The sequence below is a fragment of the Pseudomonas sp. efr-133-TYG-23 genome, from assembly GCF_030209215.1.
In the GTDB taxonomy this organism is placed as follows: domain Bacteria; phylum Pseudomonadota; class Gammaproteobacteria; order Pseudomonadales; family Pseudomonadaceae; genus Aquipseudomonas; species Aquipseudomonas rhodesiae.
The window spans coordinates 57,672-102,899 of record NZ_JARVSL010000021.1 but is presented as its reverse complement, the minus strand read 5'-3'; the positions used below and the strand labels follow the sequence as shown (position 1 = coordinate 102,899).

The following is a 45,228-nucleotide window of genomic DNA, read 5'->3' as shown; positions in this document are numbered from 1 at the left end:
GTGAGCGAGCTGGCCTAGCGCGGGGCAAGCCCGCTCACCACATGGGTTGGTGTGTTGCCACGGAACCTGAGTTGTCTGCCGCTTCTCGCAAACGAAATGGCGCTGGAAATCCAAGCCTCTGCCCCTATCCCTGTGGTGAGCGAGCTGGCCTCGCGCGGGGCAAGCCCGCTCACCACATGGGTTGGTGTGTTGCCACTAACCTGAGTTGTCTGCCGTTTCTCGCAAACGAAATGGCGCTGAAAACCCAAGCCTCTACCCCGATCCTTGTGGTGAGCGAGCTTGTCTCGCGCGGGGCAAGCCCGCTCACCACATGGGTTGGTGTGTTGCCACGGAACCTGAGTTGATTGCCGCTTCTCTCAAGCGAAATGGCGCTGGAAATCCAAGCCTCTGCCCTGATCCCTGTGGTGAGCGAGCTGGCCTCGCGCGGGGCAAGCCCGCTCACCACATGAGTTGGTGTGTTGCCACAGAACGTTGACTTCCGCTTCTCTCAAGCGAAATGGCGCTGGAAATCCAAGCCTCTACCCCGATCCTTGTGGTGAGCGAGCTTGTCTCGCGCGGCGCCAGTTCGCTCGCCGCAAGGTTGGCAGAAATGACAATAATTTGACTGGTGTCTACAGGGGCCTACACCGTTGGTCTCTACGGCCTTGGTTTGTCGTGTTTTTCTTCTATCCTGAGGATTAGGGATATCCACAGGAGTCGCTGGACAGCAACAGCCTCGCCCACGCGCAGGGGCTGAACACCGAACTACCGAGGGTCGCCGCCATGTCGCGCAACCTCTGTCTTACCCGCCAGTACTTCGGGCTGGCTACCCGTATCGAATGCGCCATTCGCCCTCTCGCTGGGGATAACGGGCTGTGGACGGTGCTGTTTGCCGCCGGGATGACCGGCGAGCAGCCGTCCGCGGTGAAGTCCCAGGGCCCGTTTCGCGGCCCCTTCGAGGCAGCCCATCTGCTGGAGTCGATCGTCGAAAACCTGACTCGACAGGGTTACGAAATGGCCGAGGACCCGCCGATCTGGTGCCTGCACTTGCAGGCCCATCTTCGACTGCTCAACCGCAGCCACGAGCAGCTCGCTCTGTAGTCCGCTTATTTGCCCTCGGGCTTGTCCAGTTTGACCTCAAAGCCGTATTGCACGGTATTCAGCTCAGTACGCTGGTAGCCTTCCAGCGCGCTCGGCTGGCCGTAGAAGTAATGCACGTCGAATAACGCCGTGCCGTATTCCGCGGCGCGATGGCTGACGGCGAGGATTTCCTTGAGGTAGTGGCCGCTGGCGTCCTTGGCATAGAAACGCCAGCTGTCGGAGGGGAAGGCTTTCTGGTCGACAACCAGCGCGTTGTCCTTGAGCGACAGGCCCTTGGGCAACGTGCCCACGTCGATCTGGTTTTTCTCGATGGTCGCCAGGAACAAAGGGATCGAGCCCACTACATAGGCCGGATTTTCCGGAAACAGCGTGAGGTCGTAGGTGAGAGTGCCGCGTGCCGGGTTCAGCTCAAAAGCCTCGGTGGGCAATTCAATCGGTTCGCCGCGCTCGCCTTTTTCATCGGCAGTAAAGAAGGTCACCGGCGACTCAGTGCTATTGCGCTCTGCGCCCACCAGATCGTCATTGAACGTGAAGGGGTGGTCGAACACGATAGTCGCGGCGCTGGCGTCTTCGACGGACTGGTTGATGGTGACGCTGTTTTTCAGCTGGTCTTCGGTCAGTGTGGCGTCCTTGAGCCAATCGGCGGCGCCGTCGTCATACACGGTGACCGGCATGGGCAAGGCTTGCACGGTTTTTTCCAGGCTGTTTTTGTCGAAGCGAAGCACCGGCAGGTCGAGGTCCTTGCGGGTCACCGTGGCCTTGGAAAAATCCAGCACGTTGACTTGCAGGGTGTCGATCAGCCCATTGAAGTACACCTTGGCGTAATGGGTGTTCTGCTGGTGTTCGAAGGCTTTTTGCTCATCGCTGAGCTGTTTTTCCAAGGCGTCGGACCAGACTTTCTGCTTCTGCATCTCGGCCAATTGTTTCTGGTAGAACGCCACCTGAGCCGCGCTTTCATTGATGGATCCCGAACGGGTGAGGAATTGCCCGGTGCTGCTGCGCGCCTGTACCAGCAGCGGGTTGGGGGACTCATCGCCGACTTGGGGCGCCAGGGGCTGACTGTTGGTCAGTTCGATTTCGGCGTAGTTCTTCTCCAGACGTAGCAGATTGACGCTGATCGCGCCTTCAGTGCGCGGGTGGCCTACATCCTTGGTCGACAAGTCAAACGTCAGCACATTGCCAGGCGCGATCACCTCCACCGTGCCCTTGAGGCTCACCGGTTGCGGCTGGCTTTTGTTTTCGGTCTCGATGCCGTCGATGAACGGGTAGGTCACCGTCAGATCATCGGGGTTGGTCAGGTTGGAGCTGCTGGGGCTCAGTTGGATGCCCGGATCGGTTTCCGACCATTCCGGCTGGAACGGAATGACTTTGTGGTTGCTCAGGGTGACCGACTGCCATTCCAGGCTGTGGGGAAACGGGAACTGGTCGGGCAGGTTGAAATTGAACGGGAAGACCGGCTGCAGATCGGTCAGGTAATCGGAGTGGGAGGTTTTGCGCAGCACGAACAGGCCATTGATGTAGGTGTCCACCAACGCCTGGGGCGTGGGGTAGTGCTTGAGCAGGGCCAGGGAGTCTTCACCGTACTCTGGCTCGATGGGCTTGTTGGCGAGCTTGAGTTGCGCCCGCTCCAGCAACAGCAGCGAGCCGCCGAGGTCGGCGATGGCGTCGCGCAGCTTGGGGTCTTGGATGCTGTCCAAGGATTGTTCGAATTGCGCGGTTTTCTCTTCGAGGGTGGCCTGTTTCTTTTCATCGCCAGGGGAGCAGCCGCCCGTCAGCAGCAATGCTGCGCACAGGCCGAAACCGGCCAAAGGGGATCGCACATCCATCATCTGATTTTCTTCCTGTCCGACATCTTCGAGCCGAGTTGATGGGCTCGACACTAGCAGAAAAATTCTCTTACAGAAGCCGCCCAGGTCAGTTTTCACGCGGTTACAGCGCGTTGATGGCGGCTGGTATACTCGCCGCCATTTCTAACCACGCTGTGTGAGATCCAATGGAACGCTTTATCGAAAATGCGATGTACGCCTCGCGCTGGTTGCTGGCGCCGATCTACCTGGGGCTGTCCCTGGGCTTGCTGATCCTGGCGTTGAAATTCTTCCAGGAAATCATTCACGTCATTCCCAACATCTTCACCATGTTGGAAGCCGAAGTAATCCTGCTGCTGTTGTCGTTGATCGACATGGCCCTGGTCGGCGGCCTGTTGGTGATGGTGATGATTTCTGGCTACGAGAACTTCGTCTCGCAGTTGGATATCGACGACAACAAGGAAAAGCTCAACTGGCTGGGCACCATGGACTCTTCGTCGCTGAAGATGAAAGTGGCCGCCTCCATCGTGGCGATTTCCTCCATCCACTTGCTGCGCATCTTTATGGACGCCAAGAACGTCGATCCTCAGCACCTGATGTGGTACGTGATCATCCACATGACCTTCGTGGTCTCGGCATTCGCCATGGGTTACCTGGACAAACTCACCAAACACTAACCTGCCGCGCCGGCCTTACTGCTCGACGAAGTAGTAGGGCTGGCGATTGATCGCCATTTCCTTGATCACCTTGACCTGCGTGCTCAGGCCGTCGGTACGGTCCAGCAACGCAACGTTGCCAGGCCTGGCGGCGAGGTAACTGTGCAATTGCGCGTCTGTCTGCAGGATCTTCAAGTAGCTCTGCAAATAAAACACGCTGGCCCCGGCGATACGTTCGTTGGGTTGAAACAACACCACTTCCTTGCCTTCGGCTTGCAATGCCTGAACCTGGCGGATCACCGGCACGAATGACTGACGTACATCGGCTTTGGGCGCAAACCAGAACGCGGCCGTCAGGTAACACGCCACCGCTAGCGTGAACACGCCGCCGACCAGATGTCTGTGGTACTTGTAGAGTGACGGCTTATGCGCCTTCAGCCACTCCAAGATGACCCGCCCATACTCGGCGGCCAGCACAGCGGCGGCGGGTGTCAGGGCCATCAGGTATACCGTGCGCTTGCTTGAGGCCAACGTCAGCAACGTGAACTGCGCCACCAGCCAAACGCTGAAAAATAACCGGTAACGATTACGTACCAGGCTTTTGCGGAAATGCCACAGCCCCAGGTACACGAGGATGTTCCACGGTAAGAACGCTTGCGGCAGTTTCAGCAGGTAGTAATAGAACGGTTCGTAATGCCCGGCCTCGACGAATTCGCCGCTGAAGCGTCCGACGCTATTGGTCCACAGCACTTCGCCCACGGCCTGCAGGCCGCCGCGCTGGAACAGGAACATCAGCCAGATCAGCAGAGGAATCAGGGCCAGCAGGGTAAACGCCGCCGGCTTGAGCCAGTCCCCGAGGCGCAGGCGTTTATCCATCAGGCTGGTGCTGACCAGATACACAAAGATCACCACGCCAGGCATCGCCAGGCCCAGCACGCCTTTGCTCAACGTGGCGATCACCATCCCGGCGGTAAACAACGCCCAGGCGCCGGTTGCCGAACCTTGACGATCCGGCCGCACCGCCTGGTAGAACGCCAGCAGGGCGGTGGTCACGCCCAGGCTGAGCAACGCATCCTCGCCGACACCCCGCACATTGCTCCAGTAACTGGCCATGGTCGCCAGGATCAACGCCGCGCTGAACGCCAGGGTTTGCGGACGTCCGAACTTGCGCAGCATCCCGTACAGCAGCATCACGCTGAACAACCCAGCAAAGGCCGACGCCAGGCGCACCGCCCAGGTGGTGCCGCCGAACACGCGAATCGCGCCGGCGTCCAGCCACAGGCTCAGGGGTGGTTTTTCCAGGAACGGCTCGCGAAACAACTGCGGCACCACCCAGTCGTTGTCCAGTTGCATCGCCATGGCGATCCCGGCGACGCGGGCTTCGGTGGAGCCTTGCAGTTCGTGGTTACCCAAAGCAAAGAAAAACAACAGGCCAGCAAGCAGGAGCAGCAGAGAGGCGGGGCGCGTCATGGGTTGTGGATACCGGGGCAGGGCGCCGCTCGGGGGAGCGGCTCGCAGTCGGTCAGTATAGGGAGGCGATTCTTAACATTTCGTGAATGAACCTGCGGTTGATGAAAGGGACCGAGGGCAGCGGTTGACCGCCCCCGGCCGGGCCGCCGCGCTAGCTGCTTTTGACCTTGAAACGGCTCAGCCCTTGCTGCATGGCGTTGGCCCGTTCCGACAAGTTCTTGGCCGCCACCGCGCATTGCTGGGAGTTGTGCTGATTTTGCTGAGTCACTTCATCGATCTGCTCCAGGCCGATACTGGCTTGCTGCAGCCCGGAGGCTTGTTCGCTCGACGCCTGATAGATCAAGGACACCAGGCTTGAGACCGCCGTAGTACCACTGACGATATTGCGCAGCGAATCAGCGGTGCGTCCGGCGATGACCATGCCGCGTTGGGTCTTGGTCGACGAGTCGGCGATCAGCGCCGCGGTTTGCTGGGCGGCTTCGGCACTGCGTGCGGCGAGGCTACGCACTTCGTCGGCCACCACGGCAAAACCACGGCCGAGTTCGCCGGCACGTGCCGCTTCAATGGCGGCGTTCAAGGCCAGCAAGTTGGTCTGGGCGGCAATATTGTCGATGGTGGTGATGATGGCCGTGATGTCTTTGCCCGAGTTGTCGATCTCGGCCATGGCGGCGATCAGCTCGCTCATCAGCTGGTCACTTTCCCCCGCGTCCGCGCGTGATGCCTGTGACTGCTCATCGGCCTTCTTAGCGTTGGCCGCGTTGTCGGTGGTTTGCGCGGCCATTTGCGTCATGACCGCACTGATCTCGGTGATGGACGACGCGGAGTTGGCCGCCCCCTCGGACAACGACTGACTCAACTCTGTGACCTGGCCCGAACTGCCGGTGATCTCGGTGGCGCTGACCTGAACCTGGGAGATCAGGTTGTTCAAGTTGCCGACCATTTTCTCCAACGCCTTGCCCAGGGTGTCGTTGGGGGACGACAGGCGAACCTCAAGGTCCAGGTCGCCTTCGGAGATGCGTTCGGCGACTTTGACCTGACGTTGCAGGCTGTCCGACATTTCGTTCAGGGCAAAAGACAACTGCCCGACTTCATCTTCGGATTTCTGAACCAGACGCTGGGAAAAATCCCCAAGACTGATGGTCGCGGCCAGGGTCGCGGCCTCACGGATCGGACCGACGATTTTCGCGGTGGCAAACCACAACACAATCAAGGCCAGCACAGAAATACTGAGCCCGACGCCCACCTGCCAGATGCTGCTGCTCAGCCCGCGGGACTTCAGCTCCTGCTCCAGCGCAATCGCCTGGCTCATCACCACGGCCTTGGGCAAATGGATCAAGATCGCCCAGGGTTTGCCGGTGCGGCCCAGGGTGATCGGCATTTGTACCTCGATCTCCTCGGCGTCCTGATTCATCCGACTGTCACCCTGGCCCTTCTGCACGTTGGCCAAGACCTTTTCCCAGGTGTTGGGTAGCAATGCCTTCAATGGCTGGCCGATCAGTTCGGGGCGTTTACTGTTGGCCACCACCAAGCCTTGATGGCTCAGGATCGTTACCGAACCTTTGCCGTCATACAGGTCGGCGGACATTTGCTCACTGAGTTTCTGGATAAACGAAATATCGAAGTCAGCACCGACCACCCCGTAGAACTTACCATTGGCGGTGATGGGTACCGAGAGCGTCGTCAGCCACACGTTTTTGCCTTGGACCACGTAGGGGATCGGGTCCAACACGCTCTCTTTCTGGGTATCGCGGGGGCCGGAGTACCAGCCGCCTTTAAGGACACCGTTGGGGTGACGCGCGTCGGAGTCGTATTCCACCAGCGGTTGCACAGCGATATGGCCGTCCGAGCTGCGGGTCCAATAGGGCGTAAAACGGCCCGTCAGCGGGTTGTTACCACCTTCATTGTTACGAGAGGCTTGATCCTGACCGTCCAGGGCATCCGGCTCCCAGCACGAGTAGGTGCCGTTGAAATCCGAGTTGTCCTTGAGCACGCTGAGCAACATTGTGTTGATTTGCTCCCGGCCCAGAGCGAGCGGGCTCTGCGCACTTTTACTGGCGCTCATGGTGTTGGCCATTGTGCGAGCTGAGTCCAGGGCGTTCTGCAATTTGGCTTGGATGGCATTTGCGCGCGATTCGGCAAGGTTCTGCACTTCGCGGATGGTCGCATTTTCAATCAGCGTTGAAACTTCACGGCCCACGTAAGTTTGATTCGCATTTGAAGAATACAGCCCATATAAAACCAGGCTGGCGCAAGAGATGAATAAGCAGAGTCCTGCGGTAAAGCAAATTCGAGTCTGCAATGAGTTGAATTTCATGATGTTTCCTGCCTGCGCTGATAGTTGCCAATATCACCGGATACTGGCATTCCAATGTCTTTGTGCACACAAGACTTAAGGCTTAACTATGGGCTGCTTAGGCAGTAGCGCCGATGCTTATCGTTTCATCGGTCAATACTGCATGACAGCAAGCGCTAATCAGTTGGGCTCGTTATCGTCGAGCCACAAGTGTTCGGTATTTTTAAAGCCATAACGTTGCGGCGGCACCCGCGCGATAATGCGATCGGTTTGAGCGGGGTCACTCAAATCGATAACTTTCGGGGTGATATAAATATTAAGTACCGGTAAAAAGAATAACTTGACCTTGGGCGTCAACAGCGAATCAGTATGTTGTTCAATGACCACGCCGATGGTGCCACTTTTCATTTGAACGATAGAGCCCACGGGGTAAATACCGACCGCTTTTAGGAAGGCCCGAAATACTTCATCGTCAAAATGCCCCTGCCACGTAGACATCTGCTGAATGGCCACGGCGGGGTCCCAGCCTTGGTTGTAGGAGCGGTCGGAAGTCACCGCGTCATAGACGTCGCACACTGCGGCCATGCGTGAAAAAACACTGATTTGCTCACCCGCCAGCCCGTGAGGGTAGCCAGTGCCGTCAACTCTTTCGTGGTGATGCAGGCATACGTCCACCACCATGTCGCACATCTGGGCGGTGCCCATCAGGGTTTTTTCGCCTTCCAGGGGATGGCGGCGGACCACTTGCAATTCATCGCTGCTCAAACGCCCGGGTTTATTAAGGATGGCGTTTGGAATAGCCATCTTGCCGATGTCGTGCAGCAGGCCGGCCAGCCCCGCGCGACGAATGAGCGCGGGCGGCAGCTTGAGTTGTACGCCCAGCGCGATCATCAGTGCACACACCGCCACCGAGTGCATATAGGTGTAATCGTCGATGCTTTTAAGGCGTGCCAGGCTGATAAAAGCGTCTGGGTGGCGGGCGATCGAGCTGGAAATGTCATCCACTAGCGAGCTGATGGGCTCAAGCTCCAGCGCACGGCCCATGCGCGCATGGCTGAACATTTCGACGACTGCGGCTTTGGCTCGGGTGCACACCGCCTGGGCGGCGATCAGCTCGTCTTTCATTGAGGTAGGGGAGATGGGCGTGGTTGTGGTGCCGGGTTCGCATGCGGAATTAGGCGACGTGGTTGCGCAGCCCGATGTGCAGGTATCCAGCGTACCCTTCCAGAAAGGCCTTGCTTCGCCGTCTGGAGCCTGATGATAGAGCTCATTACACTTGGTCATGATATGGCCTCTACTGTTTCTTCTTTTTATGTATTGCCGCTCAGCCTCCCTGGCGTGAATGGTGTGGTGGTTGAATGGATCAGTTGGCGTTGGCCGCCTTGATGCGAGTGACGACCCGACCGGCCAAGTCATCCGGGCGGAACTTCGCCAGGAAGTCATCGGCCCCGACTTTCTTGACCATGGCCTGGTTAAACCCGCCCGACAGCGAGGTGTGCAACACAATATGCAACTTCGCCAGGCGCGGATCGCTGCGTACTTCAGCGGTCAGGGTGTAGCCATCCATCTCGGGCATCTCTATGTCCGAGATCATCATCAAAAACTCTTCCTGCGGATCGCGCCCTTCATCGAGCATGGCGCGAAGATAATCCAGGGCCTGACGCCCATCGTTCAGCGCAACCACCTCCACCCCGATGGTTTCCAGGCAACGCGTGACCTGCTTGCGGGCGACCATTGAGTCATCGACCGTGAGCACACGCAGATCCCGTGCCCACTGAGTCACCTGGTGATCCACCACACCGTTGGAAATCTCCTCCGACGTAGGAGAAATTTCCGTCAGCACCTTTTCCACATCGATGATCTCCACCAACCGATCATCCGCGCGGGTCACAGCGGTCAGATAATTGTTATCACCACTGCCCTTGGGCGGAGGATGGATATCCTCCCAATTCAAATTAACAATGTGCTCAACCGCATAAACCAGAAAACCCTGAACGCGATTGTTGTACTCCGTAAGTATGATAAAAGCGCTCTCCTTATCGGTAATACCCGGCAGCCCAGTGGCCATCGCAAGGTCTAGAACGGGGATGGAAGAGCCTCTGATGTTCGCCACGCCACAAATGTTGTTATTAGACTTTGGTAGTACAGATAACTTAGGGCAGCGAATAACCTCGCGCACTTTGAACACATTGATGCCGTATAACTGATGGTCGTTGAACCGGAATAAAAGCAATTCCAGACGGTTTTGCCCGACCAGTTGCGTACGGCTGTTAACGGAAGCCAGAAGACCTGTCATACACACTCCCGATCCGGGTTTGATAGCGATGATGTCGTAATGACATTAGCATAAGTAAGGATATGTGAAATACCTGTGAAATAAAAAACACCTCGGTGTGTTTGGTTAAAGAGAGTTGTTGTCAGATGGGGTTGAGTTCAGACGATTGTTTTAAATTAGTTAGGTGGCTAGCTTATTAAGTGCGTGATGAGAATAAATGTGATTGGTAAGTTTGAGGGTGGAGACGGGGGAGCTTTTTAGAATGATGAAGTCGCGTTGAGTGCGGCTTTACGGGTATTGATCCTACGCCAAGGCTCGTCATCGTCAGTGAAGATGAAGTCGTTTTTTGCTGTCTTCGTTGCCTTGGTTTGGCAGAAGGGAGTGGTGGGGAGCATTGGTGGGTATGCGGGCCACCTCTGACATCGTTTTGGTATCCCCAAAGCTTGGGGATACCAAAACGCCTGGCGCTCAAAAGGCCTGTACGGAGGCCAATGGCCCTGAAACCCTTGATTTCACTGGATTTCAGGCACAAAAAAAGACGTCCGTGGACGTCTTTAGTTGATCAAATGGTGGGCCGGGGTAATTTGAACTCGAGCTGTAACGTATTGTCTTTCCGCAAAAAGCTAAGACTCAGTTTCTTTGTTGGAATACCTAATGGAATACTGTTTACTCCAGCCAATACATTAGTATGAAATACCTAGGCTTGAAGCAAACTGAAACCTGGTTTGCCGTGCAGCTTCGACCGGTAGCGGAGCGTTATTTAACGGCTGTCGGCCGATTGGCGGACAGCCGCTTGGAAACCTACTACCGCAAGCTTGCAAAAAACTATGTCGAGATGCTCACATTGGGCCCCTCATGGGGTTATCTACAACAATCATACATTGCCTAGAGCCCGTCTCGGAAGCCCCAGCAGCCCACTTCGCATGCGACCCGCTTGGACAAGAATGAGCTCTAGGGTGCTGAGGGAATCAATGTAAAACTAGCGGCTATTACAATAGTTACCGCCGTTTACGAAGTCAAAGAAGCCGATGATTACTTGATCCGCTCGACGCGGGGCGTTTATGCATTGGAGCATCTGTTGGGCTACTAGGGGAGGCAATAATCCCGCGGTGCGTAGAGTTTGCTCTTCAACGTAGCGAGGCCATACTGTGCCGTCGACAAGTTGGATCAAAAGTAGGAAGGTGCGATTTGTTGGAGTCGACGCGGGAATTAGATTAACCGCCAGGCATGGTTGCTCATGGACTCTAGTAATTCGTCCCTCTGACGGTCGGGCATCTGTAGGTGGTTCAAAGTAAGAGGTAGCGCTGAATGTCCTGCCAAGTTGGTCCACCCAGTGAAAAGTCCCTGAGTAGATCGTGGTGGGTACAACGACACTGTTTCGGCGCCTGTTCTCCTGGGTTTGGTTCGGAAACATCTGCTGTACGATGGCGGAAATGTTTGGATATGCGCCGAAGCGAAAATCGCGGGCCCCGCCTCCTGTATCCGCATCGTTGGATTCCGCGTTGATTTTGCGAAGATCGCCAGGAACTATCTCTTTGTATAGAATACGAGCAACCTGTCCTGCTGCATTAGCCATAAAACTGAACTCCTTTTTCGTCTTTTTCGACCGATCCGGTCCCTAACTTCAAAAAAAGTAGCGTTAGCTTCTAACGCGTGGGGGTATTTTTCTCGATCTGGCTACTCTATTTATATCCGTTTGTGGGGCGTTTTGCCATCACTGCGGGCACTGTTTCTTTCGTGATTTTTGATCTGCTATGGTCGAGTCGCGGGATTTAGAGCATCCCGTCATGGCTGTGCGCAGCGACAGCGATTCTTACGTCGGCGAGAAGATGCGCCAGGTTTACGTACTTTACGTTAATCAACGGCGGTAGGATCAATGCCCTCCGGCAGTCGATCAGGGAGGGTATTACCTTGGTCATTAATCTCATTGGCCGGTCCGCGACAACCGCACCATTTGATTGAAGAGATCAGATCCTCTCTCCTTTCTCAGTCACTTCGGTAAATATGAGAGTGAGCTTGGCCGAAATCTTCTTTCTGGTGAGTGTTAGATCTCCGCAAAGTACCACGATGGCCATCCTCCTTTCATCGTAGGACGCTTTCGGCTTGATCCGTTACGCCACTCCCCGGGACGCGATCCGGTATAACTATTTGATTTCTATCAGGGGGGTGACAGACTGCTGGATGTATGTACAATAACGCAATTGCACAGACAGTTGCGAGGCGGCCGTATGCGATTTACTGACACCAAAAGCGAGACCTTGAACCTTCGAGTTTCCCCGGCCTTCAAAAAAGCTTTAAAGGAGGCCGCAGCTCGCGAACAGCGCAGCATGGTTAACATGCTAGAAGTGCTACTTGGTGAATACTGCGGCCGCCAAGGCATCACCCTTACTGGCCATAAAGTTAATTCGCCAGTTCCAAAGCGTAGGCGTTCAGAAAGTAGAGCGCATGCGGGAGCCGGAGTATGACTTTCCGATACATCGGCTCCAAGTCCAGGCTCATCGGTCAGATCAAAGCACACATGGGTACCCCTAAACCTGGCGCATTCTTTGTGGACGGCTTCTGTGGCACTGGTGTGGTGGCTGAGGCTGCTGCTGGCTTAGGATGGAACGTGCGTATCAATGACAGTTTGCGTTCTGCGGTGATTTCCGCGGGAGCACGATTGATCAGTGGCGATCAAGCAACTTTTAAGAAGCTGGGTGGCTACACCAAGGCCATTGCCAAGCTCAATGCGACCAACGCTAAGCATGGTTTTATGTGGCGCGAGTACAGCCCTGCATCGGTCGAAACGTGCGGGCTTGAGCGGCGCTACTTTACCCAAGAAAACGCAGCACGTATCGACGCCATGCGCGCGCTGATCGCTGATTGGGTGGAGGCTGGGACCATCAATGAGGTAGAAGAGCGCCTGCTCATAGCAGATCTTTTTGGCGCATTAAATCGAGTGGCTAACATCGCTGGTACCTTTGGCTGCTTCCTCTCCAAGTGGACCAGCCAATCGCAAGACAAAATTGCTATGCGCTGCCGTGACCTTAAAGATAGTAGCGTGCTTGTTGAAGCTACGGTGGGCGATGTGTTCGACGTGCCGAATGCTGCGCATGACCTAGTATATTTAGACCCCCCTTACACAAAGCGTCAGTACGCGAGCTATTACCACATCCTTGAAACAGTGGCGCTGGGTGATGAGCCTGAGGTCGAGGGTGTTGCGGGGCTTCGACCTTGGAAGAGCCTAGCTTCGGATTTTTGCTATAAGACCCGTGCACTTCAAACGCTCTCGCGCCTCGTGCATGGCTTGCGCGCTCAAAAGGTGCTGCTCTCATACAGCAGTGAAGGTCACATTGGCATGCTTGACATTAAGGCTGAGCTTTCGAAGATCGGCGTGTTCACTATGCATCCTCTTGGTGCCATTGGTCGATACCGCCCTAATAAGGTGGCTAGCAGCACTGCGTCCGACGTGAACGAATTTTTGGTTGCCGTTGAACGTACTACGGCCAAGCTTTCCGAAGCTCAACCTAAGGTTGTTACGGTCACCAAACCCATACTCTTGGAGAGCTTTGCATGAGTGCACCTCGTCCCGTTGAAGCAGAGTATCTAGCCCCAGTAGAAGCAGCTCTCACAGCGACTGTTGGCAGAGGTTGTGGTCCTGACAGCTTTGAGCTTCGGCTGCAAATTTTGGAGGCTGCTTCAGCGCGTTTTGGGGGGTTTGACCTAGCGGAGTTTCACGAGGCTTTTGGGGTTAAAAGTAAGCACTCAGCAGCAGAGCTCTTAGATATTGCGGCACCTGTGGCAAATGCGATTGAGCGCTCGCCGATTCATCCTGCTATGGCACTGAGTGCCTTGGCACGTGAAGTCTTGCACGAACAAGATCGAAAGAACACGGGCGCATATCACACAGACTTTCGCCTGGCTACTCGCTTGGCTAAGCTTGCTGCTCCCAAGCTCACACACAAGAGCAAAGTGATTGACCCTGCGAGTGGTGCTGGAATTTTGCTGGCAGCACTGACCCATGCAGTGTGTGGGTTGGACCGAGCCAAGACGGCATATTGGCTGGCTCACGGTGTTTGTGCTGCGGATCTTTCGGAGAACTCTTTGCGTGCGGCATTGCTCGCGCTTGCCTCGTTCACTGATGACGTATCGGCTCTTAAAGCTATGCGTGCACGTTGGTTCTGCGGCGACAGCTTGATGGCTGAGCGCAAGGTCTGGACTGATATGGCTCGTGAGGGGTTTGATGCGGTGATTGGCAACCCACCTTGGGAAAAGGTCAAACTATCACGGCATGAGTTCTTGAAGTCCTCTGGCGCCAAGCGCCACTATGGGGCCCAAATTGATGGGTTCGATGAAAAGAGGTTTGCCCAGCAGCGTGATGAGATAGCGATCTACTCTAGACGCCTGTTGGTCCGCTACCCTAACTTAGGTAATGGGGAGCCCGATCTTTACATTGCTTTCACTGACCTCTTCTTTCAGCTCTGCAAAGGTCAGGGCGTGGTGGTTGCATTGATCCCTGGCGGGCTTATTCGCTCGCAAGGTACTCAAGCCATGCGCCAGAAGATTTTTGATGCGAGCCAAAGTGTGTCGTTGTCTATCATCGATAATCGTGCACGGTTCTTTGCCATCGATACGCGCTTTAAATTTTTGGCCATGGCTCTCACGAAGGCGGGCTCTGAAAAAAGTAAGCGTGAACCTATCACCCTCTTGCACGAACGAGGCACCCCTACGGGCTTGGAAATCACGGGAACCGCTGCCATTGGCCGAACAGCACTGGCGAGGGTTCGAGACGATTTGAGCCTGCCTGAGGTTCGTAGCGTGTCCGAATGGAGGCTCTTCTCGAAGATTGGAGAAGCAGGTATCTCGTGGGAGGAGCCTGGCTATGGCTGGACCCCAAAGTTTTGCCGTGAAGTTGATATGACCAAGGAACGCCAAAAGTTCCTGGCACGTCCAACAGTTGGTGCTCTTCCACTTGTGGAGGGCCGCATGGTGCAAGCGCATCGTTTTGGCGTTAAGGGGCACGTGTCTGGCAGCGGTCGCAGTGCGTTGTGGGAGGCCTATTCCATTGGAGGCTCAGTCCTCTCTCCCCAGTTTTGGATTCGCCCCTCCGATATGCCTCGTGCGAATCAGCACCGTGTGGACGTGGTGCGGGTTGGCTTTTGCGACATCGCGGGTCAGACCAATGAGCGCTCGCTAATGGCCTCATTAATTCCTGCCGGGGTGATCTGTGGCAACAAGGTGCCTACGATCCTGTTCCCTGAGGACCCTTCGGAAGAACGGTTGCTTGTATGGGTATCCATCGCCAACAGTTTTGCCTTTGATTGGATGCTTCGGCGCGTGCTTACTACTACCGTGAACTATTTTCTGCTGCAAAGCGTGCCCATGCCAAAACTTGCCAAAGACGGCTTGCCTTGGAAGAGGCTGGTGAGTGCTGCACGCGAACTACGTAAACTGGATACTGCCGGTGCTAGCCGTGAAACCTACGAGCGCATGGCGCATCTTCGTGGGGAGATTGATGCGGAGGTGGCTGTGGCATATGCGCTATGTCTAGAGGACATGGAACTAGTGCTCCAAGACTTCCCGCTTCTGGATCGTGGACAGGTAAGATTGCCTGGCGAGGCTAAGTCCACAATTACCGTCGATAGCGTTTTGGCTGCAATGGCAAAGCGCACAGGAAGCAAGTCTGCAGTTTGGTCGCAGCGCGTGATAGAGGCACGTGCATTGGGGGCTATGGCTTATGTGCCCTCAGAGCTCGCCCTAGGAGGCGAGGAAATCGAACAAGGAACGAAAAGTCATGGCTAGTGAGGCGGGGCACGTTGCCCGAATTCTTTACAAAGAGATTGTTGAGGGTGATCGAAGGAAAGCCGATGCAGAGTCGAATGACTCAGCTTCTGGCGGAGGAGCCCGAGATTTTCGGTTTCCCTATGAGTCGGTATTGCCAGCGGTAGAATTGATTTTTCCAGAGAAAATACTTCGGCGAGATAAAGTAGCGCATCAGGGGGCCTTCTTTTGGCGAGATCCAGGCTCAACAAAGGTTGTATCAAGAACAGCCGAATTTATGTCGCCTACGAGGTCTCGGCCGACAGAAGGCTGGATTTCTCAGGTGCCGAAATTCTCATGCTTTGATACAGATCGAATACCACGAGGTGGCGTGGGGAACCGCGTTTTGCTGCTCTTGATTCAGCTTCACGATCAATCTGTGTGGCCACACTTCGCAGAAGAATCGACTCTTCGAGTAAAGGGAGCTTGGGATCCTTCAGTGGCTCAAGAGCTACTGAGTTGTTTGGATGCACGGCGAGCTGCGAACCGGGCTGTGATTGGTTACATCGACTTCACAAGATCGCGTAGGTTTTGCAATGGCAAGTGAAGGCTGCAAGAAGGCATTAAAGCTACTGGCACGCTCGCGCAACGTACTGCTTTCGGGCGCTCCTGGCACAGGCAAATCGAAGCTTCTGGCAGAGGTCGCATTGGCCTTTGAAACGGCCTTCGGCCTTGCTCCCGCAGGTGGCGCTCCGAGGCTCAATCCTTTGGGTGGCATCCCAATCCCACCCGCTGCCGGAGCTGTTAAAGAGATCCCCGCACCCACTAAGATGGATCGTAAGGTTTTTCGAACGGTCTTTCATCAGAACTCCAAGTATCGCGATTTTTTATCGGGTATAACGCCAGCAGTTAACAAGGTGGCAGGTGCCCCTGATTTCACCATCGTAAAAGGCACTCTCTACCGTGCCAGTGAGCATGCGAAGGGCGCCGCCGGGGCCGCGCTCTTGATTATCGATGAGATTAACCGGGGCCCTGCTGTGCAGGTGTTTGGTGGTGCCATCGTGGCCATTGAGTCCGACAAACGTTTGGCCTCTGATGGCGCCAAACGTGCCGAAACGCAATTTTTTGAAATGCTCGATCCCGTCTCTGGGGATGTGATTGAGTATGCTTTGCCTCATGACCTCTACATTCTGGCAGCTATGAATCAGGCCGATGCGTCTGTAGAACCTTTGGATGTGGCGTTCTTGCGTCGTTGGGAGCCTTTGCGTCTGGAGCCCGATGAAGTGGTGTTACGGACATTTTATGGTCTAGGTGAAGAGGGGGCCGACGCATTGCCTGATGCGCCTACCAACGTGAGTGTTGCCTTGGAGTGCTCGGTTCGCGCCTGGGTTTCTGTCAACGCGCAGATTACCTTGGGACGTGGCCCTGAGTTTCAGATTGGACATGGCGTACTGATGTCGGATGTGAGCCCGCAAACACTGAGCCTAAGCGAAACTTTGAGCACGCTGTGTATAGGTTGGGCAAAGGTTCGTGCACACGTGGAAGAGGTGTTTTTCGGGGATATTCGAGGCATTGCCGCAGTTCTTAATGCGCTTGATGGACCCGTCTATAATCCATTCAAACTCATCGAGACTACCTTTGCGGATGACTTGCGCTTACGTCTTGAAGGGCCCACGAATTTTGCCGAAGACAATATCTACGCAACTCTCAGAGCATTTGCTCATCCCAGGGAGTAGCGCGTGGCTCTCATCCGAACAAGGCTGTCCCTCATTGAATACGGTACGCCGGTTGACCTGAGCCGTGCGATTGCTGATGCACTTGGACTAGATCGCGCAAAAGCCAACAGCCTTTTATTGGAGGCAGGGAATCGTGCTGCGTCAAGTCTGAGGCTGAACTATAACCCCATTATCGTAAGCACCAAGGGGACACGTGCAATAGATTTTGCAGGCCTCATCCGCTTGGCTCCTTCACTGGAGCTAGAGGTTGCGCCTAAGTTTTTGGGGCTCGATGACAGAGATGCTGCGTGGCGCGAGGATTTTTTTTTCCTCTCTACCCTTTCGCGACATGGGCGGCTCTTGGCTACCGAGCGATTATCAGCTTCCGGTGGTACTCCAAGGGATTTGTCAACTTTAGTCGCTCGCTCCATCACTAGCATGTACGAGGCCCATAAACGTCGGCCACTACGCAGCTATCGGAGAGTGCGTGAAGCAGACTTTTTCATCGATGGGGATCCTGATCCGGTAGAGCTTATCTTTCCTTCACCTGATGGCTTTGAACAAGAACTCATCCGGTTTGATCGTAAAAACTATTGGAACGGGGACATCGTCGCAGCAGCAAAGGTGTTACTTCCTGAAGTAAGTGATCCCGCGGTTGCAAGTTCTTTGGTACGTTTAATTGAGGACCTTTCGCCTCAGAACTTAGCTTCTAATCGTCGTAACCCTATTCCTGCTCGTCACCGAGTATGGAAGCCGCTGCATGAGCTGTCTGTAGATGTTCTTGGAGGCCTGGGGCTTAACTATAAGCAGGGACAGGCACATGCACCTGGTTATTTAGTGAAAACATGGCGCGTATGGGAGGACGTGTTAACGTTGGCCGCGCGATTGGGATTCGGTCGCAACGCTGTAGTTTCCCAACATGGTTATCCCTTGGGTTCCAAGACAAAGATGGATACTGGGGCAGTCAGCCAGCTTTCAGTTTATCCAGACTGCGTGATTGAGTCTCATGGAGCAAGGCCTAGGATCCTGCTGGATGCCAAGTACAAGGGGCATGTGGAGAAGGGACAGCTTCGGATCAGTGAGGCTGACATCTACGAAGCTCTAGCCTTTTCCACTGCAGCTAGATGCAACTTGGTGGCACTAGCCTATCCCGCACAGCCGGATAATGCCCCTCAGCCCGTAGGTACTTGCACAATCTTTGAAAGGGTTGTGGTGGGGGCGGTGCAAATTGTAGGTATTCAGATCGAAAGCCGTTTAATTTCTATGCCGGGAGCTCTCAAGATGTTTGCCGCAAACATGGCTTCTGGAGTGGCTACATCCTTTATTTGATTAGTTTGAAATAGCGGCTGGGCACTGTCAAGAAATTAAAAAAGCTCTTACTAAACCTAATAATAGCAATGCCCTCGTTCCTCGCGTTCTAAAACGTTTAGACGCTGCTCCATAGAACCTAATTCGAGTCAAGAACTTATGGCTACGGTGGTATTCACGACGCGCAGCTATACGATAACAACACTTCGTACTCTTCAACCTAAATTTCCTGGGGCAGTCACTCAAGGTTGCGGTACAACCACGAAAAGGGCTCTTGGCCTTTGAGCCTTCGGGCGTGTTGCTGAACAAGTTCTTGCGTCCAATAATAAAAAGTCTGAGCGCACGCTCGGCAATGCTTTTTCACATTGGCAAAACCGACTCCGGTGTAGCGCACCTACTTGTTCCAGTTGTTGACGCCGAAGAGAATCGAGAGCTCAGCATCTAGGGTCAGGTAGCCGGGTTGAATGTGGCGGTTGTGGGTCTTGTCCCACGCGTATGCCCGTTGATAGTCCGGGATGCTGAATACCTTTCTTCCATCGAAAAACTCCTTGAGTTTCTTTTTCCATTTTCCATTTTCCATTTTCCATTTTCCATTTTCCATTTTCCATTTTCCATTTGGGTATCTCGGCGGGGATTGAAGTAGCGTGGTGATATCAGAGTGCTTTTGTCTAAGCAGATGCCTCTACCTACTGTAAAGCAGGGCGGCAAAGGTAGGGTGGTACTCTGAGATCGTTCGATTCAAGGATGGCTACATAATCCACTTTCCGCCCCTGACAGGGATGGATAGTCTATCGACTCAAGCAAATCTTCAGCGTCTATCAGTCGACGCGTTACCGAACGTTTGGAAAAGATCGAGATGGCAGCAGACACCGTGAAGGGAGGACCAAGACAGCCACGAGGGGAAGGTATGAGCAACGTCCCCGTTAGCCTCACCCCGCCCCCAGAAGGCTATGGCGACTGGCTGACCGATCTCAAAAGTCGTATTCACGCTGCTCAGCAGCGATCAACGCTGGCCGTAAACCGTGAACTGGTGCTGCTCTACTGGCAGATTGGCCGTGACATCCTATCTCGGCAAGCTGAGCAAGGCTGGGGGGCCAAGGTGATCGAGCGGTTGGCGCATGATTTACGCGCCGCATTTCCGGACATGAAGGGCTTCTCACGCGCCAACCTCATGTATATGCGCGCCTTTGCCGAAGCGTGGCCGGATGCCGTAATTGTCCAACAGGCTGTTGGACAATTGCCGTGGGGGCATAATCTGGTACTGCTGACCCGGCTGAAAGACACGCAGCAACGCCTGGCCTATGCTCACGGTGCGATTGCGCACGGTTGGTCACGTAATGTATTGAATATCCACATCGAAACCCGGCTGTTGGAGCGCAGTGGCACGGCGGTAACGAATTTCGATGTGAGCTTGCCCAAACCGCAGTCCGATCTGGCTCGCGAGTCGCTGAAAGATCCGTATCGCTTTGACTTTCTTGGTCTGAGCAATGAAGCGCACGAGCGCGATATCGAACGCTCGCTGGTCAAACACGTTACAGAGTTTTTGTTGGAATTGGGCGCAGGCTTTGCGTTCGTTGGACGACAGGTACTGCTGGATGTGGGAGGCGACGAGTTCTTTATCGACTTGTTGTTCTATCACCTCAAGCTGCGTTGTTATGTGGTGATCGAGCTCAAGGCCGGCAAGTTCAAGCCCGAGCACTTGGGGCAGCTTGGATTTTATATGACCGCTGTGGATCGACAGGTCAAAAACGAACACGACAATCCCACCATTGGCCTGTTGTTGTGCAAAAGCAAAAACAAGGTAGTGGCTGAATATGCCCTAGGTGATAAGAGCCAGCCGATGGGCATTGCTGAGTTCAAACTGCTCGAATCCTTGCCGATTGATCTGCAGTCCAACCTACCGAGTATTGAACAGATTGAGCGTGAGTTGACCGATATTGATCCCGCTACGGAAGGCGAGTTTGGCTAATTGAAGTGGGCTTTCCGATTTGGAGCGCACCGCGTGCAGAATTCAGCTTGGTCCTTAGCACAGCGGCAGGGCCGGCGTTGTTTAGCAGAAAAAACAGGTGCGATTTCAAAACAAAACCCAGCTCCGGCCTAGTCTTTTCATAATTAGGTATGCGGTGAGTCGGTAGTAATAACAAGTGGTGCCAGAGCGATCTTTGAGGTGTTGAGCTAGAAACCAGCGCAGATGTTTCAACTGCCAGGTCCAGGGATTGTCTAGGTGCCACCGCTGTTGGATGGCCGCCTGCATGATTTGGGCTTGCCGTAGGTGGCGCAGCTGAGTGGTTTTCGAACCGGTCAGGGCTCCGCTCAAAAAAAGCGTCATATCGAAGGGCTTGGTCATCTCCGACCTCCTATATAAGCCGAAACAACATCGATCCGGTTATGCCCCAGCTCAACGCTGACCTGCTGCCGTGCCTGTTGATCAAGTCGGTAATCAACGCGAATGCAGCGACCTCCGTTGATCGGTGCGGCGTGCCCCGTGAGCTGCTGGTAACGCTCACAGGCGTAGGCCGCGCGTAACTCATGAAACCCCTTCAGCCCATGTTCCTGCAGTACTTCACGCGCAGGTCGCACGGTCTGTTGTAAGAACATTGCGTAGCTGTCGTCTCGCGAGAGCAAGTGACGACTGCCTTTCGGCGACGTCTCGCGCGCGAACTGCAGCGCCGCCTTCACCTCTTTATCCGCCATGATCCAGCGTGGCGCCGAAGCTCCCGCCCGGCCACCTTTGGTACCGTCTTGGATATTGATGCGACCCAAACGCTCAGCCTCACGCTGCAAGCGCGGCAGGTTCGCGAGGATCGCTTCGCGCAGACGCATGCCTGTCGCCCGTGCCAGATAGACAATCGCAGCAACCCGGTGATGTTGCTGCTCACAAAGGGCGTCAATCACCCGTCTGACCTGCTGGTGATCTTGGCCGTCCGGTGCTCGGGTGCGTACGTTTGATCGCTGCATACCCAGCGCTTTGCTCGGGCTGGCGATTTTCACGTACTGGTCGCCGCGTAGTGCCGCGAGGGTACGGTTTACGCTACTCAGGCGGTTCTGCGCGGTGGCGATGCAGATTTCACCTTGTCGGATTTGTTGACGCAGGTGTGTGGCGTAGCTGTGCAAGGTACTGCGATCTATCTGGCGGGCGTCGTTGTAACCGGGGCCGTCCGCTGACCGACACCACTTCACGAAAGCCTGCCAGCGATCACTGTGTGCTTTGACCGTGGCGAAGTGGCCGCCGGCAAACATATCTTTCAGCGCTTGTGGGCCGGCATAGCTGAGCTGACGGCCGTAGCCAAAGTTGCGTCCATCACGCCGGCCGACCAATGCCATTGGGGTCACCGTTTTCGTGGTCTTGCAGAAAGCGCAGGACGGCTTTCCAGTGGGGGCCGATCTTGTTCATCTGTTGCCAGTGTGAGGGACGGATCAGCAGGGCATTTTTCTTTTGCTGCAATTGGGCTCCGTCTTCGCGCAACTGCTGGATCAACAGGCTGACGACGTCGGGCTCCAGGTCAGGTGTGGCGACCACGGCGACAGCGGCGACAAGCTGAGGGGGACCGGCGGTTGAGGCTGGCGACATGGCGGCGACGGACGTGGCGACGCATCGCAGTGCGGGACGTGTTGGATGTTGCGCCTGGTACCGACGCACGGCGTCATTGAGGCGGAACATGGCGTACCTCGAAGGTCCTTGCATCACGGCAATCCAGCCAGTTATGCAGGATCAGTTCGGTCAGCAGCGTAGCGGTGTGATGGCTGCTTTTGCGGGCAAAGCGGGGGCCGTTGCGGTTCAGGTCGCGGATGGTGAAGCGGGTCCAGCCTTTTTGCGTCAGCCAACGCAACAGTCGATCCGCTTCCTCGCGTACCGTGTTGATGGGCTCTTGTTCGGTCAGTCGCTGGATCTCGGCCAGGTAGTAATCCATCAGGGTCGAGGCGCGCTGTATATGGGCTTCGTCGATCACGTTTGCGTCTTCGATCACGGCCAGCACGCCGGCGATACGCAGCACATTGGCCGCTGCTTTGCCGGCGACGGATTGAATACCGGCCAGCTCGCCGAACTCGCCTGACTGGCATTCGATAGTGTCGTGAATATCAATCCAGGCGGTACGAGCGTTGGGCGTCAATTCAAGCTGGGCCGGGTTGAGCGAACCGTCTTTATGCAGCGGCCACGGTTTTTCCAGCAGAGTGCTGATGCGTGTCTGATAGCGTTGAATCCTGGCATCTCGCGTGAGGTCGACGGCTTTGTACAGGCGTCGCCCCACCAGGCGTTCGGGCCAACTGATCAAGCAGCGACCGAGGATGCCTTGGCCATTGATCATTCGGTCGGTGAGTAGCTGATTGGCCAGATAAGGTTGCAGCATCAGGTGCAGGCTGAGGCGACGGTCATAGGCCCGCAGGCTTTCCCCGGGCATGGCGCGCGCTCGGTCGATGGGGCTGCCATCCCAAAGTGACGACAGGGTGGTAATGGCCTTGAGTTGGTTCTCTTTGCTCATGGTGCTACCGCCCAGGAACTGTCCACCTTCATCGTTGAACAGCCCCATGCTGGGCAGTCCAAGACACAGGTTTTTGATCAGCGCCTCGATGGTGGGCTCGGCTGATATCAGCCGGGGAGGCATGGGTTCAGGCAGCCCTTGGGTTTCGGCTTTTTTGTGCAGAGCGGCGCGATAGGCTTTCAGGCGCTGTGCGTACAGCGACCATTGCCGTCGCTCCCATTCACGTGCGGCTGTCAGCGCCAGTTGATCCACCGCGCTTTTGCGATCACCGGACAAGGCGACCGTCAGCAGGTACAGCGACAACGGATAGACGCGCCCATCCAGATGCACATTGGCATGGGTTTGGCTCACCAGCGCGGCGCTGGCCAACACCGATTGCGCGGCCATGGCGCAGGGCACGCCGATAACGTCGGACATGCGCTCCACGGCTGGACCCATTAGCTGTCCCAATGCGTCGACCGGATAGGTCAGCGGCGTCGGTCGGTATTCCAACAAAGGCCGAGGCAGGTCGAGCGTTTCGCACAATTGCATTGCCTTTCTCCCAGTGGCGTCGCAATTCCCTCACACTTCCCGCCACGGTGGTTGAGTGTTATCAGGGATCAAGGCCCCTGCAGCCTGTGAGGGTTGCCCTCTGACGCGGGACGGACGGCTCCTTACGGCCGGGAGCTTGGGCATCTCATGATCTGGCCTCCTGAGCACTTCGCTTGAAGTGGGCGGGTGGAGGCTGCGTTGGCTGACGAGACCAGCGCCGCGAGATCCAGAGTTATAGGCAGACAGCAATGTGATGACCGGGGCATGCCTGACTGTCAGTCGGGTGCAACCCTTTGCGTGAGCTGCGGCACCATCCTCTGCATTGCTGTAGCCAGTGACATCGAGGTTTGTCACGCCGATTGTCACTGGGACAAAAGCCGCAATGGGTTGTGCGGCAAGGGCTGCGGCAGCGGTATTGATGCCCGTCTCTTTCCAGAGAAAAGAGACGGGCATGGGTTGCCGCAATTGCACTGTGGATAAGTTGGCTTCGATCACGTTGGGCGTGACTGCGCGCCTGATTGGAAGCGAGCGCGCATGGGCTGGGACCACCACTGTAGGGCGTAGCCTTTAAGGTCCCTGGCTACCTGGGCAATGCTGTCGATGACAGCGCTGTAAGGCTCTGGTGTAACGCGTGCTCGGACGCTGGTCAACCCGGTGTGCGGTGGACTTTATAGGCGTTGGACGTGCCTGGAAGAAGGTGGCCTTGAATGGAGGATTGGCCGTTCGTCGGTTTTTAAAGTGAGCCCCTGAGGACGGGAAGGCGAAGCCTTCCTGCCCTCAGGGGCTGGGCCTTAAAAGCTTATGGGCGATGCCGATGGTGGCGACGGTCGCCAGGTTGTCGCCCTACGAAGGACCGCTAAATACGTGGGATGTCGCCAGTGTCGCCGCTGTCGCCAGCAGGAACTGATTAACGAAACGGGATGACGTTCCCGTTTGTGTTTTCCTGAATGGCCGTCACCGACAAATTGCCGGTGGCGGCTTTTTGAATGTACTCGCTCCACCAAACCATCATCGGGCGTCTGCGCTCGATGTAGTCCGCTCGGTTGTACGCGCTTCGGACTTCGTCTTTATCAACGTGGGCGAGGGCGACTTCGATCAATTCCGGGTCCCATCCATGTTCGTTGAGGATGGTACTGGCCATTGATCGCAGGCCGTGGCTGACCAATCGATCCTGAAAACCCATGCGTTTGAGCGCCATGTTCGCGGTCTGGCTGTTGGCGTGGGTGCGTGGATTTCTGTCGGCCGGAAACACGTGTTTACGGTGGCCGCTGTGGGGTTTGAGTGTCTCCAGCACGGCGAGCGCCTGGTCACTCAGCGGGACTAGATGTGCACGGCGTTTTTTCATGCGCTCCGGCGGAATCATCCAGATGCGTTTGTCGAAGTCGATCTCTGCCCAGGTCGTTCCGGCTGCCTCGGCTGGGCGGGTCATGGTGTGCAGTTGCCATTCGATGAGGCAGCGGGTGACGCGTTTGATGCTGGCATTGGCAATCGCCACCATGAGTTCGGGCAGCTCTTCGGGGGCAAGTGCCGCCATGTTTTGTTTAACCGGTTTCTTGAAAGCAGCCCGAATGCCGCTGAGTGGGTTGGCGAAGATCAGCCCACAATTGACGCCGTAGGCCATGATCTCGTTGAGGCGCTGGGAAAGTCGCTTCACCGTCTCCAGGCTGCCTTTGGCTTCGATCGGGCGTAGGAGCTTGATGATCATCGGTGCTGTGATGTCCGTGAGCGGCGTGGCTTTCAAACTGGGGAACACATGCAGGGTGAGTGAGCGCCATATGTCTTCGGCGTATGCCGGGGTCACAGAGTGTTTTTTCAACTCGAACCAGGCGCTGGCCACATTCTCTAGCGTGTGTTCCGTCTGCGCTCGCTTGGCTTCATTTTCAGCTTTGCGTTGCACCTTGGGATCAATGCCCTGTGCCAGCAGTTCGCGCGCTTCAATCACCTTTTTCCTGGCGTTCGCAAGTGAGAGCTCTGGGTACGTGCCCAGTCCCATATTGATGCGATTTTTGGTTATCGGATTCCGGTAGTTGAAGTTCCACAGCATCGAGCCATTGCTCCGGACGCGGAGCTGGAGGCCCTCACCATCACTGAGGACGTAATCTTTGTCTTTTGCCTTGACCGCCTTGAGTTGGCGGTCGGATAGGCGGTGGGCTTGAGCAGGCATGAGAGCTACCTCTAATACCGTTTTGGTATTCCAAAAATTAGCACCAGAGAGCTTGGAATACCATTTGGAATACCCAAACGAGTGGAATTCAGAATCTGCCTACGGAAGCCAATGGCCCTGAAACCCTTGATTTCACTGGATTTCAGGCACAAAAAAAGACGTCCGTGGACGTCTTTAGTTGATCAAATGGTGGAGCCGGGGGGATTTGAACCCCCGTCCGCCAGTACTCCGCTGTCGGTACTACATGCGTAGCCGTGTCTATTAAGTTAACCCTTGGCGACCCGACGGGCAGGGTGCTTTGGGCGAGTTGTGTAAGTTTTAGCCGCTTCGTCCACAACGTACTGCACGGCGATTCTGTTCTATATGACAATCATTTTGGGTTTACAGACATCCCCTGATGATTGCTGGGCCCGAAGGCACCAGGAGTGCATGTCAGCTGCAATTAAGCAGCGAGAGCAGCACCGTGTTGGTCGTCATTGGCAACTATAAGAAGTTGCAACAGTGGATTTACGAGTTCTGTTACCAACTCGGCATGCACCTAAAGTTTCGCAACCGGCGTCGAATCCTAAACGGCCCCGAGCTTGTAACTCTTTGTTTCTTAGTGAGTGACAAGCCTGTGCAGTGTACGCCAAACCGTCACGGAAGGCCAACCCGAAGGTTGGCCTTAACGCTTACTCGCCACCTTTCTCGCTGTTTTGCAGGTCTTGCAGCGTCTTGGAGGTGATCTCGATGCACTTCTTGTCATCACCTGCAGCGTGTGCTGCTTTGGCTTGAGCCACGGCCGTGTCGACTTCGCCACTTTTGCCACTGGTATCGGTGGCGAGCAGCGCTTTCCCGTTATTGATTTTGTCCAGGTTGATCTGGCACAGGTCTTTGTCACCGGCGGCGAAGGCGGGAGAGGCCAGCATCGCAGCAGTCATGAACAAGCCAGCTAGAGCGGAACGCTTCATCGGGTATCTCCTTGCGCAAAAGGGCTCGACGCTGCTGGCGTTCGACGGCTGCCAGCGACATCAGTGAGGGCCTCGATTGTCGAGGCCTATTCAGCTGACTACGCCGACGCGCAGGGGTTCTGTTTTTTTGCGGCGTTAATGGGCGCGGGCCTGGGTGACCCGGTCCACCAGGTAGACCAGCCCGTGATAATCGATGCCGCCATGTTGGCTCAGGCCGATCTCGCAGGTGCGGCTGGTGGAAATACCTTCGCTGCAAAATTGCACCGCGTCCTTGAGTGAGCGCAGTGAATGGGCATTGAGTTCAGGCGTGGTAAAGCCTTTGTCACCGGCAAAACCACAGCAATGAATGCCTTCCGGGATGATCACGGTGTTGGCGCAACGTCGGGCCAGTTCAATCAGCGCCTGGCTTTCGCCCAGGTGTTGGGTGCTGCAGGTGACGTGCACCGCGATCGGTGCTTCCTGCGGTGTGAAGTCCAGTCGATCCATGAGATGGGTGCGGATAAACCGCACCGGGTCATAGAGGTCCAAGCGGGTTTCGCCAAGGTCTTGCACCAGGCGCAGGGTGCAGGGGCTGGTGTCGCAGTAGATGGGGTCCAGGCCGCCGCGACTGGCGTGGAGCAGGGCGCCGATCAGTTCCTGACGCTTGTGTTCGGCCTGTTCGGCGTAGCCTTTTGAAGCGAATGGCTGACCGCAGCACAGGTTGTCTTGATTCTCTGGGATAACCACTTGGTACCCGGCTTTTTCCAGTAGGCCACGGGTTTTGTCGTACAGCGACATCTGTTCTTTATCGCCGGCAGCCGGGCCCATTGCCCGCGACACGCAGGCCGCCAGGTAGACCACGCGGGGCCGCTCGTCAGTTACAGGAGGGCTGAAGCGAATGGCTTTTTCCGGCTGGGGCATGGCGTTGGTCCACTGAGGGATTTGCCCTTTCGACAAACGGGTTGCTGTGGCAGACAGCTTGGCCAGGCGCGGCGCGCCCAGTAGCATGCGGGCGCCATTCGCCACATGCAGGGTAAAGCGCGCACCTTGCAACGCAGTGGAGAAATGGGTGGCCAGCCATTCGGCCGTTTTCGTACGGTCGGCGTTCCTGGCGCGCAGTTTTTTCACCAAGTCGCCGGTATTGATTCCCACAGGGCAGCGCTGGGCGCAGAGACCGGTAGCGGCGCAGGTGTCGATGCCTTGGTAGTGGTAAGCCGCTTCCAGTTCGGTGGTATCAACCCCGGCGCGTTTTTTGGCTTGGATATCGCGCCAGATCACAATGCGTTGGCGCGGGCTCAGTGTCAGCCCTTTGGATGGGCAGACCGGCTCGCAGAATCCGCACTCGATGCATTTATCCACCAACTCATCGGCGGCGGGCAGCGGCTTGAGGTGCTTTAGGTGGATCTGCGGGTCTTCGCTGAGCACCACGTCCGGGTTGAGAATGCCGTTGGGATCGAGCAGGCGCTTGAGTTGCCACATCAACTGATAGGCATCGCTGCCCCATTCCAGCTCGACGAATGGGGCCATATTACGCCCGGTGCCGTGTTCGGCCTTGAGCGAACCGCCGAACTCCACTGCAACCAGCTGCGCGACGTCATCCATGAACGCTTGATAGCGTGTGACTTCCTCACTGCTGTTGAAGCCTTGAGTGAACACGAAGTGCAGATTGCCTTCCAGCGCGTGTCCGAAAAGGATCGCTTCGTCGTAGTGATGTTTGTCGAACAGTTCGATCAGGCGGTTTACGCCGATAGCCAATTGCTCGACCGGGAAGGTCACGTCTTCGATGATCACCGTAGTACCGGTCTTGCGTACGGCGCCGACGGCGGGGAAGGTGTCTTTACGAATGGCCCACAGGCGGGCGTTTTCCACGGGGTCTTCGGTGAAATCGACCTGCTTCTCCACAGGAAAACCGGCCAGGGACGCCATGATCAGTGCCAGTTGTTCCTGCAGTAGCGAGGAAGTCGCCGCGCGGGATTCGATCAGCAATGCGCAGGCATTTTCCGATAGGTGTTGTACGAACGCGGGCATGCCGGGTTTGTTCTGCACCGAACGCATGCTACGGCGGTCCAGTAGCTCTACGGCCGAGACTGGCTGAGTTTTCAGCACGGTGACGGCGTTGCAACAGGTCTCCACATCCGGGAACACAATCAATGCCGACGCCTTGTTCGGATGATCGACCACGGTGTTGTAGGTCACTGCGCTGATGAAACCCAGCGTACCCTCGGAGCCCACCAGCAGGTGGCTGAGAATTTCCAGCGGGTCGTCAAAGTCCACCAAGGCGTTAAGTGACAGGCCGGTAGTATTTTTCAGACGGTATTTGTGGCGAATTTTTGCCGCCAACTCGGTATTTGCCCGCGTCTCGCGCCCCAGTGTTGCCAGGCGCTCCAGCAGTGCGCCATGTTGCGTGCGAAAAGCGCTGACGCTGACAGGGTCTTCCGTATCCAGACGGCTACCGTCGGCCAACACCAAGCGTATGCCCGCCAGGGTGTGGTAAGTGTTCTGCGCGGTGCCGCAGCACATACCGCTGGCATTGTTGGCAACAATGCCGCCGATCTTGCAAGCGTTGATGGATGCCGGGTCCGGACCGATCTTGCGCCCGAACGGCGCGAGCCAGGCGTTGGCCTGCGCGCCGATCACGCCGGGCTGCAAACGGATCTGCGTGCCTTGGCCACGAATTTCGCGGTCGTTCCAGTTGTCGCCCAGTACGATCAGCACCGAGTCGCTGATCGCTTGCCCGGACAGGCTGGTGCCGGCGGCGCGAAAAGTAACGGGTACATGGTCGCGCTGGGCCCATTGCAGCAGCGTCACGACTTCGTCTTCGGACTCTACACGGATCACTAGTTGTGGGATCAATCGGTAAAAGCTGGCGTCGGTTCCGAACGCGAGGGTGGACAGCGGGTCGTCGAAGCGTCGGTTTGGTGGGATCAGCTGTGCGACGTCATTAAGGAAAGCGGCAGGCAGACTCATTCGTCCTCCAGAAATAGCGGACGCCGGAATAGTTACCCGGCGTCGGTTCTTACCCTATTACGTGCAGGTCTCAGTGCACCAGCATACCGGTGAACCAATAGGCCTGTGCCAACGTGATCAAGCCAACGATGGTGGCGAAGAACAGGCTGTGCTTGAGGGTGAAGCGGAACAGGTCGGATTCCTTGCCAACCAGGCCGGTAGCGGCGCAGGCCACGGCGATCGACTGTGGCGAGATCATCTTGCCGGTAACGCCACCGCTGGTATTGGCGGCAACCAACAGCGTGTCGTTGACGCCGATCTGGTGGGCAGTGGTGGCTTGCAGCGAGCTGAACAGTGCGTTGGACGAGGTGTCGGAGCCTGTTAGGAAAACCCCCAGCCAGCCGAGGAATGGCGAGAAGAATGGGAAAGCAGCCCCTGTGCCGGCCAATACCAGCGCCATGGTCGACGACATGCCGGAGTAGTTGGTGACAAAGGCGAACGCCAGCACCATGCCGATGGACAGGATTGGCCAACGCAGTTCGTAAAACGTTTCTTTTAAAGTGGTCAGACCAGTTTTGACGTTGATCTTCAGCACCAGCATCGAGATCAGCGCGGAGAAGAAAATCGCCGTACCGGTGGCTGAAATCGGGTCCAGCTTGAACACCGCCGGGATTGCGGTGGGGTTGGTCACGATGGGGGCGACCTTGATCACCAGTTGATCCAGATGTGGAATCGCGAAGTTGAACACCCAGCTGTACATAGAGCCGCCGGCGGCGAACATGGCCTTGAACGGTTTGAGGGTCCAGATCGTCACCAACACCGTGAGGATCAGGAACGGCGACCACGCCTTGAAAATCTGCCCCAAGCTATAGGGCGATGCAACCGTGCTGCGCGGCTGGCCGAACCCACCGGCACTGGCGGTGATGACCGCGCTTGAGGTGGCGCCGGCGATCTGCGCGCCTGCGGTGCGCTTGGGTTGCCAGACTTTCAGGAACAGGGTCAGGGCAATCAGGCTGGCCAACGCCGAAGTGATGTCTGGCAGTTCCGGGCCGATGAAATTGGAGGTGAAGTACTGGGTGATCGCAAAGCTCAAGCCCGCAACCAGGGCTGCTGGCCAGGTTTCACGCACGCCGCGCAGGCCGTCCATCATGAATACCAGCCAAAACGGTACGAACAGCGACAGCAATGGCAGTTGGCGGCCAGTCATGGCGCCGATCTTGAACGCATCGATGCCCGTCACTTGCCCGGCCACGATGATGGGGATACCCAGTGCGCCAAATGCGACGGGGGCAGTGTTAGCTATCAGGCAGAGGCCGGCGGCGTAAAGCGGGTTGAAGCCCAGGCCGACCAGCAGCGCGGCGGTGATGGCCACGGGCGCGCCGAAACCGGCCGCACCTTCCAAGAAGGCGCCAAAGCAGAAGCCGATCAGCAGCACTTGCAGGCGTTGGTCGTCGGTGATCGACAGAACCGAGCTACGGATAATCTCGAATTGGCCGCTTTTAACCGTAAGTTTGTAGAGGAACACGGCCGCGACGATGATCCACGCGATAGGCCACAGGCCATAGGCGAACCCGTAACCGGCAGCGGCGAAAGCCATATCGACCGGCATCTGGAAGGCAAAAATCGCCACCAGGATCGACAGTGCCAGGGTAATGCTGCCGGCCACATGCCCTTTGAGGCGGAACACTGCCAGGGCCAGGAAGAAGAATACGATCGGGATGACTGCGGCGAGAGCGGACAAGCCGAGGCTGCCGAGCGGGCTGTAAAGCTGTTGCCAGGTTTGCATATGGGGTGGCCCCTAATTGTTGTTGGTCAGGCACTTTTTTGTCGATATGGATAATTGGTAATACCAATTTACAATCGATGTGAGCTAGGTTAAAAGCCTTCGTGGGATGTGTCAATTTGCCGCCTGCAAAACTTTGGTCGTAGTGGGATGGCTGAGGGGATCTGAGCGGCAAAAACGAAGGCACTCTGATGGGTGCTGGAACGGCGGCGATAGGCCAGAATAGAGGGCCCGGCGAGTGGTCGGGATGGTGGAGAGTGAGTTATGGCGTTTGATCAGGTGCGGCAGCGCCGTCTGTCTGACGATATTGTTGAGCAGCTTGAAGGAATGATCCTTGAGGGTACGTTGAAATCCGGCGAGCGGTTGCCGGCTGAACGTGCCTTGGCTGAGCAGTTCGGAGTCTCGCGTCCGTCGTTGCGCGAGGCTATCCAGAAGCTGGCGGCCAAAGGGTTGTTAGTCAGTCGCCAAGGGGGCGGCAACTATGTCGTCGACTCTTTGGGGTCGACTTTCAGCGATCCGCTCCTGCATCTGCTGGAGAATAATCCAGAAGCCCAGCGTGACTTGCTGGAGTTTCGCCAGACTTTGGAGGCGTCATGCGCGTATTACGCGGCGTTGCGTGCTACCGAAGTCGACCGGGAACGGCTGACTACTGCGTTTGAAGCGTTGCAGGATTGCTATACACGCGTCGATGAAGTCAGTCGGGCCGAGGAGGGGGCGGCGGATGCTCGGTTCCATCTGGCTATTGCCGAGGCCAGTCATAACGCGGTGCTGCTGCACACGATTCGAGGTTTGTTCGATCTGCTCAAGCGTAACGTGGTGACTAATATCGGTGGCATGTATCAGCAGCGTACGGAAACCCGTGACATGTTGATCAATCAGCATCGGGATCTGTACCTGGCGATTATCGAGGGGCGGGCCGAGCAGGCGAGGGAGGTGTCCACACGTCACTTGTTGTACGTGCAGGAAGTGTTGGAGGAAGTGCGTCAGGAGGTTCAGCGCGTGGCGCGTGCGGAGCGACGTAAAGGGATGTAGCCGCGGGTTTGCCCGAGGCTACATCGTACAAGGTTATTCTTCCTTGCCCTTGTTGCGTACCGCGCGATGCAGCTCGCGATTGGAGTCGCGCTCGCGTTCGGTGTCGCGCTTGTCGTATTCCTTCTTGCCCTTGCCCAGTGCGATCTCGCACTTGACCAAGTGCTTGCTCCAGTACCAGGACAGGCAGACGCAGGCATAGCCCTTCTGCTGCACGGCTGCGGCAAGCTTGTCCAGCTCGCGGGCGTTGAGCAGTAGCTTGCGGGTGCGTACCGGGTCGGCAATCACATGAGTGCTCGCGGTGGTCAGCGGGGTGATATGACTGCCCAGCAGCCATGCTTCACCATCCTTGAGCAGTACGTAACTGTCGACCAGCTGCAGTTTGCTGGCACGCAGACTCTTTACTTCCCAGCCGGCCAGGACCAGACCAGCCTCGAAACGATGTTCGATGAAGTAATCGTGTCGCGCCTTTTTATTTTGCGCGATGGTCCCTGTGGGGTGTTTCTTTTGTTTAGCCATAGGGGCGGCATTATAGGCAGTTGCGAGCCTGGCGGCTACGGTCAACCTGCGCGCTTGAGCGTGTTGGACGAATCCCGGACAATGCGGGCAGTTCTTTGGTTTTTTTCTCTCGCGGATCGGGCTGTTCCTTCGCGATGTTTGCCGCTCAGCTGTGGAAATAACGCACACATGACGACGCATATTCAACGTTCGGCGCTGCTGCCCTATCCGGCACAGGCGCTCTATGATCTGGTCAACGACGTGGCGCGTTATCCGGAATTCCTTCCGTGGTGCTCAACTGCCGAGGTGCTTGAAGGCAGTGCTGAGTACATGGTCGCCAGCGTAGGCGTGGCCAAGGGGGGGCTTAGTCAGCACTTCGTTACGCGCAATGTATTAGTGCCGGGTAAATCAATCGAAATGAATTTGCAGGAAGGACCATTCACCCAGTTGCATGGCGTATGGATTTTCAAAGCATTAACGGACAAGGCCTGCAAAATCAGCCTGGATCTGTCGTTTGATTATGCCGGACCCATCGTACGAGCGACGCTTGGGCCGTTATTCAATCAGGCGGCCAATACCTTGGTGGATGCATTCTGTCAGCGGGCTAAGCAGCTGCATGGTTGAAATCGAAGTGGTGCACGCCGCTGTCGATCGTCAGGTCTTGCTTGCCGTGACCGTGCCCTTGGGCACGAGTGTGCGCAAGGCGGTACAGCTCTCGGGAGTTCTGGAGCAGTTCCCCGGTATTGATCCGGCGACTTGTCCATTAGGGATATTCGGTAAGGCTATTTCTGACGCTGATGTGCGTGTTGTACAAGCGGGCGATCGAGTTGAGATTTACCGTCCATTGTTGGCTGATCCCAAGGAAGTGCGCAGGTTGCGTGCAGCCAAGGCAGCGCTTGCCAGGCAGCAGAGTACTTAGCTCCGCTAATCGGCAGATACGAAAAAGCCCGGCATGCCGGGCTTTTTCGTGTGCCACACAGTTTTATTGTGGGCTGGTGTCCAACGGCTGAGGTGTCGGGACGGGAACGGTTTCCACGCCGTCGACATCCTTCTGGATTCTGTCCAGCAAGGAGCCCGGCTTGGCGGGGACCTCCGACTTCTGCTTTTCGCCTTCTTGCGCGGGAGCCGTCACGTTCGTGTCGTTGTCTTTGCCCAACAAGGCTTCATCACGGCTTACGCCGGGCATGAAGTCACCGGACAGGCTGACAAGCTGGTCATTGCCATTAAAAATGACGCTGACGCGCTCCTGCTGGCGCTCACCGCCACCAGGCTGAATGCTATAGAGATAATCCCAGCGATCGGCATGGAAAGTGTCGGTCAGCAGGGGATTACCCATAATAAACCGTACTTGCCGTCGGGTCATTCCGGGGCGTAACTGGTCTATCATGTCCTGCGTGACGACATTGCCCTGCTGGATGTCGATTTTGTAAACCCCGGGGAATGAACAACCGGCGAGTGCGAGCAGTCCCACAAAGGTGAAACTGGTTAGCAAGAGCTTGGTGTTTTGCATCGGTGGGCGACTTCCACTATCTTGGCTGGGACAACGTAAACGCCGATCATACCCGTATTAAGAGAAGCTGCGAAGCAGCATCCGCGAGAAAGCTAACCATGGTTGAAAATAGCGAACTACGCAAAGCCGGTCTCAAAGTGACTCTGCCACGAGTCAAGATTCTACAAATGCTCGATTCTGCCGAGCAGCGCCACATGAGTGCTGAAGATGTTTATAAGGCGCTGATGGAGTCTAATGAGGACGTTGGCCTGGCCACGGTTTACCGTGTGCTGACCCAGTTTGAAGCCGCAGGGCTGGTGGTTCGTCATAATTTCGACGGCGGTCATGCAGTGTTCGAACTGGCTGACGGCGGTCATCACGACCATATGGTGGACCTCGATACCAATGAGGTTATTGAGTTCACCAGCCCGGCAATCGAGAAGCTTCAGCATGAAATCGCTGAAGAACATGGCTTCGATCTGGTTGACCATAATCTTGTGTTGTACATCCGTAAGAAAAAGTAAAAAACGCTACAGATGTACTTTGCAAACAGCACGAAGGCGACCCTTGGGTCGCCTTCGTGCTGTTTGCAAGAAAATTCCGGCTCACGCCTTGGCGGCTACGACCATCTTCTTCGCATGCGCCAGAGACTCTTTGGTCAGGTCTATCCCACCCAGCATGCGGGCCACTTCTTCCACGCGTTCCGACTTGTTCAATCTGGACACGGCTGTCCGTGTTGCATCGCTGCCTCTGACCTTATGTACAAACAAATGTTGATGCCCTTGCGCCGCGACCTGCGGCAAGTGCGTCACTGTGAGTACCTGGCCTCGCTCTCCCAGGCGGCGCAACAGTTGGCCGACAATTTCCGCCGTTGGCCCGCCGATGCCGACGTCCACCTCGTCGAATACCAGCGTGGGTACTCTGGAGGTCTGTGCGGTAATCACTTGGATAGCCAGGCTGATTCGCGACAGCTCGCCCCCGGAGGCGACTTTTGCCAGCGCTTTGAGAGGTTGTCCAGGGTTGGCGCTGACCAGTAGTTCTACCTGTTCCAAGCCATGGGGCTGCAGTTCGTTGCTGGCATTGGTGCGCAGTTCGATAGTAAAGCGCCCGCCAGGCATGCCCAGGCGCTGAATTTCTTGCTCAACTGCGTCGGCAAGGTTCGTGGCCGCGTGCTGGCGTAACTCGCTCAGTTCGCGGGCCTTCTCTTGATAATGCCGAGCATAGGAGGCCAGTTCGTCGCCCAGTCTTTCAATGGATTCATCGTTGGCATTCAGGGTTTCGATTTCATCCAGCAATTTCTGCTGCATCGCCGCCAGTTCAGTGGGCTGGATTCGATGTTTGCGGGCCAGGGTATAAATAGTGTCCAGTCGTTCTTCTATTTCCTGCAAGCGCGCCGGATCGGCATCGAAGTGGTCCAGAAACCTATTCAGCTCGCCGACTGCTTCTTCAACCTGGATCTGCGCACTGGTCAGCAGGGTTGTCGCTTCGCTCAGCGAACCCGAGGCGTTATTCACGCTGGACAGACGGTTGAGGCTGGCCGTGAGCGCGTTGAGCACATTTCCGGAATCGCTTTCGCTGCATTGCTCCACCACCTGACGGCAGATACCCAGAAGGGTTTCTGCATTGGTGAGGTTCTTGTGTTCCTGTTCAAGCTGCTCCAGCTCCGTTTCGCCAAGACCCAGGCTCTCCAGCTCTTCGAGCTGATAGCTGAGTAACTGATGGCGAGCGCGTTGCTCATCGCCGGAATTGGAGAGTCGTTCCAGTTCCAGGCGTGTCTGGCGCCAGCGTTGCGCAGCAAGCTGTACTTGCCTGGATAGATCGGTGGCGCCGGCGTATTCGTCGAGCAAGCGCCGATGTGTGTCGGTTTTAAGCAGAGACTGATGTTCGTGCTGGCTGTGGATATCGATCAGCAATTCACCCAATGCTTTCAGGTCGCCAAGCGGGCAGGGCGTGCCGTTGATATAGCCGCGTGAGCGCCCTTCGGCAGTGATGACCCGTCGCAGGATGCACGGTCCTTCATGGCTAAGGTCGCGCTCAGCCAGCCAGGTTTCAGCTTCTGGAATATCCGCCAAGTCGAAAGTGGCCAGGATATCGGCCTTTTCTGCGCCTGGGCGCACTACGCCGCTGTCGGCGCGATCCCCCAGGGTCAGGCCCAGTGCGTCGAGCATGATCGACTTGCCGGCGCCGGTTTCGCCTGTGATTACGCTCATTCCACGATCCAGTTCGAGATCCAGATGTTCAACGATGGCGTAGTTGTGTACGGACAGGTGCACGAGCATGACGGCCGCTCCCAGGCTTTATGTCTGGTTATTTATACAGTGTTTCGTCCCGGCGTGACAATCCTGATCCTTAGTTCGATTTACTTGAAAATAAGCTTTTTTTAGCGCAACTGGGAATGTTTGGATGGGAATCAATCCTGGCGCTCTGATGGACTTTTGGTCTTGTTTGCGCCCTTGAACCTGGAAATTGTGGCCCCATATACCGGAACAGAAGCGCGAGTCGAGTTCGCGCATGATTTTGAAAGGAGAGAATCTATGGCTGACGAACAGACGCAGGATACGCAAACTCCAGACGCCAATCCGGCTGTCGGTGATGAGCTGGCAACTCGTGTGCAGGTGCTGGAAGAGCAATTGGCCGCTGCGCAGGATCAGTCTTTGCGTGTTGCCGCCGATCTGCAGAACGTCCGCCGCCGTGCCGAGCAGGATGTAGAAAAAGCGCATAAATTCGCGTTGGAAAAATTCGCCAGCGACCTGCTGCCGATTATCGACAGTCTGGAGCGCGGCCTTGAGCTGTCCAACCCGGATGATGAAAACATCCGTGCGATGCGCGAAGGCATTGAGCTGACCCTGAAAATGTTCCAGGACACGCTCAAGCGGTACCAGCTGGAAGCTATCGATCCGCAAGGTGGCGAGCCGTTCAATGCTGAGCATCACCAAGCCATGGCCATGCAGGAAAGCCACGACCTTGAGCCCAACAGCGTGTTGAAGGTGTTCCAGAAAGGATACCTGCTCAACGGCCGTCTGCTGCGCCCGGCAATGGTAGTGGTAAGCAAGGCGCCAGCGCCCGTTGCACCTTCTATTGATGAGCAGGCTTGAAATCCGCCGCAAGGCCCCCATTTATAAGTCAAGCGTTTAAGTGCTACCGCAGTTAGCCAAAACTGCTGCGGCAACAAAATTCAAGTTTCGGGAGAGTAAATCATGGGCAAAATTATCGGTATCGACCTGGGGACCACCAACTCGTGCGTCTCGGTCATGGAAAACGGCAAGGCCAAAGTTATTGAGAACGCCGAAGGCGCGCGTACTACGCCTTCGATTATCGCTTACGCCAATGACGGTGAGATCCTCGTCGGTCAGTCGGCCAAGCGCCAGGCGGTGACTAACCCGCATAACACTCTGTACGCTGTAAAGCGTCTTATCGGTCGTAAGTTCGACGAAGAAGTCGTGCAAAAAGACATCAAGATGGTGCCTTACAAAATCGCCAAGGCTGACAACGGTGACGCCTGGGTTGAAGTGAACGGCAACAAAATGTCCGCTCCGCAGATCTCGGCTGAAGTCTTGAAAAAGATGAAGAAAACGGCCGAAGACTATCTGGGTGAAGCTGTAACCGAAGCGGTGATCACCGTTCCGGCTTACTTCAACGACAGCCAGCGTCAGGCGACCAAAGATGCCGGCCGCATCGCGGGCCTGGACGTCAAACGTATCATTAACGAACCGACCGCGGCTGCTCTGGCTTACGGTATGGACAAGGCCAAAGGCGATCACACCGTGATCGTTTATGACCTGGGTGGCGGTACCTTCGATGTATCGGTGATCGAGATTGCCGAAGTCGATGGCGAGCACCAGTTCGAAGTGCTGGCTACCAACGGTGACACCTTCTTGGGTGGTGAAGACTTTGACATTCGTCTGATCGACTACCTCGTTGACGAATTCAAGAAAGAAAGCGGCATGAACCTTAAAGGTGATCCGCTGGCGATGCAGCGTCTGAAAGAAGCTGCCGAAAAAGCCAAGATCGAGCTGTCGTCGAGCATGTCGACTGACGTTAACCTGCCGTACATCACAGCAGATGCTACCGGTCCTAAGCACTTGAACGTGAAGATTTCTCGCGCCAAGTTGGAGGCACTGGTTGAAGACCTGGTTCAGCGCACTATCGAACCTTGCCGCATTGCATTGAAAGACGCTGGCATCGACGTTGGCTCCATCAACGACGTGATCCTGGTGGGCGGTCAGACTCGTATGCCGCTGGTGCAGCAGAAAGTCACCGAGTTCTTCGGTAAAGAAGCACGTAAAGACGTCAACCCGGACGAAGCGGTTGCCATGGGTGCTGCGATTCAGGGCGCGGTATTGGCCGGTGATGTGAAAGACGTGCTGTTGCTGGACGTCAGCCCGCTGACCCTGGGTATCGAAACCATGGGTGGCGTGATGACCGCGCTGATCGAGAAAAACACCACGATTCCTACCAAGAAATCTCAGGTGTTCTCGACTGCCGATGACAACCAGGGCGCCGTGACCATTCATGTGCTGCAAGGTGAGCGTAAACAAGCTTCTCAGAACAAGTCTCTGGGCAAGTTCGACCTGGCTGATATTCCACCAGCGCCTCGTGGTGTGCCACAAATCGAAGTGACCTTCGACATCGACGCCAACGGCATTCTGCACGTAGGTGCGAAAGACAAGGCGACCGGCAAAGAGCAGAAGATCACCATCAAGGCCAACTCGGGTCTGTCTGATGAAGAAATTCAACAGATGATTCGTGATGCTGAAGCCAACGCCGAGGCGGATGCCAAGTTTGCTGAGCTGGCCGACGCTCGTAACAAAGGTGATGCTCTGGTGCACTCGACCCGCAAAATGGTCGTGGACGCTGGCGAAAAAGTATCGGCTGAAGAGAAAACTGCAATCGAAGCTGCCGTGGTTGCCCTGGAAGCCGCCGTCAAAGGCGACGACAAGGCCGCCATTGAAGCCAAGATTGAAGAGTTGTCGAAAGTCTCTGCGCCAGTGGCCCAGAAGATGTACGCAGAGCAAGCTCAGCCGGCAGACGGCGCTGCACAACAGGCAGAACCGGAAGCCAAGCATGACGACGTTGTCGATGCTGAGTTCGAAGAAGTTAAAGAAGACCAGAAGAAGTAACTTGGTCGCCCGGTTGACCGCTTTCAAGCGGTGACTGGTAGGATGTCGCCGCGCGGGAGCTTGCTCCCGCGTTGGCGTGTCTGGGGTACGCGAATTTTTACAGCATGCGACAACAGTCGGATGCTGGCGGTGTGATCGGGGATGCTCCTGCTTTCCGAGGGTTTAATACCGCGTTTTTGGCCGGGCGCCTGGCTGAAAGCAGTGATGACCAGGATCGTTGAATTGACGTGAGTTGGGTCCGGGCCTGTATTGGGGCTCAACGAGTTCGGCAAGGCTCAGGAGGGCCTGGTTGAACGTCCTTAAGAGTGCAAAGACTTATGGCAAAGCGTGACTATTACGAAGTTTTGGGTGTGGAGCGTGGTGCCAGCGAGGCGGAGCTGAAAAAGGCTTACCGTCGTCTGGCGATGAAGCACCACCCGGACCGTAATCCGGATAACAAAGAATCCGAAGAAATGTTCAAAGAGGCCAATGAGGCCTACGAATGCCTATGTGATCCCAATAAGCGTGCGGCCTACGATCAGTATGGCCATGCCGGTGTCGACCCAAGCATGGGTGGTGGTGGCGCTGGTTTTGGTGGGCAGAATTTCTCCGATATTTTCGGCGATGTGTTCAGCGACTTCTTTGGCGGCGGCCGCGGTGGTCAGCGTGGCGGTGCGCAGCGCGGCAGCGACTTGCGCTACACCCTGGAACTGAACCTGGAAGAAGCGGTTCGCGGTACCAGCGTCAATATTCGTGTGCCAACGCTGGTCAACTGCAAGCCGTGCGACGGTTCGGGCGCCAAGAAAGGCTCTTCGCCCATCACCTGCCCTACGTGCGGTGGTATCGGCCAGGTCCGTATGCAACAAGGCTTCTTCTCGGTGCAGCAGACGTGCCCGCGTTGCCATGGACAGGGCAAGATCATCTCCGATCCATGCGATTCCTGTCATGGCGAAGGTCGTGTCGAAGAGTACAAAACCTTGTCGGTGAAAGTGCCGGCGGGTGTGGATACCGGTGATCGAATTCGTCTGTCGGGCGAAGGTGAAGCGGGTGTTCAGGGGGGGCCTACGGGTGACCTGTATGTGGTGATCAATGTGCGCGAGCACGCGATTTTCCAGCGCGACGGTAAGCATCTGTTCTGTGAAGTGCCGATCAGTTTTGTCGACGCGGCGCTGGGTGGTGAGCTGGAGATTCCGACGCTGGATGGGCGCGTCAAGCTCAAGATCCCTGAGGGCACGCAAACCGGTAAACAGTTCCGTATTCGCGGCAAAGGCGTTGCGCCGGTACGTGGTGGCGGTGCGGGTGACTTGATGTGCCGCGTGGCGGTCGAAACACCGGTCAATCTGGGGCGCCGTCAGCGTGAGCTGCTCGAAGAGTTCCGTAGCTCGCTGGAAGGCGATGATACCCATTCGCCGAAAACCACTGGTTTCTTTGAAGGCGTGAAGCGCTTCTTCGGCGATCTGTAAGGAAGTGAGTATGCGACGTATAGCCGTAATGGGCGCTGCCGGGCGCATGGGCAAGACGCTGGTTGAAGCGGTGCAGTTGCGCTCACCGGCCTCCGGGCTGACGGCGGCGATCGTTCGTCCGGGCAGCACGTTGATCGGCGCGGATGCCGGTGAGTTGGCCTCATTGGGGCGTATCGGCGTTTCGCTGTCGGGCAGCCTGGAGCAGGTGGCGGATGAATTCGATGTACTGATCGATTTCACGCTGCCCGAGGTGATGCTCAAGAATCTGGCGTTCTGTCGCAAGGCAGGCAAGGCCATGGTTATTGGCACTACGGGCTTGAGTGCCGAGCAGAAGCAGTTGCTGGTGGAGGCGGGCAAGGAGATCCCTCTGGTGTTCGCCGCCAACTTCAGCGTCGGTGTGAACCTGTCGCTCAAGCTGCTGGATATGGCGGCGCGGGTGCTGGGTGATGAAGCGGATATCGAGATTATCGAGACCCACCATCGTCATAAAATCGACGCACCCTCGGGTACCGCGCTGCGTATGGGCGAGGCTATCGCTGATGCGCTGGGTCGCGACTTGTCAAAGGTCGCGGTATACGGGCGCGAGGGGCATACCGGTGAGCGCGCGCGCGACACCATCGGTTTCGCGACTGTTCGTGGCGGGGACGTCGTTGGTGATCACACCGTGCTATTCGCGGCCGAAGGCGAGCGCCTGGAGATCACGCATAAGGCTTCCAGTCGCATGACGTTTGCCAAGGGGGCGGTCCGTGCCGCGCTCTGGCTGGAAGGGCGCGAGCCTGGCCTGTACGACATGCGAGACGTGCTGGATCTGCACTGATCAGTAGCCAAGACGGGGGCTCAGGATTATCCTGAGCCCCCGTTTTTACCCGCTAAGCGACGTCCTGTCGCATTCCCCTGCCTTCAAGGCTCATTAGCGGTGGACCCAAAAAGCCTTTTTCTGTAAGCTACAGCTTTAGTGTGTCCACTAAAAGCGCGCAGAATAATTCAGTGAACAAGCGGGGTGACGTGTCCATACGTCACTCCGCTTTTTTACAACCTGCGATCGCCCTTTCAGGCTTTATTTACGGGAGGTCTTCTTGACTAAGCCAGCCATACTCGCCCTTGCTGATGGCAGCATTTTTCGCGGCGAAGCCATTGGAGCCGACGGTCAAACCGTTGGAGAGGTAGTGTTTAACACTGCCATGACCGGCTATCAGGAAATCCTTACCGATCCTTCCTACGCCCAACAGATCGTTACCCTGACCTATCCACATATCGGCAACACCGGTACTACGCCGGAAGATGTCGAGTCTGATCGTGTCTGGTCGGCGGGGTTGGTGATTCGTGATCTGCCACTGGTTGCGAGCAACTGGCGCAACACGATGTCGCTTTCCGATTACCTCAAAGCCAACAATGTGGTGGCGATCGCTGGTATCGATACCCGTCGCCTTACGCGCATCCTGCGTGAAAAAGGCTCGCAGAACGGCTGCATCATGGTCGGCGACAATATTTCCGAAGAGGCGGCGATCGCCGCGGCACAAGGCTTCCCTGGCCTGAAGGGCATGGACCTGGCGAAGGTCGTCAGCGTCAAAGAGAAGTACGAATGGCGCTCCACGGTCTGGGATTTGAAGACAGACAGTCATGCGACCATCGATGCTGCCGAGTTGCCTTATCACGTGGTCGCTTACGACTACGGCGTCAAGTACAACATCCTGCGCATGCTGGTCGAGCGTGGCTGCCGCGTGACCGTGGTACCTGCGCAAACCCCAGCCAGCGACGTGCTGGCTCTGCAACCGGACGGCGTGTTCCTGTCCAACGGCCCGGGTGACCCTGAGCCTTGCGACTACGCCATCCAGGCCATTAAGGACGTACTGGAAACCGAGATTCCGGTATTCGGTATCTGCCTCGGCCACCAACTGCTGGCTCTGGCCTCCGGTGCTAAAACCCTGAAAATGGGGCACGGCCACCACGGCGCCAACCACCCTGTTCAGGATCTGGACACTGGTGTCGTGATGATTACCAGCCAGAACCACGGTTTTGCGGTGGATGAAGCTACCTTGCCGGTCAACGTCCGCGCGATTCATAAGTCGCTGTTTGACGGTTCCCTGCAAGGCATCGAGCGCACCGACAAGAGCGCGTTCAGCTTCCAGGGCCACCCTGAAGCCAGCCCGGGCCCGAACGACGTAGCGCCGCTGTTCGACCGTTTCATCAATGAGATGGCCAAGCGACGCTGACTGAGCAGCCTGTGGGCGGCCCCGAAACCGGTGGCCCTCGCGGGCTCTCTAAAAGATTGTTCAAGACGGCTTGCCGACTGACCTGCGGATTTGAGTGACAAACCCATGCCAAAACGTACAGACATAAAAAGCATCCTGATTCTCGGCGCTGGCCCGATCGTGATCGGCCAGGCCTGCGAGTTCGACTACTCCGGCGCCCAGGCCTGTAAAGCCCTGCGCGAAGAGGGCTACCGCGTCATCCTGGTGAACTCCAACCCAGCCACCATCATGACCGACCCGGCGATGGCCGACGCGACCTACATAGAGCCAATCAAATGGCAGACGGTTGCCAAGATCATCGAGAAAGAGCGTCCAGACGCGCTGCTGCCGACCATGGGTGGCCAGACTGCACTGAACTGCGCTCTGGACCTGGAGCGCGAGGGCGTTCTGGAGAAGTTCGGCGTAGAGATGATCGGCGCCAATGCCGACACCATCGACAAAGCCGAAGACCGCTCACGCTTCGACAAGGCCATGAAGTCCATCGGCCTGGCCTGCCCGCGTTCCGGTATCGCCCACAGCATGGAAGAAGCCAATGCGGTCCTCGAGACTCTGGGTTTCCCGTGCATCATCCGTCCGTCCTTCACCATGGGCGGCACCGGTGGTGGTATTGCCTACAACCGTGAAGAATTCGAAGAAATCTGCGCCCGTGGTCTGGACCTGTCGCCGACCAAAGAGCTGCTGATCGACGAATCCTTGATCGGTTGGAAAGAATACGAGATGGAGGTTGTTCGCGATAAGAAAGACAACTGCATCATCGTCTGCTCCATCGAAAACTTCGACCCGATGGGCGTGCACACCGGTGACTCCATCACCGTGGCGCCGGCGCAGACCCTGACCGACAAGGAATATCAGATCCTGCGTAACGCCTCCCTGGCGGTACTGCGTGAGATCGGTGTAGAAACCGGCGGTTCCAACGTTCAGTTCGGGATCTGCCCGAACACCGGCCGTATGGTTGTGATCGAAATGAACCCGCGTGTTTCCCGTTCTTCGGCACTGGCTTCTAAGGCGACGGGGTTCCCGATCGCCAAAGTCGCGGCCAAACTGGCCGTGGGTTACACCTTGGATGAACTGTCGAACGACATCACTGGCGGCAAGACCCCAGCGTCCTTCGAGCCGTCCATCGACTACGTGGTGACCAAGCTGCCGCGCTTTGCTTTTGAGAAGTTCGCCAAAGCGGATGCGCGCCTGACTACCCAGATGAAGTCCGTGGGCGAAGTGATGGCTATCGGCCGGACCTTCCAGGAATCCCTGCAGAAAGCCCTGCGTGGCCTGGAAGTCGGCGTGTGCGGCCTGGATGAGAAGCTCGATCTGAGCAACCCGGAAAGCATGAGCGTGCTCAAGCGCGAACTGACCGTGCCGGGTGCCGAGCGGATCTGGTACGTCGCTGATGCGTTCCGTGCCGGCCTGAGTGTCGAAGACATCTTCGGCATGAACATGATCGACCCGTGGTTCCTGGTGCAGATCGAAGATCTGATCAAGGAAGAAGAGAAGGTCAAGACCCTGGGTCTGGCCAGCATCGACCGCGACATGATGTTCCGCCTCAAGCGCAAGGGCTTCTCCGACCAGCGTCTGGCCAAGTTGCTGGGTGTGACCGAGAAGAACCTGCGCACTCATCGCCACAAGCTGGAGATCTTCCCGGTCTACAAGCGCGTGGATACTTGCGCGGCCGAGTTCTCCACCGATACCGCTTATCTGTACTCCACCTACGAGGAAGAGTGCGAAGCGGCGCCGTCGGGTCGCGACAAGATCATGATCCTGGGTGGCGGTCCTAACCGTATCGGCCAGGGCATCGAATTTGACTACTGCTGCGTACACGCTGCTCTCGCCCTGCGCGAAGACGGGTACGAGACCATCATGGTCAACTGCAACCCGGAAACCGTTTCCACCGATTACGATACTTCTGATCGTCTGTACTTCGAGCCGGTGACCCTGGAAGACGTGCTGGAAATCGTGCGTGTCGAGAAGCCTAAAGGCGTGATCGTTCAGTACGGCGGCCAGACTCCGCTGAAGCTGGCGCGTGCCCTGGAAGCTGCTGGTGTGCCGATTATCGGCACTAGCCCGGACGCCATCGACCGTGCCGAAGACCGTGAGCGCTTCCAGCAAATGGTTGAGCGCTTGAACCTGCGTCAGCCGCCAAACGCCACCGTGCGTAGCGAAGATGAAGCGATTCGTGCGGCCAGCAAAATTGGCTATCCGTTGGTGGTGCGCCCGTCTTATGTGCTG

At 56.5% G+C, this 45,228-nt stretch carries 34 protein-coding genes and 1 other RNA gene (1 of these 35 cut by a window edge); 17 read left to right on the top strand and 18 right to left on the bottom strand.

Translation table 11 applies throughout. From position 1 onward, the window contains the following. The first annotated feature begins 762 nt into the window (after positions 1-762). The gene (locus tag QRN41_RS15720) at positions 763-1,080 is read left to right on the top strand and encodes a PA4575 family protein (protein ID WP_034139361.1); all 318 of its coding nucleotides are present in this window, start codon (positions 763-765) and stop codon (positions 1,078-1,080) included. A gap of 5 nt (positions 1,081-1,085) precedes the next feature. Here the strand turns inward: QRN41_RS15720 and QRN41_RS15715 are convergent, their stop codons facing one another. Continuing rightward, a complete protein-coding gene (locus QRN41_RS15715) occupies positions 1,086-2,909 on the bottom strand; it encodes a hypothetical protein (protein ID WP_285421805.1) in 1,824 nt (607 codons plus the stop codon). Between the two features lie 164 nt (positions 2,910-3,073). Between QRN41_RS15715 and QRN41_RS15710 the strand changes: the two genes are divergently transcribed. After that, a complete protein-coding gene (locus QRN41_RS15710) occupies positions 3,074-3,562 on the top strand; it encodes a TIGR00645 family protein (RefSeq protein ID WP_034100811.1) in 489 nt (162 codons plus the stop codon). Between the two features lie 15 nt (positions 3,563-3,577). Here QRN41_RS15710 and QRN41_RS15705 read toward each other — a convergent pair whose 3' ends face one another. The 4 genes from QRN41_RS15705 to QRN41_RS15690 form a co-directional block, all read right to left on the bottom strand. Further along, entirely contained in the window at positions 3,578-5,011 is a 1,434-nt protein-coding gene (locus QRN41_RS15705; protein ID WP_285421804.1) for an ArnT family glycosyltransferase, read from the bottom strand. A 151-nt stretch (positions 5,012-5,162) separates the two neighbouring features. Then, on the bottom strand, positions 5,163-7,325 hold the full coding sequence (locus tag QRN41_RS15700) for a methyl-accepting chemotaxis protein (protein ID WP_285421803.1): 2,163 nt from the start codon (positions 7,323-7,325) through the stop codon (positions 5,163-5,165). Between the two features lie 159 nt (positions 7,326-7,484). Beyond that, positions 7,485-8,588, bottom strand: a complete 1,104-nt coding sequence (locus QRN41_RS15695; RefSeq protein WP_285421802.1) for a cyclic di-GMP phosphodiesterase — start codon at positions 8,586-8,588, stop codon at positions 7,485-7,487. Between the two features lie 79 nt (positions 8,589-8,667). After that, the gene (locus QRN41_RS15690) at positions 8,668-9,600 is read right to left on the bottom strand and encodes a chemotaxis protein CheV (RefSeq protein ID WP_285421801.1); all 933 of its coding nucleotides are present in this window, start codon (positions 9,598-9,600) and stop codon (positions 8,668-8,670) included. A gap of 2,440 nt (positions 9,601-12,040) precedes the next feature. On the opposite strand from QRN41_RS15690, the gene QRN41_RS15685 reads away from it, so the two are divergent. The 4 genes from QRN41_RS15685 to QRN41_RS15670 all read left to right on the top strand — a co-directional run bounded on the left by QRN41_RS15685 (position 12,041) and on the right by QRN41_RS15670 (position 18,362). Further along, a complete protein-coding gene (locus tag QRN41_RS15685; RefSeq protein WP_285421800.1) occupies positions 12,041-13,135 on the top strand; it encodes a DNA adenine methylase in 1,095 nt (364 codons plus the stop codon). Next, positions 13,132-15,360, top strand: a complete 2,229-nt coding sequence (locus QRN41_RS15680) for an Eco57I restriction-modification methylase domain-containing protein (RefSeq protein ID WP_285421799.1) — start codon at positions 13,132-13,134, stop codon at positions 15,358-15,360. Before QRN41_RS15685 ends, QRN41_RS15680 begins: the two co-directional genes overlap by 4 nt. A gap of 554 nt (positions 15,361-15,914) precedes the next feature. Beyond that, entirely contained in the window at positions 15,915-17,054 is a 1,140-nt protein-coding gene (locus tag QRN41_RS15675; protein ID WP_285421798.1) for an AAA family ATPase, read from the top strand. A 3-nt stretch (positions 17,055-17,057) separates the two neighbouring features. After that, positions 17,058-18,362, top strand: coding sequence for a 5-methylcytosine restriction system specificity protein McrC (locus QRN41_RS15670; protein WP_285421797.1), 1,305 nt, complete (start codon positions 17,058-17,060; stop codon positions 18,360-18,362). A 373-nt stretch (positions 18,363-18,735) separates the two neighbouring features. Here QRN41_RS15670 and QRN41_RS15665 read toward each other — a convergent pair whose 3' ends face one another. Beyond that, on the bottom strand, positions 18,736-18,942 hold the full coding sequence (locus tag QRN41_RS15665; protein WP_285421796.1) for a DUF262 domain-containing protein: 207 nt from the start codon (positions 18,940-18,942) through the stop codon (positions 18,736-18,738). 306 nt (positions 18,943-19,248) lie between these two features. Between QRN41_RS15665 and QRN41_RS15660 the strand changes: the two genes are divergently transcribed. Then, the gene (locus tag QRN41_RS15660; RefSeq protein WP_285421795.1) at positions 19,249-20,310 is read left to right on the top strand and encodes a PDDEXK nuclease domain-containing protein; all 1,062 of its coding nucleotides are present in this window, start codon (positions 19,249-19,251) and stop codon (positions 20,308-20,310) included. A gap of 105 nt (positions 20,311-20,415) precedes the next feature. On the opposite strand, the gene QRN41_RS15655 is transcribed toward QRN41_RS15660, so the two are convergent. The 9 genes from QRN41_RS15655 to QRN41_RS15615 all read right to left on the bottom strand — a co-directional run bounded on the left by QRN41_RS15655 (position 20,416) and on the right by QRN41_RS15615 (position 31,178). Then, positions 20,416-20,688, bottom strand: a complete 273-nt coding sequence (locus QRN41_RS15655) for a hypothetical protein (protein ID WP_040265475.1) — start codon at positions 20,686-20,688, stop codon at positions 20,416-20,418. Then, positions 20,685-21,665 carry an integrase domain-containing protein gene (locus tag QRN41_RS15650; protein WP_285421794.1) on the bottom strand — a complete coding sequence of 327 codons (981 nt, stop codon included), beginning with the start codon at positions 21,663-21,665 and terminating at the stop codon, positions 20,685-20,687. Before QRN41_RS15650 ends, QRN41_RS15655 begins: the two co-directional genes overlap by 4 nt. Next, on the bottom strand, positions 21,643-22,002 hold the full coding sequence (locus QRN41_RS15645) for a hypothetical protein (protein WP_040265473.1): 360 nt from the start codon (positions 22,000-22,002) through the stop codon (positions 21,643-21,645). Before QRN41_RS15645 ends, QRN41_RS15650 begins: the two co-directional genes overlap by 23 nt. After that, on the bottom strand, positions 21,986-23,353 hold the full coding sequence (locus QRN41_RS15640; protein ID WP_213548039.1) for a YfjI family protein: 1,368 nt from the start codon (positions 23,351-23,353) through the stop codon (positions 21,986-21,988). The genes QRN41_RS15645 and QRN41_RS15640 overlap by 17 nt, the downstream gene beginning before the upstream one ends. Before the next feature lie 907 nt (positions 23,354-24,260). Then, positions 24,261-25,517, bottom strand: coding sequence for an integrase domain-containing protein (locus tag QRN41_RS15635; protein WP_285421793.1), 1,257 nt, complete (start codon positions 25,515-25,517; stop codon positions 24,261-24,263). A 187-nt stretch (positions 25,518-25,704) separates the two neighbouring features. Further along, positions 25,705-26,094: a transfer-messenger RNA gene (gene ssrA / locus QRN41_RS15630) on the bottom strand. Positions 26,095-26,188: 94 nt separating this feature from the next. After that, positions 26,189-26,467 (bottom strand): PA2433 domain-containing protein, encoded by a 279-nt coding sequence (locus tag QRN41_RS15625; RefSeq protein WP_034139332.1) that lies wholly within the window; start codon positions 26,465-26,467, stop codon positions 26,189-26,191. A gap of 135 nt (positions 26,468-26,602) precedes the next feature. Beyond that, on the bottom strand, positions 26,603-29,413 hold the full coding sequence (locus QRN41_RS15620) for an FAD-binding and (Fe-S)-binding domain-containing protein (RefSeq protein WP_167417883.1): 2,811 nt from the start codon (positions 29,411-29,413) through the stop codon (positions 26,603-26,605). A 70-nt stretch (positions 29,414-29,483) separates the two neighbouring features. Beyond that, positions 29,484-31,178: a lactate permease LctP family transporter gene (locus QRN41_RS15615; protein ID WP_236218533.1), complete on the bottom strand. Its 1,695-nt coding sequence runs from the start codon at positions 31,176-31,178 to the stop codon at positions 29,484-29,486. A gap of 261 nt (positions 31,179-31,439) precedes the next feature. On the opposite strand from QRN41_RS15615, the gene QRN41_RS15610 reads away from it, so the two are divergent. Further along, complete coding sequence (locus tag QRN41_RS15610) at positions 31,440-32,207, top strand: GntR family transcriptional regulator (protein WP_034115111.1); 768 nt, start codon at positions 31,440-31,442, stop codon at positions 32,205-32,207. Between the two features lie 33 nt (positions 32,208-32,240). Here QRN41_RS15610 and smpB read toward each other — a convergent pair whose 3' ends face one another. Continuing rightward, entirely contained in the window at positions 32,241-32,723 is a 483-nt protein-coding gene (gene smpB, locus QRN41_RS15605; protein WP_024077453.1) for an SsrA-binding protein SmpB, read from the bottom strand. Between the two features lie 168 nt (positions 32,724-32,891). Between smpB and QRN41_RS15600 the strand changes: the two genes are divergently transcribed. Both QRN41_RS15600 and QRN41_RS15595 read left to right on the top strand, forming a co-directional pair. Beyond that, complete coding sequence (locus QRN41_RS15600) at positions 32,892-33,326, top strand: type II toxin-antitoxin system RatA family toxin (protein ID WP_034139329.1); 435 nt, start codon at positions 32,892-32,894, stop codon at positions 33,324-33,326. After that, the gene (locus QRN41_RS15595) at positions 33,319-33,621 is read left to right on the top strand and encodes an RnfH family protein (RefSeq protein WP_285421792.1); all 303 of its coding nucleotides are present in this window, start codon (positions 33,319-33,321) and stop codon (positions 33,619-33,621) included. Before QRN41_RS15600 ends, QRN41_RS15595 begins: the two co-directional genes overlap by 8 nt. Positions 33,622-33,684: 63 nt before the next feature. Here the strand turns inward: QRN41_RS15595 and QRN41_RS15590 are convergent, their stop codons facing one another. Continuing rightward, entirely contained in the window at positions 33,685-34,212 is a 528-nt protein-coding gene (locus tag QRN41_RS15590; RefSeq protein ID WP_034115109.1) for an outer membrane protein assembly factor BamE, read from the bottom strand. Between the two features lie 98 nt (positions 34,213-34,310). Between QRN41_RS15590 and fur the strand changes: the two genes are divergently transcribed. Beyond that, positions 34,311-34,715, top strand: coding sequence for a ferric iron uptake transcriptional regulator (gene fur / locus QRN41_RS15585; RefSeq protein WP_010562662.1), 405 nt, complete (start codon positions 34,311-34,313; stop codon positions 34,713-34,715). An 81-nt stretch (positions 34,716-34,796) separates the two neighbouring features. Here fur and recN read toward each other — a convergent pair whose 3' ends face one another. After that, positions 34,797-36,470 (bottom strand): DNA repair protein RecN, encoded by a 1,674-nt coding sequence (recN, locus tag QRN41_RS15580; protein WP_285421791.1) that lies wholly within the window; start codon positions 36,468-36,470, stop codon positions 34,797-34,799. A 162-nt stretch (positions 36,471-36,632) separates the two neighbouring features. Between recN and grpE the strand changes: the two genes are divergently transcribed. The 6 genes from grpE to carB form a co-directional block, all read left to right on the top strand. Next, positions 36,633-37,286, top strand: a complete 654-nt coding sequence (gene grpE, locus QRN41_RS15575) for a nucleotide exchange factor GrpE (protein WP_279287802.1) — start codon at positions 36,633-36,635, stop codon at positions 37,284-37,286. A gap of 102 nt (positions 37,287-37,388) precedes the next feature. Then, entirely contained in the window at positions 37,389-39,311 is a 1,923-nt protein-coding gene (dnaK, locus tag QRN41_RS15570) for a molecular chaperone DnaK (protein ID WP_034139325.1), read from the top strand. A 317-nt stretch (positions 39,312-39,628) separates the two neighbouring features. Further along, on the top strand, positions 39,629-40,753 hold the full coding sequence (gene dnaJ, locus QRN41_RS15565; protein WP_034139324.1) for a molecular chaperone DnaJ: 1,125 nt from the start codon (positions 39,629-39,631) through the stop codon (positions 40,751-40,753). Positions 40,754-40,763: 10 nt separating this feature from the next. Continuing rightward, positions 40,764-41,570, top strand: a complete 807-nt coding sequence (gene dapB, locus QRN41_RS15560; RefSeq protein ID WP_034139323.1) for a 4-hydroxy-tetrahydrodipicolinate reductase — start codon at positions 40,764-40,766, stop codon at positions 41,568-41,570. Between the two features lie 259 nt (positions 41,571-41,829). Next, positions 41,830-42,966, top strand: coding sequence for a glutamine-hydrolyzing carbamoyl-phosphate synthase small subunit (carA, locus tag QRN41_RS15555; protein WP_167417886.1), 1,137 nt, complete (start codon positions 41,830-41,832; stop codon positions 42,964-42,966). Between the two features lie 105 nt (positions 42,967-43,071). Then, positions 43,072-45,228: the 5' portion of a carbamoyl-phosphate synthase large subunit gene (gene carB, locus QRN41_RS15550; protein ID WP_034100733.1), read on the top strand. 1,065 nt of this gene lie beyond the right edge of the window; only the first 2,157 of its 3,222 coding nucleotides appear in the window; it begins with the start codon at positions 43,072-43,074; the stop codon falls past the right edge of the window.

Excerpts from the sequence above, each read along its gene's own strand:
- QRN41_RS15720 (WP_034139361.1), top strand. The coding sequence starts at position 763 with ATGTCGCGCAACCTCTGTCTTACCCGCCAGTACTTCGGGCTGGCTACC.
- QRN41_RS15715 (WP_285421805.1), bottom strand. The coding sequence starts at position 2,909 with ATGATGGATGTGCGATCCCCTTTGGCCGGTTTCGGCCTGTGCGCAGCA.
- QRN41_RS15710 (WP_034100811.1), top strand. The coding sequence starts at position 3,074 with ATGGAACGCTTTATCGAAAATGCGATGTACGCCTCGCGCTGGTTGCTG.
- QRN41_RS15705 (WP_285421804.1), bottom strand. The coding sequence starts at position 5,011 with ATGACGCGCCCCGCCTCTCTGCTGCTCCTGCTTGCTGGCCTGTTGTTT.
- QRN41_RS15700 (WP_285421803.1), bottom strand. The coding sequence starts at position 7,325 with ATGAAATTCAACTCATTGCAGACTCGAATTTGCTTTACCGCAGGACTC.
- QRN41_RS15695 (WP_285421802.1), bottom strand. The coding sequence starts at position 8,588 with ATGACCAAGTGTAATGAGCTCTATCATCAGGCTCCAGACGGCGAAGCA.
- QRN41_RS15690 (WP_285421801.1), bottom strand. The coding sequence starts at position 9,600 with ATGACAGGTCTTCTGGCTTCCGTTAACAGCCGTACGCAACTGGTCGGG.
- QRN41_RS15685 (WP_285421800.1), top strand. The coding sequence starts at position 12,041 with ATGACTTTCCGATACATCGGCTCCAAGTCCAGGCTCATCGGTCAGATC.
- QRN41_RS15680 (WP_285421799.1), top strand. The coding sequence starts at position 13,132 with ATGAGTGCACCTCGTCCCGTTGAAGCAGAGTATCTAGCCCCAGTAGAA.
- QRN41_RS15675 (WP_285421798.1), top strand. The coding sequence starts at position 15,915 with ATGGCAAGTGAAGGCTGCAAGAAGGCATTAAAGCTACTGGCACGCTCG.
- QRN41_RS15665 (WP_285421796.1), bottom strand. The coding sequence starts at position 18,942 with ATGGAAAATGGAAAATGGAAAATGGAAAATGGAAAATGGAAAAAGAAA.
- QRN41_RS15660 (WP_285421795.1), top strand. The coding sequence starts at position 19,249 with ATGAGCAACGTCCCCGTTAGCCTCACCCCGCCCCCAGAAGGCTATGGC.
- QRN41_RS15655 (WP_040265475.1), bottom strand. The coding sequence starts at position 20,688 with ATGACCAAGCCCTTCGATATGACGCTTTTTTTGAGCGGAGCCCTGACC.
- QRN41_RS15650 (WP_285421794.1), bottom strand. The coding sequence starts at position 21,665 with ATGGCATTGGTCGGCCGGCGTGATGGACGCAACTTTGGCTACGGCCGT.
- QRN41_RS15645 (WP_040265473.1), bottom strand. The coding sequence starts at position 22,002 with ATGTTCCGCCTCAATGACGCCGTGCGTCGGTACCAGGCGCAACATCCA.
- QRN41_RS15640 (WP_213548039.1), bottom strand. The coding sequence starts at position 23,353 with ATGCAATTGTGCGAAACGCTCGACCTGCCTCGGCCTTTGTTGGAATAC.
- QRN41_RS15635 (WP_285421793.1), bottom strand. The coding sequence starts at position 25,517 with ATGCCTGCTCAAGCCCACCGCCTATCCGACCGCCAACTCAAGGCGGTC.
- QRN41_RS15625 (WP_034139332.1), bottom strand. The coding sequence starts at position 26,467 with ATGAAGCGTTCCGCTCTAGCTGGCTTGTTCATGACTGCTGCGATGCTG.
- QRN41_RS15620 (WP_167417883.1), bottom strand. The coding sequence starts at position 29,413 with ATGAGTCTGCCTGCCGCTTTCCTTAATGACGTCGCACAGCTGATCCCA.
- QRN41_RS15615 (WP_236218533.1), bottom strand. The coding sequence starts at position 31,178 with ATGCAAACCTGGCAACAGCTTTACAGCCCGCTCGGCAGCCTCGGCTTG.
- QRN41_RS15610 (WP_034115111.1), top strand. The coding sequence starts at position 31,440 with ATGGCGTTTGATCAGGTGCGGCAGCGCCGTCTGTCTGACGATATTGTT.
- smpB (WP_024077453.1), bottom strand. The coding sequence starts at position 32,723 with ATGGCTAAACAAAAGAAACACCCCACAGGGACCATCGCGCAAAATAAA.
- QRN41_RS15600 (WP_034139329.1), top strand. The coding sequence starts at position 32,892 with ATGACGACGCATATTCAACGTTCGGCGCTGCTGCCCTATCCGGCACAG.
- QRN41_RS15595 (WP_285421792.1), top strand. The coding sequence starts at position 33,319 with ATGGTTGAAATCGAAGTGGTGCACGCCGCTGTCGATCGTCAGGTCTTG.
- QRN41_RS15590 (WP_034115109.1), bottom strand. The coding sequence starts at position 34,212 with ATGCAAAACACCAAGCTCTTGCTAACCAGTTTCACCTTTGTGGGACTG.
- fur (WP_010562662.1), top strand. The coding sequence starts at position 34,311 with ATGGTTGAAAATAGCGAACTACGCAAAGCCGGTCTCAAAGTGACTCTG.
- recN (WP_285421791.1), bottom strand. The coding sequence starts at position 36,470 with ATGCTCGTGCACCTGTCCGTACACAACTACGCCATCGTTGAACATCTG.
- dnaK (WP_034139325.1), top strand. The coding sequence starts at position 37,389 with ATGGGCAAAATTATCGGTATCGACCTGGGGACCACCAACTCGTGCGTC.
- dnaJ (WP_034139324.1), top strand. The coding sequence starts at position 39,629 with ATGGCAAAGCGTGACTATTACGAAGTTTTGGGTGTGGAGCGTGGTGCC.
- dapB (WP_034139323.1), top strand. The coding sequence starts at position 40,764 with ATGCGACGTATAGCCGTAATGGGCGCTGCCGGGCGCATGGGCAAGACG.